We start from the raw sequence: 55,130 nt of genomic DNA on the forward strand, positions 1-55,130 counted from the left end.
GGCCCACGCCGACGTCGACGACGCCGTGGTCGACCGGGTGCACAAGCACGTGCTCTCCGGGATGGGCCTGGTCGTCCTGCACTCCGGCCACTGGTCGAAGATCTTCGGCAAGCTGATGGGCACGACGTGCACCCTCCGCTGGCGCAGCGAGCACGACCAGGAGCTCGTCTGGACGGTGAACCCGCAGCACCCGATCACCCGCGGTGTGCCGAACCCGATCGTCATCCCCGAGCAGGAGATGTACGGGGAGTACTTCGACGTGCCGACCCCCGACGAGCTCGTGTTCATCTCGGGCTTCACCGGTGGCGAGGTGTTCCGGAGCGGCATGACCTACCGCCGGGGCCTCGGGAAGATCTTCTTCTTCTCGCCCGGTGACCAGGACTTCCCCGTGTACCACCACAAGGACGTGCGCCGCGTGATCGCGAACGCCACCGAGTGGGCCCGCCCGGAGCGCGAACGCGAGATCCCGGTGCTGCGTCGCTACGACCTCGGCGAGTACTTCGAGGGCCAGCACTACCGCGGGCCGTTCGACGACGCGCCGGTCGACGAGCACGACGCGCAGGACACGCACGAGCCCGCCGGGGCGCAGGCATGACGCTCCGCGTGGTCCAGGTCGGCGCCGGCGGGATGGGCCGCGCCTGGCTCAGCACCGTCGCCGCCAGCCAGGACGTCGAACTCGTCGGCATCGTCGACCTCGACCTCGACGTGGCCCGTGCGGGCGCCGAGCTCGCCGGCGACCCGTCCATCCCCGTGGGCCGCAGCCTGACGGAGCTGGCTGCCGAGACGGGCGCGCAGGCCGTGCTCGACATCACCGTGCCGGTCGCGCACCACCCGATCACGATGGAGGCCCTGCACGCCGGTCTCCCCGTCCTGGGCGAGAAGCCCGCCGCGCAGACCGTCGCCGAGGCCCTCTCGCTCGCCGCCGCCGCCGAGGCGACCGGGCAGCTGTTCATGGTGTCCCAGTCCCGCCGGTACAACGACCACCTGGTCGCGTTCCGGCAGCACCTGCGCGACCTGGGAAGCATCGGCACGCTGAGCACCCGGTTCGCCAAGGCGCCGCACTTCGGCGGCTTCCGCGAGGAGATGGACGACGTCCTGCTGCTCGACATGGCGATCCACCCGTTCGACTCGGCCCGGTACCTGCTCGAGCGGGACCCGGTGTCGGTCTACTGCGAGTCGTACAACCCGTCGTGGTCCTGGTACCGCGGCGACGCGGCAGCTGCGGCGGTCTTCACCTTCGAGGACGACATCCGGTACGTCTACGACGGCTCGTGGTGCGCCCCCGGAGCGGAGACCTCGTGGAACGGCGACTGGCGGGCCTCGGGCTCTGCGGGGGCCGCCCTCTGGGACGGTGACCACGAGCCGACGAGCGACCTCGACGGCACACCGGGCTCCCCCGCCGGGGCGCCGAGCGTCGGGACCGAGATCGCGGGTGCGCTCGCGTCGTTCGTCCGCGCGCTCGACTCCGGCACCACCCCGGACGGCGAGGTGCACGGCAACGTCATGAGCCTGGCCATGGTCGAGGCCGCGATCGCATCGACCCGGTCCGGCACGCGCATCGTCATCGACGAGGTCCTCGAGCGAGCGCACGCGAGTGCGCTCGACGCCGAGCGCGACGACGCGGCGCGGGAGCGCCTGGCGAGCTGGGGCTCCGTCCGGAGCGCCCTGTCCGCGACGGTCACGACCGCCGGCTGATCCGGCACCACGGGACGGACGGGAGGCCCGGTGCCAGCTGGCACCGGGCCTCCCGTCCGTGGTGTGGTGGGGCAGGACGGCCCCACCCCGTCTCTCCAGGTTCCACGATCACGGCATCTCGGACGCTCGAGCCGGTCACCTCGGCAACCAGCGCACAACTGAGCGGCGAGTCGTGGAACCTCGAGACGAGCACGCGCCGGACCAACCCCGCACCGTGCGCTCAGCGCCGGCGGACCGCCGCCCGCAGCACCGCGTCGGCGCGGTCGTTCATCCGGCCGAGCAGCGCGGCCAGTGTGCGCAGGTCGTCGTCGGCGAACTCCCCGACGACGTCGGCGAACGTCTCGTCCCCGTGCGCGTCGAGCTGGTCGAGCAGCGCACGGCCGGCCGGGGCGAGCTCGAGCAGGCTGGCCCGACCGTCCTCCGGGTCGGGTGCCGCGCCGAGGTGGCCGGCCGCGACGAGTGACGTGACGCGACGGCTCACCACCGGGCGCGACAACCCGGTCACCTCGGCGACGGCCGTCGCACGCACGGGCCCCAGTCGCTCGACGGCACGCAGGAGCACCCGGGCGGTCGGGTCGAGGCCACCGCGGTCCTCGATGAGCACGGAGCGCAGGGCCTGCCGCACCCAGAGCCGGTCGAGCTGCTGACGGAGGGCTCGCTCGGAGCCGGCGCGGTCGTCGTTCACGGTTCCAGCCTACGGCGACGATTTAGTTGCTTGCCGGAAGCACATGGTGTAACTTTGCAGTCACTGCAAGGTCGAGAACGGTGCCGGCGCCCACCCCACGGGTCTGCGCGACGGCGCGTCCGGTCTCCCGAGCAGCCGCCCCACCGATCGAACCGAAGGAACCCATGTCAACCGCCACCGCACCGGTCCAGGTGCAGCGCGGACGTCACGACGCCTCAGCTGCCGGCACTCCCGGCTCCGGGCAGCCGCTCATGACGCACCGCCAGATCCTGCTCGTCATCTACGGCCTGATGGCGGGCATGTTCCTGTCCTCGCTCGGCCAGACCGTGTTCGGCACCGCCATCCGCACGATCGGCGACGACCTGCACGGCCTCGACCAGCAGGCCTGGGTCACGACGGCGTACCTGATCACGTCGACCATCGCGACGCCGATCTACGGCAAGCTCTCCGACGTCTTCGGGCGCCGGCCGCTCTACATCTTCGGCATCGTCGTGTTCATCCTGGGCGCGGTGCTGTCGTCGATGTCCACCTCGATGCTCATGCTCGCCGGGTTCCGCGCGGTGCAGGGCATCGGCGCGGGCGCGCTGATGTCGCTGCCCCTCGCGATCATGGGCGACATCCTCGCCCCCCGCGAACGTGCGAAGTACCAGGGGTACTTCCTGGCCGTCTTCGGCATCTCGAGCGTCATCGGGCCGCTGATCGGTGGCCTGCTCGCCGGGTCCTCCGAGATCCTCTGGATCACCGGCTGGCGCTGGGTGCTGCTGATCAACGTGCCGATCGGGATCGCCGCGCTCGTCATGGTGATCGTCTTCCTGCACCTGCCGAAGGTGCACGACAAGACCGACAAGCCCAAGGTCGACTGGTGGGGCGCGACCGCGGTCATCGTCACCCTCGTGCCGCTGCTGCTCGTCGCCGAGCAGGGCCGCACCTGGGGCTGGGGCTCGCCGGCCGCCATCGCCTGCTACGTCATCGGTGTCGTCGGCCTGGTCACGCTGCTCGTGGTCGAGTCGAAGATGGGCGATGCGGCGATCATCCCGCTCAAGCTGTTCCGCTCGGGGACGTTCTCGATGGCGACCGTCATCGGCTTCCTGGTCGGCTTCGCGATGTTCGGCGCCATGCTGACCATCCCGCTCTACCTGCAGATCGTCGTCGGCCTGAGCCCGACCCAGTCCGGCTTCGCCACGCTGCCGCTGGTCGGTGGGCTGATGATCGCGTCGATCACGTCCGGGCAGATCGTCGCCCGGGTCGGCCGCTACCGGGTCTTCCCGGTGATCGGCACTGCCCTGGTGTCGATGGGCTACGTCGTCCTGACGTTCATGTCCATCGACAAGCCGCTGTGGTTCCTGATGATCGGCATGTTCCTGATCGGGCTCGGGCTCGGCTCCGTGATGCAGTCGCTGACCCTGGCCTCGCAGGGGTCCGTCGAGGCCCGCGACATGGGCGTCGCGACGTCGTCTGCCACGTTCTTCCGCCAGATCGGCGGGACGCTCGGCACCGCCGTGCTGCTGTCGATCCTGTTCTCGGTGATGCCCGCGAACATCCTCAGTGCCACGGCCGACAAGGGCACCCTGTCCGACGGGCTCGACGCGGCGCTCAACCCGACCGTCGCCAGTGCCCAGCGCAACCAGGGCGTCATCGACAAGATCTGGAAGCCGATCACCGCGCCCGTCCAGCAGCAGGTCGCCGAAGGACTGGCCGACGCCACCACCGACGCGAAGCAGGCCGCCGACGAGGCCGTCACCCGGCAGGTGACCGCCGCGGTCCAGGCGCAGGTCGCCGCCGGGACGGTTCCCGCAGCAGCCGCGCAGACGGTCATCGACCAGCAGGTCGCCGCGGCCACCCCGGCTGCGGAGGCCAGCGCGCTGCAGACGGTCGCGTCGAAGGCCCACGCCACCGTGCAGGACGGCGCGCTCGTCGTCGACTGGTCGAACGCCCCCGATCGGCAGTACTACGTCGACCAGGCCGTGCCGTCGATCGTCGACAGGCTCCAGCAGCAGTCCTCGGACAGCGGCTCCAGCGCATCCAGCACGAACGACACCTCGTTCCTGACCGGCGCGGACGCTCGGCTGACACGGCCGTTCATGGCCGGCTTCAACGCCTCGTCCGTCACGATCTACTGGGTCGGACTCGGCGTCATCCTGCTGGCGTTCGTGCTGAGCTGGTTCTTCAAGGTGCCGCCGCTGCGCGCACGGTCGGCGCTGCAGGAACGCGCTGACCTGTCCGCCGAGGCGCAGCTCGAGGCTGAGGCCGGCATGGCCGCCGCCGAGGCCGGCTCGTTCACCGGGCCGATGACCGGCTCCACGCCGACCGTCCGGCGGTGACCCCGGTGACGCCCGTCGAGCTGGACGGCTCCTGCACGCTGCGCGAGCGGAAGAAGCAGCAGACCCGGCACGCGATCCACGACGCAGCCGCCCGGCTGATCGGGGAGCAGGGCCTCGGCGGGGTCACCGTGGAGCAGATCTGCGCCGAGGCCGACGTGTCGCCCCGGACCTTCTTCAACTACTTCCCGTCGAAGGCCGACGCGGCGCTCGGGTTCCCGCCCGGGTCCGTCCCGCCGACCGTCCGCACACGGTTCCTGGCCTCGACGGGCGCGCTCGTGCCGGACCTGTGCGAGCTCGTCGCGCACACCGTCGCGCTCCCACAGGACCGGGACCGCGCCCGCGAGCTGGTGCGCCGTCACCCCGAGGTCATGCCCTCCATGCTCGACTGGATGGCAGCGACGCGCAGCGCGGTGATCGAGGTCGCCGCCGAGCGCACCGACCAGCAGACCGCTCGCACTGCGGTGACCCTCGTGATGGCGGCACTCGTCGAGCTGGCGCACCGCACGACGGTGGCCGACGCTGCCGAGCTGGCGGCGGTGTTGCGCGACGTGGTCACCGAGATGGGTGCGATGACGCGCTGAGCGCACCATGTGCGGACGGGAGGCTCACTGCCAGCTGGCACCGGGCCTCCCGTCCGCACGTGGTGCGTCAGCGCATCCCGCCGTACCTTGCGTGGTGCGGCGTCAGCCGCGTGGTGCGAGGCAACAGGCGCGCACCGCGCCGTCAACCCGGCACCGTCCGCCAACCTCGCACCGTGCGCGACCGCGCTCGCCCTGTGCACGTGGTGCGGCGTCAGCCGCTCGGTGCGAGGCAACAGGCTCGCACCACGCCGTCAACCCCGCACCGTCCGCCAACCTCGCACCGTGTGCGGTCAGCGCGGGATGACGCTGAACAGGAACTTCTTGCGGACCATGTACCAGGCCAGCAGGATGAGCGCGGAGTGCACCACGAAGCCGATCCAGAAGTCGCCCCAGGGGACCCCCGGGATCGACGCGATCGCGAGCGCGAAGAAGACCTGCCAGACGAACACGTAGAGGCTGGCCTGGCCGATCGGGATCCACAGCCACCCGATCGCCGCGGCGATAGGCTTCCAGAACACGGTGAGGATCGCGTAGGACACGATCGCGAAGAACGCGATGTCGACCAGGCGCCCCCACTGCAGGTCGACGCGCTGGTAGGCCGTGTTGTACAGGTCGTCGTACATCGACGCGGGGAACGGCGTCGGGGTGAACCCGGCGTGGTTCGCCGCCCAGACGTAGACCAGGAACGCCGCGTACCCGCCGATCGCGATGCCGATCAGGACCTTGCCCACGCGGCTGGTCAGCGCACCGACGACCTGCCTGCGGTAGTACCCGAGCACGAGGCCGTGCGTGAAGACGACCTGCCAGGTCAGGAGCGGGAACACCGCGTTGAACTGCGATTGCAGCGGCGCGAAGTCCGGGTTGAGCGCCTGGAAGACGTAGAGCGCCCAGCTGACCACCAGCACCGCCCACCAGAACCCGCGGCGGATCACCCAGAGCAACAGTGGGATGAACAGGCTCAGCACCACGAAGAGCCCCATGATGTTGAACGGCCACGGCCCCATCTCGAGCAGCAGGAACTGCCGGATCGCGAACCACGGCGGTGGGTAGGCCAGCAGCTGCATCGCGTTCGGGTACAGGTCGTAGACGCGGCCCTCGGCGCCGACGCCGCCGGTGCCGGTCCCCCGGTCGGTGAAGGTGGTGATCGCGTCGGTGTTGAGGAACGGCACGAAACTCAGCGCGAAGACGACCGCGATCACCACGAGCGTGACGACGTACTGCTTGCGCGCCCGCTTGAACGCCCCGACCGCGGCCACCCACTCGCCGAACTTCCTCACCGCGAGCGGGTACGTCATGCCGAGCACCATGCCGGACAGGAACACGAACATCTCGGCGCCGGTGATCGCCCCGACCGCGTGCAGCGTCAGGTACGAGTACGGACCGCCGATCTCGATGTGCGTGATCACGACCGCCAGGATGATGAACCCGCGGAACAGGTCGAGGCGCAGGTCGCGCCCAGGCTTGCCGTCGTCCGGGTAGCGCCAGCTCGGCAGCAGTCGCCCGAACAGCCCGCTCAGCAGGAACACGGCGGCCAGCCCCGCGGCCAACCAGACGATCCACGCCATCTGGTCGCCGCCGGTGTCCAGCTGCTGGTTGGTGGCGGCGTTGCCGTCCTGCGGGGTGATGCGCTCGGTCACCGGCCCGGACACGAAGCGATCGGTCTGCTGCAGGTCGGTGCGGAGGGAGCCCGCGATGCCCGGCACCGCCGTGTCTCGCCAGTCGGCGACGCGGTTGCCGGCCTCCGGTTCGCGGCGGTTCGTCTCGAGGAACGTGACACCGCGGACGAGCGGGCGGTCCTGGATCGCGCTGAAGACCTGCCGCCACCACCCCTGCTTGACGGCGAGCTCGTCGGCGCCGCGCAGCGAGTGGTCGTACAGCGCCCCGGTGTCGAGCAGCATCGGACGGTCGTGCCCCTGGGCGAAGCGCGTGTAGAAGTCGCTCTGCTGCGGCTGCTGATAGCCCCACGTCTCGGCGAAGCGGGCCGCGACCTCGCCGGACTCCGGGACGTCGTTCGACGTGAGCGGGACGTCGCGCCCGGCGGCCTCGGTCGCCTTGCCCTTGCCGAAGTAGTACATCGACATGCCGACCCAGTCGACCGACGCGTCGCCCGGCCAGTACGGCTCGTAGGGGTCGTCGGCTGCGGTGAGCTGCCCGTCGCCGTTCGTGTCGAGCTTCGCGGTGTCGGTGGCGGACAGGTCCTGCAGTCGCCCGGCGGACTGGCCGAACGGGTAGCCCGCGCCGTACGACGGTGACCAGACCATCAGGGCGTCGGACGACCCGCCGTGCACCGCCTTCGCGAGGGCCCGGAACGCCGCGACGTACTGCGTCGGCTGCTGCCCCCACCGCACCCACGTGCCGTTCATCTGCGGCGCGAACCGCACGAGCACCTGCGTGCGGTACTGCTGGTGCACCTGTTCGAGCAGGTCGTTGGCGTGCCGGGCGTCGGCAGCGGTGAGGGTGCGCAGCGCGACGTCGGGCTCGAGGCTCACGACGAGGGTGGCCCCCTGCGCCGCTGCGGCACGGGTCGAACGGAGCAGCTGCTTCCGGGCGGCGCCGTCGATCGGGTAGTCGACCTCGACGCCGTAGCTCGACGGTGTCGCACCGAGCCGCCCCGCGTACCCGTCGGGCGCATCCGAGCCCCAGTCGAGGTCCGGGCCGTACCAGGCCCGGTCGGACGCCGGCGTGATCGGGGCGGCCTGTACCGGGAGCGCTCCCCCGAGGAGCAGCGTGCCGGCGACGACGACGAACGTGACGAGTCTGGTGAACGTCCTGCTCACCGGGTGCACACCAGCGTCCACACGTTGTGTCCGCCCTCGTGTCGGTGCTCGAGTCGGTCGAGCGCCGCGATCGCGAGCGCCAGGCCACGACCGTTCTCGGCGTCGACGTCCGCCATCGTCACGGCGCTCAGGTCGAGGTCGACCGGCAGCCCGTTGTCACGGAGCACCGCCGTGTACTCCTGCTCGGTCGCGCGGAGCTCCACCGTGTAGCGCCGCCCGGCCTGACGGTCGGTCCGCGCCGTGTGCTCGACGATGTTCGCGGCGATCTCGGCCACGGCGGTCTCCAGCGCGAAACGACGTGCGACGTCGTCGACGCCCAGCCCGTCCCACCACACGGCGAAGCGGTCCTGGACGGTGTCGAGACTCTCGGGCACGGCGGGGACGTCGAACGCGGTCACAGGGGGCCTCCGGAGGTGGTCGACTCGTGCTCGGACTGGACGGTGCCCGGTCCGCGGTACAGCACGGCGCGGATGACGATGCTGAAGATGAACAGGTCGAAGACGACCCAGGCGGTGTTGACGAGCGGCGCGATGCCGGACGCCTGCCCGGTCAGGTAGCGGATGCCGATCAGCACGAGTGCCCCGACGAGCGCCCCCATCGCGAACAGCTGCGGGCGGACGAGGTCCCAGCGCGGCTTCGCCTCTGCCTCGTCGCGGACCTTCGGCGTGACCCGGAAGCCGAGGGGCTTGCCGCGGAACACGTTCTCGAAGGCACTGGTCACGCTCTCGATCCACACCGGGAAGAGCGCGAGCGAGTACTGCTGCCCGCGCCAGGTGGGTCTGCCGGCGGCCACGACCCAGAACAGCAGCTGGTTGAGCACCAGGAACGGGATCAGGCGCGCGAAGAAGTCGACGCTGTAGGCCTGCACCGGCACGACGCCGAAGGACAGGCAGAGCACCGGGGCTGCGATGTAGACGATCGCCGCGAAGCCGGACAGGTAGCTCCACATCGTCGAGAAGTACATGAGCCGCTGCCCGAACGACAGGCCCTTCTGCACGAGGGGGTTCTCGCGGAAGAAGACCTGCATGGTGCCCTGCGCCCACCGAAGGCGTTGCACGAGCATGGTCGGCAGGTCCTCGGGGGCCAGGCCCTTCGCCAGGATCTCGTCGTGGTACGCCGACTTCCATCCCAGGCCGTGCAGGCGCATCGCGGTCGCCATGTCCTCGGTCACCGAGATCGTGGCCAGCGGCATCACCGCCTGCGCTTCGTCGCCACGGTTCACGTCGACCGCGCGGGCGAGCACAGCGATCGCCTCGATCGCGACGACCGGGGACGCGTTGCGCTGTCCGAGCACGTCGAGTGCGGCGTCGTCGAGCCCGGCGAACGTGTTGGCGTCCGTGGACATCGCCGCCAGGTCCTGCAGGTCGTTCCGCACCGACTCGAGGTCGGCGGCGGCGAACCGAAACGCGATGGCGTCGATCCCGCGCTGGAACTCGTAGGTGACGTCGCCCAGGGGCTCGTCGCGGGACATCTGGTCGCGGGCGCGGTCCACCACGCCCTCGGCGTCGTCGAGCGCGGTGAGCACGCGCGGGTCGGTCTCGGTCTCGCGCGCCCGGGCCAACAGCTTGCGCGAGGTCTTCAGCGTGCGCTCGACCGAGGCCTCGACCTCCTGCACGTAGCGGGAGATCCCGAGCTGCATGAGGGCTTCACGCCGCAGGATCGCGTTCGAACCGCAGAAGAACGCGGCGTTCCACCCGTCCTTCGACTGCTGGATGGGACCGTAGAACAGCGGTGCCTGGCTGCCGAGCAGGTCGGCGTCCGGCACGTTCTCGAACCACTGTGGCGTCTGCACGAGCGCCATCCTGGGGTCCTTGAAGTACCCCAGCGTCCGGTCCAGGATCGCCGGGTCCGGGACCTGGTCGGCGTCGAGGATGAGCAGGAACTCGCCCTGCGTCGCCATCAGCGCGTTGTTGAGGTTGCCGGCCTTGGCGTGGCGTGGACGGTCGACCCAGTCCTGGCCGCGGGTGATCACCCCGAGGCCCAGCTGTTCGGCCGCCCGGCGCATCTCGGGGCGGTTGCCGTCGTCGAGGATCCAGGTGCTGTGCGGGTAGCGGATCGCCTGCGCCGCACGGGCCGTGCGCATCACCAGGTCGATCGGTTCGTTGTACGTGGTGATGAAGACGTCGACGGTGACGTCGGTGGCGGGCGTGGTCGGCGGTTCGCCGCGCTCACGGAGCCGCCACGCGCCGAACGCGAACAGGAGCGAGTCGATCACGCTGTAGGTCTCGGCCAGGATGAGCGGCACGGCGATCCACCAGGAGTGCCAGTTCACCGACGCGACCCAGCGCCACACGACGTAGTTCAGACCCGCGAGCGAGGCGAGCAGCGCGACCGTCCGCACGGCCGTGATGCGGCGGCGGGCCGTGCCCGTCGACAGGCGCCGGCGGTCCTGACGGCTCAGGTCGAGCGCGGTCATCGTGCGGTTCCCGAGCCGACGACCGACGTCGTGATGCGCTGCAAGGGGTCTCCTGATCGGACGGTGGTTGAGCGCTCCGTCCGTCGGGTCGGGCTCGGCGCCACGACCTGTCTACCTCAGGGGCGGCACCCTTGTCAGTCCGCCGCCCCGATCTGGGGACGAGCGGCGGCGAAGCCGATGTCCGCCGCGAGTCGCTCGACGACCAGGTCGAAGTACCGCTCGTGGTCCGTGACCGATCCGACGTAGTGCCCGAACAGCTCGAACGACACGGTGCCGAACACCGCCGTCCAGGCCATGAGCGTGCGCATCACCGCCTCGACCGGGGCGTCCCGTGTGATCCCCCGCGAGCGGATGTAGTCGATCGCACCGTCGACCACGGAGCCGGGTGCGCGGGGCGACGGGACGACCGCCGAGGTGGGTGCGTCGCGGCCGTCCATCGCGTCCATGACGATCCGGACCAGCACGAGTGTCGCCCGGGTCGCGGGCTCGATCGTCTCCTGCGGCGCCGCGTACCCGGGGACGGGCGAGCCGTACAGCAGCGCGAAGTCCCCCGGGTGCGCGAGCGACCACGTGCGGATCGCCCGGCACGCGGCGACCCACCGCGCTCCAACGTCCGCTCGGTCGTGCGCGGCGTCGGCCGCCTCGACCGCGGCGCCGAGCTCGTCGTAGTCCTGCACGAGCAGCGCGGTGAGCAGGTCGTCCCGACTCGGGAAGTACCGGTACAGCGCCGACGACACCATGCCGACGTCACGGGCGACCGCGCGCAGGCTGAGCTGGGCCGGCCCCTCGTCGGTCAACCGGGCGCGAGCGGCGTCGGTGATGCGCGCGCGGATCGTCTCGCGAGCGAGGTCGCGTGCAGTCGGTGCCCGATCGGTCATCCGTCCACCCTGCCACCAGAGAGCGCCGATCACAAACGAGAGCACCGCTCTTGCTTTTTGTGGCGGGCGGTGTCATGCTCGGTGAACCGAGAGCAGTGCTCTCACTTCGTACCGGGAGGAACCCCATGTCGCAGCACCACGTCGTCGTCGGCGCCGGCCCCGTCGGCCGTCACGTCGCAGCACTGCTCGCCGGCCGCGGCGACCAGGTCACCGTCGTCACCCGCACGGGCCGCGACACCGGCCTGGCCGGCGTGACCCACCTCGCGTTGGACGCGTCCGACGCCGATGCCCTGACGCGCGTCACCGAGGGCGCCGCCGTCCTGTACAACTGCGCGAACCCGGGCGACTACACGCAGTGGGAGCGGACCTGGCCCCCGCTCGCGTCGTCGTTGCTGTCGACGGCGGAGCGGACCGGTGCGGTGTACGCGATCACCGGGAACCTGTACCCGTACGGACCCACCACCGGCTCGATGCACGAGGGCCTCCCGGACGCTGCCACGGACCACAAGGGCGTCCTGCGGGCGCGCATGTGGCAGGACGCGCTCGATGCGCACCGCGACGGACGCCTGCGCACCGTCGAGGTCCGCGCGTCGGACTACGTCGGCAGCGGCATCGGACAGAACGGCCACGTCACGCGCGTGCTGCCGGACGCACTGCGGGGCAAGGGCGTGTGGATGATCGGTCGAACCGACCTGCCGCACACGTTCACGGACGTGCTCGACGTCGCCCGCCTGCTCGTCGCCGCGGCCGACGACCCGTCCGCGCTCGGCCGCACGTGGATGGTGCCCTCGAACGCGCCGGTGTCCCAGGTCCGGGCGCTCACCGACGTCCTGGCCGCCGCGGGCAAGCCGGCCGTCACCGTGCACCGCTTGCCGGCACCGGCGCTGCGGGCCATCGGGCTCGTGTCGCCGATGATGCGCGAGATCGCCGAGATGGGGTACCAGTGGACGGCACCCTACGTGCTGGACGACCGCGCGGCCCGGGAGCACTTCGGCATCGAACCGACCCCCTGGGACGAGGTCTGCCGCCGGACGCTGGCGGGCGTCGCAGAACCCGCTCGGGCATAGGAGCGCACATCGGGCAGGGGGGTCGGACCGCGCACAGGCAATCGGATCGCGCATGGTCGGTCAGAAGTTCAGACCCGCTACGCGCGATCCCACCCACCACCGCCGCGCGACAGCACCCCGAGACGGACGGGAGGCCCGGTGCCAGCTGGCACCGGGCCTCCCGTTCGTCAGGGGGACGCGTCAGTAGCGCGGCCGGCGCTCCGGACGCTCGTCGCGGTCCTCGCGCGGTCCGCGGCGGTAGCCGCCCGCGCCACCCCCGCGACGGTCGGGCTTGATCTCGATCAGCCGACCGCTGATGCGGGTGTCGCTGAGCTTGCCGAGCACGTCGCCGGGCATGTCCGAGGGCAGCTCGACGATGGAGAAGTCCGGCTGGATGCGGATCGCACCGAAGTCGTCGCGACGCAGGCCGCCCTCGTTCGCGAGCGCGCCGACGATCTGGCGCGGTTCGACGCGGTGGCGACGGCCGACCTCGATGCGGTAGGGGGTCATCGGGACCGAGCGGCGTCGACGGTCACCGCCGTCGTCCTCGCGCGTCTTGCGCTCGTCGCGACGCTGGTCGCGCTCCACCTGGCGACGCAGGGCGTCCTCGGCGGGGTCGAGCAGCAGCGGGGTGTCCCCCTGGGCGACCACGGCGAGCGCCGCGGCGACGTCCTGTTCCGGGACGTCGTGGTGCTCGACGTAGTGAGCGATGATGTCGCGGAAGGCGTCGATGCGCCCACGGGACTCGAGCGCCGCGGTGATCGCGTCGTCGAAGCGGGTCAGGCGGGTGACGTTGACGTCCTCGACGCTGGGCAGCGTCATCTCGGTCAGCGGCTGGCGGGTCGCCTTCTCGATCGCGATGAGCAGCCGGCGCTCGCGCGGGGTGACGAAGCTGATCGCGGCGCCGCTGCGACCGGCACGACCGGTGCGGCCGATCCGGTGCACGTACGACTCGGTGTCGACGGGGATGTCGAAGTTCACCACGTGGGTGATCCGATCGACGTCGAGACCACGGGCGGCGACGTCGGTCGCGACCAGGATGTCGAGCTTGCCCGACTTCAGCTGGTTGACCGTGCGCTCGCGCTGCGCCTGGGCGACGTCACCGCTGATGGCCGCGGCGGCGTAGCCACGGGCACGGAGCTTCTCGGCCAGGGTCTCGGTCTCGCTCTTGGTGCGGACGAAGATGATGAGGCCCTCGAAGTCCTCGACCTCGAGGATGCGGGTGAGGGCGTCGACCTTCTGCGCGTACGACACGATCAGGTAGCGCTGCGACGTGTTGGCGGAGGTGGTCGTCTTCGCCTTGACGGTGATCTCGGCCGGGTCGTTGAGGTACTGCTTGGAGATGCGACGGATCTGCGCGGGCATCGTCGCCGAGAACAGGGCGACCTGCTTGGTGTCCGGGGTCTCGGCCAGGATCGTCTCGACGTCCTCGGCGAAGCCCATCTTGAGCATCTCGTCGGCCTCGTCGAGCACCAGGTACTTCAGCTCGGACAGGTCGAGCGTGCCCTTCGCGATGTGGTCCATGATGCGACCGGGCGTGCCGACGACCACGTCGACGCCGCGGCGCAGGGCGGAGAGCTGCACGCCGTAGGCCTGTCCGCCGTAGACCGGCAGGACGTGCACGCCGCGCATGTGCGACGCGTACTGCTCGAACGCCTCGCACACCTGCAGCGCGAGCTCGCGGGTCGGCGACAGCACGAGGGCCTGGGGCAGCTTGCTGCCGGCTTCCATGCGGGACAGGACAGGCAGCGCGAACGCGGCCGTCTTGCCGGTGCCGGTCTGGGCGAGGCCCACGACGTCGCGGCCCGCGAGCAGGGTGGGGATGGTGGCGGCCTGGATCGCGGACGGGGTCTCGTACCCGATCTCCTTGACGGCCTTGAGCACGGGCTCGCTGAGCCCCAAGTCGGCGAACGTCACCACGGGCCCCTCGTCGGTGGGGTCAATGGTGCTGTTCGTTTCGGAGGTCATCCTGGTACGGTACCCGGTCCACGCCGTCGCTTCGACCCGGGCTCAGCCCGCGAGCGCGCTCCGTCGCCGGCGCCGAGCCCCGAGCAGCCGGCCGAGCGCGAGCACCAGGACGGCCAACACGGCGAGTCCGACGATCAGCGCGAGCAGGTACAGCACGAGCGGACCGACCCCGCCGACCGCGTCCACGTCGTAGAAGGGGTACGGGTAGAACCCCGTGATCGGACCCCGGACCAGCGAGTACACGCTGTAGACGACCGGGAACACCAGTGCGATCGGGGCGTCGCGCCACGGCTGCCGGCCGCGCGGCGGGAGCACCACCCAGTCGACGAGCACCGCGACCGGCATCACCATGTGCAGGACGACGTTCACCCACGGGTACAGGGGTCCGAGGTCGAGTCCGGCGAGCAGGACGTTGAAGACGAGGCCGACGAACACCATGTTGACCACCGAGCAGAACCGCACCACCGCCCAGGCCCGCGTCTCGGGCAACCCCCGCGCCAGCCGGACGGCACCGACCACGAACACGACGACGGCGATCAGGTTGCCGAGGTTGGTGAAGTACGAGAAGAAGTTCACGATCCCGAGCCCCAGCCGGACCGACACCGAGAACTGTGCGACCTGCGCCACGAGCACGAGCGCAGCGAAGACGAGGCGGTACACGAGCATCACGCGAGCCGTGGTCATGTCGTGACCGTACCGGAGATGCCGCTTCAACGGACCGGACCACCGTACGGCCGCGGATGACATCGAGCCGGGAGCCAGAACCCACCGGCCCGCGCGAGCGCGGCTGCCGACGCGGCAACGACGGGGAAGGGGACCAGGACGGCCCAGAGCTCCGGCGCGAGCGCGACGGGCACCGCCGCCAGCGCCCCTCCGAGCAGCGCATTGGCCCCGACGTGCACAGCCGGGTACTGGACCCGGCGCAACGCCGAACCGAGCACCTTGGCGAACGGCAGCGCCACTGCGCCGCCGAGGACCACCGGGACGGCGGCGAACGCACTCATGAACAGCGCCCATCCCGCAGTCGAGTCCAGGTCGACCCACCACGTGCCGTCGCCGATCGTGGAGCCCGGCGCCTGGACGACCGCGGAGAGGACGAATGCCTCGAACAGGACGACCGGAAAGGCGAGGGCGAACCAGAGGAGCGACCAACTCACGAGCCGAAGGCTGTCTCCCCAGGTCCAGGGCGGCATGACCGGGGCGGCGTTCATGCGGTCGGTCGTGCGGTCTCGTCGGGAACGGTCGTGGCCGAGGTGGTCTGGTCAGACCGCGTCGCTCCGACCGCACGGTCAGCGCGCCGGAAGCCACCTGCCCGGGCCAGCGCTCCCGCGGCCCCCGCTGCGGCCGACACCACGGCGAACAGCGGCCAGGCCGACGGCCACACCGCGGCCGGCATCGCGGCGAGCGCCCCGGCCAGGAGCGCGGTGGACAGCACGTGGAGGACGCGGTGACGGACAGGGCGCATCAGCACGCCGAGCAGCATCGTGAACGGCAGCGCGACGACCGCGCCGACCACCGTCGGGATCAAGGACACGGCGTCCATGTACACGGCCGCCAGCACTGCGTTGCCAGCGGTCGACCACCACGTGCCACCGCCCAGGCCACCTCCGAGCGCCGGGACGGCCGGCGCCACGAGGACACCGACGACGGTGACGACCGGCAGGGTGGCCCCGAGCATCCAGCCGAGCGCGCGGAGTTCGAGTCGGATGCTCGCGTGCCAGGTCCACGTGGGCACGGGCAGCTCGGCGGTCATGCCGCGCGCCCGGCAACGATGCCGACGATCTCGCTGACGGCGCTGCGGAACGGGCGGACGCGCAGCATGGGCAGGGCGAAGCGGAGCACCCGGAGCATCGCGTCGACGAGCCGCTCGGTCCGGCGCTGGTCCGGTGACGTGTCGTACGTCCAGAACAGGGCGAACAGCAGGTAGCCCATCCAGAGCGCCGTCGGCAGGTCCTCGGCCAGGTCGCCCGGCAGCTTCTGACGCGCCCCGGCGACCGCCCGGCGGAACAGGTCGAGCACCAGGTCGCGCGCCTCGGATGACTCGGTGGACAGCGGGTTGACCGGGGAGCCGGGCGCCATCGCCGCGGTGAGGAACTGGGGTGCGATGGCGTGGTACTCCCGCAGGTTCGCGAGCCCGGTGCGGACGACGATCCCGATGCGCGCGGTCAGGTCGTCGGTCGTGTCGAGCAGCGGCAGCGCCGCCGCACGGTGCTCGTGCTGCACGTCGACGTAGAGCTCCTGCACGAGGTGGTCCTTGGTCGGGAAGTGGTAGTACGCGTTGCCGACCGACAGTCCGGCCTGCTCAGCGATGCCGCGCATGGTCGTGGCGTCGTAGCCCTGTTCGCGCAGGGACCGGATCGCGACGGCACGGATGGCCGCCCGGGTGCGCTCCCGCTTGGGCAGCGGCTTCTCGTCATTTTCGAACACGTTCAAAAGCTACTCCCAAGTGGCCGGGACAGCAATGACAGCTCCGCGTACGGTTGGCAAATGCCGACTGCGCGCGAGTTCCAGGTCACCATCGACTGCGCCGACCCCGGACCGCTCGCCCGGTTCTGGGCCGACGTCCTGGGGTACCGAGTGCAGGGCGACGGCGAGGCGTGTGTCGACCCGGCCGGTGTCGGCCCCCGGATCTGGTTCCAGCGGGTCCCCGAGGGCAAGGTCGTCAAGAACCGGCTGCACCTGGACGTGCGGGTCGCCACCGGACTGGTCGGTGACGAGCGGTTGCAGGTGCTCGAGGCCGAGGGATCCCGACTCGAAGCACTCGGTGCCTCGCGGGTGCGTCTGCTCATCGCGGACGACGAGAACGAGTCGTGCCTGGTGATGCAGGACCTCGAGGGCAACGAGTTCTGCCTGGACTGACGAGCACGAACCAGAACCCGAACGCGGCAGCAGTGCCGGTGTGTGACGACGTCCGGGCCGGCACTGCCAGGCCGGGATCGCCACGGGGCGGTTGTTTTCGATCCTCGCGGTGACGAATCCGGTCGGCTCACCCCGGGTTCCGTCGACCGGATCCGTCAGCGCGGATCGGGAACGTGGCGACCCGGCGAGCCCACGCTCCGGCACGAGACGATCTGGCAGGAGACGCTCCGGCCGGCAGGGCGTACGGTCGTCGGAGCCGCACCGCAGCGCCTCGGAAGGACCAGCACGGCCATGACCCTGACGAACCCCGTCGACACCACCGCCCTCGAGCAGCTGCTCCCCGCCGATCAGGTCCTGCGTGACGCCGAGTCGCTCGAGCGCTACCGCCACGACGACGCCGAGTGGGCCGAGTCCCATCTGCCGCTCGCCGTCGTGCTCGCCCGCAGCACCGAGGACGTCGTCGCCACGGTCCGCTGGGCTGCGTCGAACGGGGTCCGTGTCGTCCCTCGCGGCGCCGGCACGGGACTGTCCGGTGGGGCGAACGCCGTCGAGCACTCGGTCGTCGTGTCGATGGAGCTCATGGACGCCGTCCTCGAGGTGAACACCGACGAGCGCTACGCCGTCACGCAGCCGGGGGTCATCAACGACGCCCTCCGTGCCCGGGTCGCCGAGGACGGCCTCTGGTACCCGCCGGACCCCGCGAGCTCGGCGATCTCGACGATCGGCGGCAACGTCGCGACGAACGCCGGCGGGATCTGCTGCGTCAAGTACGGGGTCACGCGCGACTACGTGCTGGGCCTGACCGTGGTGCTCGCCGACGGCTCCGTGGTCGAGCTCGGGCGCCGCACCGCGAAGGGCGTCGCCGGGTACGACCTGACGGCGCTGATGGTCGGTTCGGAGGGCACGCTCGGCATCGTGACGAGCGTCACCGTGAAGCTGCTCCCCCTCGCCGGGCGCGACGAGCGGGCCGTCATCGGGTACTTCCCGTCGCTCAGCGCCGCCGGGGACGCCGTCGCCGCGATCTCGCGGGCCGGCATCATCCCCGCCGCGCTCGAGATCGTCGACCGCACCTGCCTGCGCGCCGTCGACGACTGGATGCACCTGGGCCTGCCGTCCGAGGTCGACACGCTCCTGCTCGCACGCATCGACGAGCGCGGCGCAGCCGGGGACGACATCGCCGACCACGTCGCCGGGGTCTTCGCCGACGCGGGCGGCACCGACGTCGAGCGCGCGACCGACCCCGACGAGATCGACCGGCTGTTCCAGGCACGTCGGCTGGCGTACCCGGCACTCGAGCGGCTCGGACCGGTGCTCACCGAGGACATCTGCGTGCCGCGCAGCGCCGTGCCCGAGATGCTCCGCCGGATCCAGGCGACCGCGGCGGCGAACGACGTCACGATCGCGAACATCGCCCACGCCGGCGACGGCAACCTGCACCCGCTGATCATCGCGCCCGAGGGCGACACCGCCGCGAAGGCCCGCGCGAAGGCCGCCTTCGACCGGATCGTGGCCGACTGCCTCGACCTCGGCGGCACCGTCACCGGCGAGCACGGCGTCGGGCTGCTCAAGCTGCCCGGGCTCCGCGAGGAACTCGGCGAACGGGTCATCGCGATGCACCGCTCGGTCAAGGACGCGCTGGACCCGGCCGGCACGCTCAACCCCGGCAAGGCGTTCTGATGCCGTCGTTCACGTCGTCGGACGGTGCTCGCCTGGCCTACACCGACACGACACCGGAGACCGGCAGCACCGGCAGCACCGGCAGCACCGGCAGCACCGGCATGCCCGGCATGCCCGGTCGCACCGTCGTCCTGGTGGCCGGCTACGCGATGCCCGCGACCGGCTGGGCGCTGCAGGAGGACGCCCTGCTCGCCGCCGGCCACCGCGTGGTCGCGTTCGACCGCCGCAGCCACGGCGACAGCGAGGACGTGCTCTGGGGCCAGCGCGTCGCCCGACACGGGGCCGACCTGCACGAACTACTCGTCCACCTCGACCTGCGCGACGTGCTGCTGGTCGGGCAGTCGATGGGCGCCTCGACGATCTGGGCGATGGTCGACCTGTTCGGCACCGACCGGGTGGCGAAGGTGCTGACGATCGACCAGACACCCAGGCTCGTCAACGACGACTCCTGGCAGCACGGTTTCTACGACATGACCCCGCAGAACAGCGGCACGTTCTTCGACGACGGCATCCCGGACACCGGCCGTGGCAAGCGCGTGGACCCGGAGAACCCCGGCGTGCGGCGGCTGGTCGAGCGGATCGGGGGCTTCCCGGCGGTGCGCACGCCGAACGCGCCCGAGACCGTCCGCCTGCTCCGCGACCACGGCCTGCAGGACTGGCGGGACGTCGTGGCCCGCCTCGACGTCCCGTTCACGATGGTCGCCGGGCGCGACAGCCAGCTCTGGCCGTGCTCGCACGCACAGGCAGCCGTCGGCACGAACCCGAACGGCCGGGCCGTGGTGATCGAGGACGCCGGGCACGCGACGAACCTGGACCAACCGGACGCGTTCAACGAGGTGCTGCTCGGCTTCGCCGCGTAGACCGGTCGAATGACTCCTCGCTGGCCCGGACACCCCACCCCGACCACTCCCGGCCCCGGACAGGAGTCGGTGTGGGACTACCCCCGCCCGCCGCGGCTCGAGCCGACCGACGAGCGGATCGTGGTGCGTCTGGGTGGCGAGGTGATCGCCGACACCACGAACGCCGTCCGCGTGCTCGAGACGAGCCACCCGCCCGTCTACTACCTGCCCGTCGAGGACTTCGTCGACGGGGCGCTCACCCCGACGAGCGGCACGAGCATGTGCGAGTTCAAGGGCCGCGCGCAGTACGAGGACGTGCACGGCGGGGACGTCACGGTCCCGAGTGCCGCCTGGTACTACCCCACGCCCGAGCCGGGCTACGGCGAACTCGTCGGCCGGGTGGCGGTCTACCCGAGCCGCATGGACTCCTGCGAGGTCGCGGGCGAACGGGTGCAGTCGCAGGCGGGTGACTTCTACGGCGGGTGGATCACGTCGAAGGTGGTCGGGCCGTTCAAGGGCGAGCCGGGCACGCTCGGCTGGTGATCCGGACCGGACGGGAGGCCCGTGGCGGGCCCGCCACGAGCCTCCAGTCCGGTGCCCGTCAGGGCGCGATCGTCTCCAGGTCCGCCAGCAGGCTCGCGTGGGTGGGCTCCCACCCGAGTGCCCGGCGGGTGTGCTCGCTCGACGCCGGCTGGTCCATCGCGAAGATGGGTCCGAACGGGCCGAAGGTCTCGTCCGCGACCCGCTCCACCGGCAGGCCGAGCCGTCGGCCGATGACCTCGACCAGGTCGAGCACCCGGTCGCCCTCGTCGGCGACCGCGTGCCAGACGCTCCCCGCGGGGGCGGACTCGAGCGCGAGCCGGAACAGCACGGCCACGTCGCGCGCGTGCACGGCGGGCCAACGCTGCTGCCCGTCCCCCGGGTACCCCGCCACACCGGTGCGCCGGGCCGCCTGGGTCAGGAGTCCGGCGAACCCGCCGGCGCCGTCCGCGTGCACGGTGCGCGGCAGGCGGACGGCCGAGACCCGCACGCCACGGTCAGCCAGGGCCAGGGCGGCGTTGACCGATCGCGCACGCCCGGCGACCGGCCCCTCGAGCGGCAGCGGATCGGTCTCGACCGCGGCCCGTCCGGCGACCCACGGCGTCCCCGACACGACGACGAACGGCCGGTCGGAGTCGACGAGTGCCGATCCGAGGGCGGTCATCGCCGCGGACTCCTGCGCGATGGCGGCGGCGAGCCCGTCGGCGCTGTCGTACTCGTTCGGGAAGGCGAGGCTGACGACGCCCTCGGCCGCGGCCGCCTGGGCGTGCAGCAGGTCGACGTCGTCGATCGAGCCGGGGACGGGCGTGGCTCCGGCCGCGGTGAGTGTGGCAGCCGAGGCGTCGGACCGGGCCAGGGCGGAGACGGTGTGTCCGGTGGCGATGAACTCGGCGACGACGGCCGTGCCGATGGTGCCGGTCCCGCCGGTGATGAAGACGTGCATGGGTGCTCCTCGAAGTGATGCGACTGTTGTCCCGTCACGGTACACCCGTGATGGGACAACAGTCCCGTCGATATGCTCGACCCATGGCACGCTGGGAGCCCGGAGCTCGAGAACGACTCGTCCTGGCCGCCGTCGACCTGTTCTCGGACCAGGGCTACGACGAGACGACCGTGACGCAGATCGCCGAACGCGCCGGCGTGACCAAGAGCACGTTCTTCCGGCACTTCCCCGACAAGCGTGAGCTGCTCGTCGCCGGGCAGGAGACGCTGAGCCGCCTGCTCGCCGACGGGATCACCGAGGCCCCCGCGGACAGCACGCCCCTGGCTGCCGTCGCGGCCGGGCTCGAGCGGGCCTCGGCCGAGATGGGTCCCGTGAACCGGGAACTCGGTCCACGGCTGCGGGTCGCCGTCGCCGCGAGCGCCGAGCTGCAGGAGCGCGACGCCCTGAAGTCCGTCGGGATGGCCGCGGCGATGACCGATGCGCTCGTCGCCCGCGGTGTCGCCGATGCCCCGGCACGGCTGGCGAGCGAGATGGGTGTGCTCGCGTTCAAGCGGGGCTTCGAGCGGTGGTCGGGTGGCCAGGTGGCCGAGGACGACGGGCTGGCCGAGCACGCCTTGGCAGCGCTGGCCGAACTCCGTGCCGCGGCAGCGACCCTTGACTGAGCGCGTGCGGGCCGGAGCGGTCGTCCGGTGGTCGCTCGCGGGCCTGGTCCTCGCGGTGTGCGTCGTGCTGCTCGTGCCCGCCGCCTTCGGCGTGTCCACGCTGCTCGGGCCGGCGCAGCTCGTGGCCCTGCGCGGCGTCACGGCGATCGGCCTGCTCGTCGGAGCAGGGTTCGTGCTGCTCCTCGCCGTGGTGCTGCGGCTGTTCCGGCTCCGGATCGCATGGCTGGTGGTCGCGGCGCTGGTGCTCGTCGCCAGCAGCGTCGCCCAGGTCGGCGTCGGTGCCGTCCGGGCGATCGCGCCCGGACCCGTCGACGCCCGCACCGACCTGGTGATGGCCGGCTTCAACACCGAGCACGGTCAGGTCGGCGACGCCGAGTTCGTGTCGTTCGTCCGCACCGAGGGCATCCAGGTCGTGGCGATGCCGGAGACCGATGCTTCCCGGGCCGCAGCGCTGCAGCGGGCACTCGCTCGCGCGGGGCTCGACTTCCAGCGGTTCGGGGTGCAGGTCGGCGACAGTGCGAGCACGGCGACGAGCCTGCTGGTCGACCGACGCCTGGGCGCGTACCGCCAGGCGCAGGCGGCGGCCACCACCCTCGGCTCGGTCGCCGCGGTCCCCGTGGACGGCGACGGGCCGCGGTTCGTCGCGGTGCACACGAACCCGCCCGTTCCGACGTCTGCCGACATGCGGCGGTGGCGGCACGACGTCCCCGCGGGCCTGTCCGGGTGCCGGGGGAACGCCGTGGTGGCCGGCGACTTCAACGCGACGGTCGACCATGCCGTGTTCGAGGTGCCCGACGGCTGCCGCGACGCCGCTGCCAGCACGACGAGCACGGCGACGTGGCCGACCACCGCGCCGCCCTGGCTCGGTGGCGCGATCGACCACGTCCTGGCGACCGACCAGTGGCGTCCCGTGCGGACCGAGGTCCGGGACGTGGGCCGCAGCGACCACCGCGCGATCGTCGCGCACCTGCACCGGATCAGCTGACCCGGTCGCCGGCACGCTGCCCGGATCCGCTACAGGTCGACGCCCGCGAGCACGGCCCGGTCGCCGCGCAGCCGTACCTGCACGCTCGCGATGTCGGCTCGGGCGATGTCGGTCGACGCCGACAGCCCGCGAGCATCGGCGCCGGCAGCCGTCCACGACGCCACGGTCGAGGTGCTGCCGTCGGTGCGGACGACGACCAGGTCGTACATGACCGACCCGTCCGAGGCCCACGTCGTGCCGCCGTACGAGCATCCCCAGTCGAAGCGGGTGCCCCACTGCTCGCCGCTGACGGCGAGGTCGACGTCGAGACCGCGTTCGCCGACCATGTCGTAGCGGTCCGCGGCCGCGGTGGCGGTCCGTCCCGCCTGGACCGAGGCGCCGCGCTCGCCGGCGGTGCCGACGGCGAGCCCGCCGAGCACGGCGACCACCACCGCGAGACCCGCGGTGGCGGCGACCCAGACGCGACGGCGGCGACGACGGTGTCGGACGCGGTGCGCGACGGCGGTGAGGGTGCTCTCGGACCGCGTGTCGGCCCTCCCGTCCGGTTCCGCGATCTCGACCGCCTGGTCGGCCGGCAGCTTGCCGAGCAGACCGGGCAGGCCGACGAGCTCGGCGACGGCGGACGCGCAGCGGTCGCACGTCTCGAGGTGTCGCTCGTACTCCAGCCGCTCGTGCGGCGGGAGCGAGCCGAGCACGTAGGCCGCGTCCCACTCCACGTACGGGTCGTCGGGCGTCGGGTCGCCGGTCATCGGGTCACTCCTCGTTCCTGCAGTGCGAGTCGGACGGCTCGCAGCCCGTAGTGCAGCCGTGACTTCACGGTGCCCTCGGGGATGTCGTGACGGCGGGCGATCTCCGGCACGGTGTGTCCGAGCCAGTAGGCGTCGACGACGACACGGCGGTGGTCCGGGGTGAGTGACGCCAGTGCGTCCGCCACCACGATCCGGTCGAGCACGGCGTCGGTGCGGTCGGACTCGGCTCGGTCGACCGTCCACTCCGAACCGGTCTCACGGCGGTTCCGTGCCGAGCGGGCCTCGTCGACGACCAGGTTCCGCGCCACGGTGAACAGCCACGCGCGGGCGCCGTCCGGGGTCCGCTCGAGCACGTTCGGCCGCTGCCAGGCGCGGACCATCGTCTCCTGGACGACGTCCTCGACCGCCTCGACCCCCGAGCCGCCCCGCGTGAGGTGCCGCACGTACCGGGTGAGCGCGTCGCCGTGCTCTCGGTAGAGCGCCTGCAGCAGCTCGTCAGCGGAACGGCTCGTCACGGTCACTTCCCGAGGTCGAGGGAGAACTCCACGGAGCCCTTCCCGTCCACGGTCACGAACCCGAGGGACGGTGCGGTCACGCCGTAGTCCTGGAAGGTCACCGGCACCGAGCCGACGACCTGCACGGTGCCGCCGTCGCCGACCGCGACCTGGGCGTCCGCGGTGACGGGCTTCTCGACGCCGTGCAGGTCCATCGTGCCGGTCAGGGTGACGTCCTGCTTCGTGCCGTCGAGCGCCTGGGACACGTCGACCGGCTTCGTCAGGGTGAAGGTCGCCGTCGGGAACTGGTCGGTCTGGAGCGCCTTGGTGCGGAAGTACTCGTCGCGGGCGGCCTCCGGCGTGCTGATCTTGCCGACCTGCACGGTCACGGTCGCCGTCGTCAGCTTCCCGCTGGCGACGGTTGCCTTCCCCTCGACGTCCTTGGTGCGACCGACCACGTTCACATCATTCCCCTGCAGGACCTCGTGCACCCGGTACCCGGCGAACGAACCGCTCTGGCTGGTCCAGTTGCCGTCCGCGTCCGACGCGTCGAGCTTGGCGGACGAGCTCGCACGGAGCGACGGGGCCGCTTCGGCCTGCGCGTTGACGGTGTTCGCGTAGATGGCCGGACCGGCAACGGCCGCCGCCGCCCCGATGACGACGACGCCCGAGGCGATGCCGATGAGGATCTTGGTGCGCTTGGTGAGTGCCATACCCGGACAACGGGGCAGCGCGTCGGATGGTTCAGATCTCGTCACGGACATGACGGGAGGCCCGGCACCGGGCCTCCCGTCCGCCCTGGGGTCAGAGCACCGCGGGGCGGCTGCTCACTTGCCAGCGGCCTGGTTGTAGGAGGCGATCTGCGACTTCGCCTGCTGCTCGGCAGTGCGCATCGTGCTTGCCACGTCCGAGCCCTCGACGACCCGGTTGAAGGCGCCGATCACGGTGGCCCGCACGGTCGGGAAGGCCCCGGTCACACAGCCCGCCGCGGCGGTGCTCGCCGGGTCGGCCGCCAGCTGGCGGTACATCGTCGCGACGTTCGGGTCCGCTAGGGACCGCTTGCCGACGCTCGTGTCCGCGGCGCCGGTGTCCATCGCCAGGTAGCCGGTGGCCTTGGCCCACTTCGCCTGCACCTCGGGCGTCTGGAGCCACTTCGCGAAGTCGAACGAGGCCTGCTGCTGGGCGGACGAGTGGCCCTTGCCGGAGATCCAGAGCGCGTTGCCGCCGATGACCTGCCCGGCGTCCTTCGAGGACGCGGTGGTCGGGAAGCTCGCGACGACGGACTTCGAGCCGTCCGGGTCGACGGTCGTGTATGCGCCGGACGAGGTGAGGAGCATGCCGACCTTGCCGCTGGCGAACGCGGAGTTCATCGCCGCGGAGTCCGTCCCGGGGTTGAGTGCGACGCCCCCCTGGTACAGCGACTGGAGCGTCGTCATGAAGTCGACCTGGCTGTCCGAGGTCAGGGAGACCCCCGTGGCTGGCCTCGACCCACGACCGTTCTGGGGCGTGCAGAACGCCTTCCCACCCGCGGCGGAGAGCTCCTCGAGCATCCACGAGTCGCCCATGTTCATGCTGAAGCCGTAGGCCCCGCTCGCCTGGTGGATCTGCTTCGCCCAGGTGGCGACCTCGGCGAGCGTCTTCGGCGGCGACGACGGGTCGAGCCCGGCCTTCGTGGCGAGCGCCCGGTCGATGTAGAGCACCGGCACCGAGACGGAGAACGGCATCGCTGCGAGCCCGTCCTTGCCGCTGTAGTACCGCGTGGCGGCCGGGGCCATCGTCGATGTGTCGACCTTGCCGAGGCTCGACGGTGCGACGGTCTGTCCGGAGTCCATCATGAAGCCCGTCGAGACGTCGTTCATCATGAGCAGGTCGGGCGTCGACGAGGACTGCACCGCGGCCGTGTACTTCGTCTGCACCGCTGCGTAGTCGCCCTGGAAAGATGCCTTCACCGTGGCGTGGTCCGTGTTGTCGGCGTTGTACTCGGTGACGAGGGAGTCCAGCTCGGTGGCGGCGGGACCGGCCATGGCGTGCCAGAACTGCACCGTGACGGGGCCGGACGAGGCAGTGGTGGCGGACCCGGAGGCGGAGCAACCGGTCAGGGCGACCGCGACGGCGGCGGTGACGCCGAGCATGAGGACGGCGGAGGGACGGCGAGACGGCATGGGGCTGCTTCCTGTCGTGGGAGTGGTGGGGATCAGAGGACGGGTCATTTGAGCGCGCCGGCGGTCAGACCACCGGCCAGGAACCGCTGCGCGAGCAGGACGAGGACCAGGACGGGGAGCGTGACCATCGCGGCTCCGGCCAGGACGACCCCGACGTCCGAGGCCTGGGCATCCGCGAGCTGCGCGATCCCGACCTGCACGGTGCGGTTCTCCGGCGAGTTCGTCACCAGGAGCGGCCAGAAGAAGCCGTTCCACGCCGCGGTGGCGCTGACCAGGGTCACGGACACCAGGGTCGGCCTGGTGATCGGCAGCAGCATGGACCGGATGAACCGGAAGTGGCCTGCGCCGTCGAGCACCGCGGCCTCGCGCAGCTCGTCCGGGAAGCTCAGGAACGCCTGGCGGAACAGGAAGATCGTCAGCGCCGAGGCCACGAAGGGCAGGAACACGACCAGCAGGGTGTCGATGAGGTGCCAGGACGAGACGGTCAGGTAGTTCGCGATCAGGGTGGTCTCGCCGGGGATCATCATGCTGGCGAGCAGCACGAGGAACAGCGCGCGGGTCCCCCGCATCCGGCAGAACACCAGCGCGTAGGCGGTCATGATGCCGATCGTGACCTGCAGCACCGTCTGGCAGAAGGTCACGACGACGCTGTTCAGGAACTGCTGCCCGAGCGGCACGACCTGCGTGGCACGGACCAGGTTGTCGAGCGTCAGGTGGATCGGCACCAGCCCGGGGAGCCCCTGCTCGAGGTACCGGGTGGGGGTGAGTGCGCCCTCGAAGACGTAATAGAGCGGGAAGCACACGACGACGACCGCGACGACCAGCCAGACGTACACGAGCGTGCTCCGGAAGCGTCGGGCGGTGACCGGGCGCATCAGTAGTTCACCCGCTTCTCGAGCACGCCGAACTGGACGAGCGACAGCCCGAGCACCAGCAGGAACAGCATGACCCCGAGCGCGGCGGCGAGCCCGAAGTTCGCGCTCGCGGAGCCGAACGCCTGCTGGTAGATCGCGTAGACCAGCGTGCGGGACGAGTTCGCCGGTCCGCCCTCGGTCAGGATCTGGATCTGGCCGAAGGTCGTCAGCGCCTCGACGGTACCGGTCACGACGACGAAGAACAGCGTCGGGGTGACGAGCGGGAGCGACACGGACCAGAACGTGCGCACCGGTCCGGCACCGTCGAGGTGCGCTGCCTCGACGACGTCCTGGTCGATTGCGCCGAACGCCCCGACCAGCAGCAGCACGGTGAACCCGAGCGAGCCCCAGACCGTGACGACGATGACACTCGCCAGCGCCCAGTGGGTGTCGGTCAGCCACGGCACCCCCTGGCCGCCGGACTGGCGGATCACGGTGTTCACGAGACCGGTCCCGGGAGCGAGCATCGCGGCGAACGCGACTGACCCCGCCGACACCGAGACGACCATCGGCGAGGTGAGGAGCGCCTGGAAGACCGCGGTCCCCCGCAGCTTGGCGGTCAGCGGCACCACGATCAGCAGCCCGAACACGATCCGACCCGCGACGACGCCGGCGCAGAACAGCGCCGTGTTGCCCATCGTCTGCGCGAAGGCGGGGTCGGTGAGCGTCCGGACGTAGTTCTGCAGGCCGACGGAGCCAGCGGGCTGCCCGAAGATGTCGGTTCCCTGCGTGCTCAGCACGATGACCCGCACGAGTGGGTAGAAGACGAACACGCCGAACACGACGAGCGCCGGCAGCAGCAGCACCGTACCGACGCGGCGATCAGCCCGCAGCCAGGACCGTGACGTCCGGGCGGGGCGCGCGGGACCGGCCACCAGGCCGGGCCGGACGGAGACCGTCATGGGAGGACACCTTCGGGTAGGGAACGTTCCCTATCCGGGAACGGCTTCCACTGTGCGGGTGTGGTCGCAGGCCGGTCAAGCGTCGTCGGCGTCCTGCCGCTGTCCGTTCACACCGCGTTCAACGGCCGGCCTGTGCGGACACGTCGGGGCCGATGGACACCGCCGGTGTTCACCCCCGGTTCCGTCGGTCGGCCGCCCCGGTTCACCGTCCACGCCGGCCGGACCGCTAGACCGGGGACATGCCCCGATCCTCCGCCGACCTCCGCTCCGCCGCCGAGACCGCCTGCCGCGCGGTCGCCCCGCAACTGCTCGACGCGTTCCGGTCCGACATGACGATCACGACCAAGCGCGACGCCCACGACGTCGTCACCGTGCACGACCGCGCGGCCGAGGTCACGATCACGGCATCACTGACCGCGGCGTTCCCGGGTTCGGTCGTCCTGGGCGAGGAGGGCGGCAGCACGGGGGACGCGTCCCTCCGCTGGATCGTCGACCCGATCGACGGCACCGCGAACTTCGCGCGGGGCCTGGCGTACTGGTGCGTGTCGATCGCCGCCGAGCGCGACGGGGAAGTCGTCGCCGGTGCCGTGTACGACCCCGTCGCGGATCACATGTTCGCCGCGGACGACTCCGGTGCCGTGCTCGACGGCACACCGATGCGGTCGGTCGCACTCGCCGAGCCCGACGCCACCGTGCTGACGAGCTTCCCGGTGCAGCAGGACCTGGAGCTGCTGGGCGAGGACGCCGCGCTCACCCTGCTGCGCGACCTGACCCTGCGGTACCGGCACCACCACAGCACGGGCAGCGGCGCCCTGAACCTGGCGCACGTCGCCGCCGGCTGGTCCGACGTCACCATGGGCTTCGCGACGCACCCGTGGGACGTCGCCGCGGGTGCGTTGGTCCTGCAGCAGGCCGGCGGGTGGTTCCGGGGGTTCCGCGCCGGTACCCCGACTGCGGCAGCGCACCGCGCCGAGGACTACGTCGCAGGGGGCGGCGGCGCAACGCACGACCACCTGGTCGACCGGGTGCAGCGGTTGTCCGCCGCGATCACACCGCGTGGCTGACGCTCAGCGCCCGATGCCGGTCGCCAGCGCAGCCGCAGACCCACGGGGCACCAGGACGGTCGGCAGGACCTCGTGTCGCTCCACCCGCCGTCCGCGCAGCCGCTCCACGACGAGCTCGACGACGCGTGCACCCATGCGCCGACGCGGCTGATCGACGCTCGTCAGGTCGAGGCGCGCAGCCAGCGCGGTGCCGTCGAACCCGGTGACGGCGGCCATCCGCGGCAGGTCGAGCCCGGCGTCCCGCGCAGCCGCCAGCAGCCGTGCCGCCGTGGAGTCGTTCGCGGCGACGAACGCCGTCACACCCTCGCCCAGCTGCCGGGCGATGCGCCCGGGGTCATCGACGAGCGCGTCGACGTCCGCCACGCGCACGTCCGCTGCTGCGCCGATCCGACCGGCGACCTCGGCGTGCACCAGCGCGCGACGCGTCGTGGAGGGGTACGGCGACTCCGCCACGAAGCAGGTCCGCACGTGCCCGAGTGACGCCAGGTGCAGCAGCAGCCCGCGCATGCCGGACTCCTCGTCGGCACCGACTGTGTCCACGCCGACACCGACCAGTCGCCCCGCACCCGACCCGAGGACCGCCACGGGCAGGTCCCGAGCGACCGCAGCGAGGCGCGCAGAGGCGAGCCGACTGCTCACCACGGCGACCCCGAGGACGCCGTCGGCCGACCCACGGGAGTCGTGCAGGGCCTCCAGTCCGGCCACCAGCCGCGCGTCGCCGCGGAACGCGTCGACGACCCGCAGGTCGAAGCCCAGGGTCGCCGCGGTCGCGCGGGCACTGGCGAGCACCTCGGCGTGGAAGGGGTTGGCCGCCTCGGTGACGAGGATCCCGATGACGAGCGGGTCACCGGACGCGCGTCGCCGCGCCAGGGCACCGACCGGGAGGCCCAGCTCGTCCGCCGCGCGCACGGCGCGGTCTCGACGGGGTGCGGACACACCGTCGTCACCGCGCAGGGCGAGGGAGACGAGGGACCGTGACAACCCGGTCGCGGTCGCGACGTCCGCCAGGGTGACGGTCACGCCAGGGTCCAGGTGCGGACGTGCTCCCAGGTCATCGTGTGCCACCACCGGCCGCTCCAGTCCGGGCTCGCCGTCCGGTACAGGGCGACGGTGTCGCCGCGGAAGACGCTCGGCACCTCGACGTCGAGGCCGCGGACGAACGCCCCGACCTCGTCGTGCAGGTCGGGTCGGCCGTACAGGTCGTGCGAGGCCAACGACAGGTGGCCCCGCCAGTGCTCCGGGTCGTAGTCGTTCGCCTGCGGCGAGTGCATCGACCGTCGGAACGGGGCAACCGCGGCGTCGACGTCGCGGGCCAGCCGCACGAAGTCCTCGTTCAGGGAGCCGTCCGGGCGATCGGCGACGTCGTAGACGTACCCGATCCCCTGCTCGCGGACGCCGGCGTTGTGCACGTCGAACGCGGGCCGGTCGCGCAGGAGCTCGGTGATCGCGGTCTCGACGGCCTCGGCGTCCCGGCCGAACGGCTGGCTCCCCACCAGCGTCGCGTGGGGAGGGAATGCGCCGGCGGACACCAGGCCGTACTGCGCGCGGAGCTGGTCGGTCACGACCGTGACGGCGCGACACGTGCGCGGGTCGGGCCGCAGGTACACGCCGTACCGGTAGGGGTCACTGGAGTCGATGGGGCGCTTGGCTCGGTCGGCGTGCGGCATGGCTTCCGTTCGGGATCGCGTGTAGGGAACGTTCCCCATCGTGCTCGCGATCCGCGGCGGACGCACCCGTCTGGACGGCGACGCCCAGGTGAACGGCAGGTGACGGGGCGCCCTCAGCGTCGGGCGAGCGTGCGACCGGGGACGAGGGTGCCGTCGATCGCCGTGTGGGTCGCGCTGGCGATGGTGCCGTCGATCTGGTCGACCACGTCGTCCACCGACAGTGCCCCGATGACGTCGAGGGGCTGCCGCCACGAGGTGATGCCGAGCAGTTCGGTCGCGAGGGGGCGGATGCCGTCGTAGCCCGTGACGGAGACGTCCGCCGGGGCCTCGAGACCGCGGCGGCGCATCGCCTCGAGGACACCGACCGCCCAGTGGTCGCTGGGCGCCATCACCGCCGTCACACCGCCCGCCGTCACCACCTGGTCGATGAACGAGTCCAGGGCACGCGGGTCGGCGCCGTGGTCCTCGGAGCGGATCCGGAGCACGTCCACACCCCGGGCTCGGAGCCGTCGGGCCATGGCGTCGGTCCGGGCGGACTGCGTGAGCGACCCCGAGGGCGCGACGGTCAGCACGGCGACGCGCTCGTGCCCGAGGTCGGCCACGCGGTCGGCGAGGGCACGCCCACCACCGCGCTCGTCGCAGTAGACGCTGCTGACCGACTCGTCGCGCTCCGGGCGCCCGGCGACCACGGTGGGGATGCGGCGCGCGAACGGCAGGACGTCGTCGACGGGCAGGGCGCCACTGCAGACGATCAGCCCCTCGACACGCAGCGACACGAGGGTCTCGAGCGCGCGCCGCTCCTCGGCGATCGGGAACGAACCGGCTCCCGTGGCGGTGACGACGCGGTACCCACGCTCGGCTGCCCGGAGTTGGAAGGCCGTGAGCAGGTGTCCGTAGAAGGGGGTCGCAGCATCGCGGACGAAGACCCCGAGCGTGTGCGTGCGATGCGCGGACATGCCGCGCGCGTTGGCGTTCGCGACGTACCCCAGGTCACGCGCGGCCTGCTTCACCCGGTCGACGGTGGCCGGGGCAACCCCGTACGACCCGGCGAGCGCGCGGGACACGACGGACTTCGAGACACCGGCCGCGGCGGCGACGTCGTGGATCGTCGGGACGGCGCTGCTCACCGCGTCCGCCGTCGTGTGGTCATGCCCTCACGCTAGCGGCGACTCGTCACGCTCGGCGTCGGTGATGGTCAGAGCCCGGTGAACTCCACGAGTCGACGAAGCAGGTCCTGGCGCAGCGGCACCGACGACCACCCGTGATCGGCACCGTCGACCGGGACGAACGTCGCGCCCTCGAGGAGCTCGCCGTACCGACGGCCGTACTCGACCGGCACGATCGTGTCGTCGGTGCCGTGCACGACCATCGCCGGACCGCGGTACCCCGCCGCGACGCCGTACACGTCGAGTCCCGCCTGCACCTCGTCGATGAACGCCGGCCCGAGTGCGGTGCCGCCGAAGTCGAACCAGCCGCGCTCGCGGACCGGGGCGATCGGCTGCCCCATGATCGCGTCGTGCACGGTGATGTCGTCGACCACCACGCCCGCCGGCGACCACAGGGTCAGGGACCGGACGAGTTCGGGCACCCCGGCCGCGGCCATCGCCGACTCGACGGCACCCAGGCTGTGCGCCACGACGTGCACCCGTCCGGCGTCGGCGGCGAGCTGCTCGATCATCGTGCTGACCTGGGCGACCTCGTCGCCGATCGTGACGTCGAGGAAGTCCCCGTCGCTCGCCCCGTGGCCGAGGCGGGAGTACGACCGCACCCCGACACCGCGATCGGCCAGGGTCCGGGCGGTCTGCACGAAGAGCTGGCGAGCACCGGTGTCCGAGTCACCGAAGCCGTGGACGAGCAGGACCGCGGGCGAGCCCGGGCGGACGTGGCCGTACTCCCAGCCACGGATGACGTGTCCGCGGTGGTCGAGGGTGACCGGCGTCATCGGGGTGTCGGTCACGGTCAGTTGCTCCGGTCGGCGAACCCGGCGGGCAGGTCGCCGGGCGCGGTGTCGATCACGGTCTCGTCGTCCTGGCCGACGTGCTCGAACAGCGTGATGTGCGCGAACTCCGGGACGACGTAGATCGGGTAGGTCGGGCCCTGGTCGCGGTACTCGCGCATCCGGTCGAGGTGGTCGTTCTGGAACAGCACGGTCTTGCTGCCGTCCTGCTCGACCCAGTGCGGGAAGAAGATCGTGCCGTGCAGCACCCGCTCGCCCGGGACGACGTTCACGACGACACTCGTGCCGGTCGGCTCGTTCCACGACACCTTGTAGACGCCCTCGGTCAGGACGACCAGGTCGACCTGCTGATCCTTGACCCAGCGGCCGCCGACCATGCCGGTGTGGATGCGGTAGTCGATCGTCGTGGCGTTCTTGACGTACATCTCGTACTGCCAGCCGTTGGCGTAGGTGTAGATGAACCGGTGTCCGACGATCCCGGAGAGGTCCTGGTCCGGGACGGGTGAATCAACGCTCGTGGTGATGGTCATGACTCGAGTTTGCTCCCGAACTACGTTTGTTGCAAGCGCTTTTCAGGGAGATACCCTGAGGAAGTGGACACCCCGAGAACCGAACCGGACCTGGCGTCCGTAGCGCGGCAGCTGAGCGCAGAGATCGGACCGTTCCGCCGCGCCCTGCTGACCACCGCACGACGGACGGGCGCCCTGCCGGAGATCCCGGACGCCCAGATCGAGGTGCTCCGCCGTCTGGACGAGGACGGCTGGTCCAGCCCGACGCAGCTCGGTCGCGCCCTCGGTCTCGCCCGTTCGACGGTCAGCAACCTGGTCGCCGCGATGCAGCGCGACGGCCTGGTCGATCGCCGTCTGGCCACGGGCGACGGACGGAGCACCGAGGTCGGGCTGACCGAGCTGGCCAGGGAACGTCTGTCGGTCTACGACGCCGCCGCTGAACGCGTCCTGGTGGCTGCGATGGGTGCCATGTCCACCGACGCACAGGCCGCGTTGGCCGCCGCTCTGCCGCGTTTCGCCGAGCTGCGGCGCGCCCTCGAGTCGCGGGGGCCGATGGACGACGGCGCCCCGGTCCTCCGGCCCGGCCCGGCCCGGCCCGGCCGACTGACCCGGCCGACTGACGCGGCCGAGCTCGCCGCGGGACCGAGGTTCAGATCTGCGGATGACGAATCCGGTTCCAGATTCCCGGGGATCGGCAACCAGATTCGTCATCGCGGCGATCGAGATGCGTCCCCTCCGGACGTGGCAGAGCGGCGGGTGACGGGCGGCTGAGCGTCACCACCGAGGCGTCGACGGCCAGGACCGGCCACCGCCCGAGCGCGCCACACCAGACGTCCGACCTCGCCCGGGAACTTCGCCATGGCGACCGGGACCCACCCCGATACTTCTGGCTCAGGTGCAGCTGAGTCCCGGAGTCCCCAGGCGACGTGACACTGCACCGCGCCCAGACATAGGATGTCTCACGCCCGCGACACCGCCGTCGCCGAGCTGCCGCGCAACCGATCGGAGCACGTCGTGCACGAACCGCTCACCCCGCTCGACCCGACCACCCTGCCCGAGCCCGTCGACGTGTCCGACAACACCGCGGCGCTCGCAGCGGTCGACGCCGTCGTCCGCTCGGGCCCGTACGACGCCACGTGGGAGTCCCTGCAGCAGTACCGTGCACCGCTCTGGTACCAGGACGCCAAGTTCGGGATCTTCATCCACTGGGGCGTCTTCTCGGTGCCGGCGTTCCGCAACGAGTGGTACTCCCGTGACATGTACCGCGCCGGGACGCCCGAGTACGAGCACCACCGCGAGACCTACGGCAGCCAGCAGGACTTCGGCTACAAGGACTTCATCCCGTCCTTCACGATGGAGCACTTCGACGCAGCGGCCTGGGTGCGGGTGTTCCGCGAGGCCGGCGCACAGTTCGTCGTCCCTGTCGCCGAGCACCACGACGGCTTCACGATGTACGACACCGACCGCTCGCGGTGGAGTGCCGCGCAGCTCGGCCCGCAGCGCGACGTCTTCGGCGAGCTCCTCGTCGCCGCGGACGCCGCATGGATGGTCCGCGGGGCGTCGTCCCACCGCGCCGAGCACTGGTTCTTCATGAACGGCGGCACGAAGTTCGCCTCCGACGTGCTCGACGAGCGCTACAGCGACTTCTACGGGCCGGCGCAGCGCGAGGAGACCGCTCCGAACGAGCGGTTCCTGGAGGACTGGCTGCTCCGGACGGTCGAGCTGATCGACAAGTACCGCCCGCAGGTGCTCTGGTTCGACTGGTGGATCGAGCAGCCCGCGTTCCAGCCCTATGTCCGCACCCTGGCGGCCTACTACTACAACCGTGCGGCCGAGTGGGGGCGCGAGGTGGTCATCAACTACAAGTGGGAGACCTTCGCCCCCGGCAGCGCCGTCTACGACATCGAACGTGGTGCGATGGGCAGCACGCCAGAGGCCGTGTGGCAGAACGACACCGCGATCGCGAAGACCGCCTGGAGCTGGATCGAGGGCCACGACTACAAGACCGTGCGGGACCTGGTCGCGGAGCTCGTCGACGTCGTCGCGAAGAACGGCGTCCTGCTGCTCAACACCGGCCCGAAGCCGGACGGCACGCTGCCCGAGGAGGAGGTCCGGATCCTGCGTGGCATCGGCACCTGGTTGGCGCGGAACGGCGAGGCGATCTACGGCACCCGCCCCTGGACGATCTCGGGCGAGGGCCCGACCACCCGTCCGGCCGGGTCGTTCGTCGATGCCGAGGCCATCGTCTACACCGCCGAGGACGTCCGCTTCACGACACGACACGACGTCACCGGCGAGGCCGTCTACGCGACGCTGCTCGCCGATCCGGCCGACGGGGTGGCCCGCATCCGCGCGCTCGGCTCGGCCTCCGGACTGCTCGGGCACGAGATCCGGTCGGTCGCCGTCCTGGGCCACGACGGCGACGTCGCGTGGGAGCAGCGTCCCGACGCCCTCGTGGTACAGCTCGACGGTGTCGACAGCGTCGACTCCGGACCCGTCGTCCGGGTCCGGCTCGCGCCGACGGTCACCCCGGAGCGGACGGACTTCCTGCACCAGTGACGCGATGGTGACGAATGACGGACGGGAGGCCCGTGGCGGTGTCGCCACGGGCCTCCCGTTCCGTCGTGTGGTTGCGGCTACCCGACGGTGGCCGGCACGCGCGTCGGCGTCAGGGTGACGGGGACCGCCTTGGACACGGGCGTGTTGCTGCCCTTCGCGGCACTGTCGAGCGGGACGAGCACGTTCGCCTCGGGGAAGTACGCGGCCGCGCAGCCGCGCGCACTCGGGTACTCGACGACGCGCCAGCCGTGCAGCACGCGCTCGACGTCGTCGTGCCACACCGTCGTGACGTCCACGAGCTGTCCGTCGGTCAGGCCCAGGTCGGCCAGGTCGAGCGGGTTGACGAACACGACGTGCCGGCCCTTCTTGATGCCGCGGTACCGGTCGTTCAGGCTGTAGATGGTGGTGTTGTACTGGTCGTGCGAGCGCAGCGTCTGCAGCAGCAACGTGCCCTCGGGGCGCTCGACGTGCTCGAGCTCGTTGACCGTGATCATCGCCTTGCCGGTCGCGGTCTCGAACGTGCGCGAGTCGCGCGGGCCGTTCGGCAGGACGAAGCCCTCCTTGCTGCCGGCTCGACGCGAGTAGTCGTCGAAACCGGGGACGACGCGGCTGATGTGGTCGCGGATGACGCCGTAGTCGGCCTGCATCGCCGACCAGTCGATCGGCACGCGGTCACCGAGGGTCGCGCGGGCGAGCTCGCAGACGATCGCGACCTCGGACAGCAGCCCGGGTGCGACCGGCGGGACCTGGCCGTGGCTGCCGTGCACGGAGCAGACGGTGTCCTCGACCGAGACGAACTGCGGGCCGGACGCCTGGACGTCGATCTCGGTGCGGCCCATCGTCGGCAGGATGAGCGCCTCGTCACCGACGACGGCGTGGGAGCGGTTGAGCTTCGTCGACACCTGGACGGTCATCTCGGTGCCGCGGAACGCCGCCTCGGCGAGCTGCGTGTCCGAGATGGCGGCGACGAGGTTGCCACCCATGCCCATCCAGAACTTGACCTCGCCGCGCTGCATCGCCGTGATGCCCTTGAGCGCGTCGACGCCGTGCTCGCGCGGGGGCTCGAAGTGGAACTCCTTCGCCAGGGCGTCGAGGAACGTGTCCGGCATCTGCTCCCAGATGCCCATCGTGCGGTCGCCCTGCACGTTGCTGTGCCCGCGGATCGGTGAGGCGCCGGCACCGGGACGGCCGATGTTCCCGCGCAGCAGCAGCAGGTTGATGATCTCCTTGATGGTGTCGACGGCCTTGGTGTGCTGGGTGATGCCCATCGCCCAAGTGATGATCGTCCGCTTCGACTTCAGGTAGCGGGCGGCGACCTCGTCGATCTCGTCGATCGTCAGGCCGGTCGCACGGACCACCTCGTCGTCGTCGACCCGCAGGGCGTGCTCGACGAAGTCCTCGTAGCCGCTCGTGTGCTCGGCGATGAAGGCGTGGTCGACGACGGTGCCCGGGGCGGCCTGCTCGGCGAGGATCACGCGCTTCGAGATCGCCTGCAGCAGGGCCATGTCGCCGCCGAGTCGGATCTGCAGGAACTGGTCGGCGATCTGGGTGCCGTGGCCGACGATGCCGCGGACCTTCTGCGGGTTCTTGTAGCGCCGGAGCCCGGCCTCGGGCAGCGGGTTCACGGCGACGATCTCGGCGCCGCCCTGCTTGGCGTCCTCGAGGGCCGTGAGCATGCGCGGGTGGTTCGTGCCCGGGTTCTGGCCCATCACGATGATGAGCTCGGTCTCCTCGAAGTCGTCGTAGGCGATCGTGGACTTGCCGATCCCGACGACCTCGGCCATCGCCAGGCTGGTGGACTCGTGGCACATGTTCGAGCAGTCCGGCAGGTTGTTGGTGCCGAAGGCCCGGACGAACAGCTGGTAGACGAAGGCGGCCTCGTTCGAGGTGCGGCCCGAGGTGTAGAACGACGCCTCGTCGGGGCTGGCCAGGCCGTTCAGCTTCGCGCCGATGATCTCGAACGCACGCTGCCAGCTGACGGGCTCGTAGTGGTCCTTGCCGGCGGGCTTCCACACCGGTTCGGTCAGACGGCCCTGCATGCCGAGCCAGTACTCGGTCTTGTCGAGCAGGTCGGTGATCGAGTGCTCCGACCAGAAGGTCCGCGGCACGAGCACCGGGTTGGCCTCCCACGTGACGGCCTTCGCGCCGTTCTCGCAGAACTCCGCGACCTTGCGGTGGTCGGGGTCCGGCCAGGCGCAGCTCATGCAGTCGAAGCCGCCCTTCTGGTTCAGGGAGGTCATGAGCTTGAGGGTCCGGGCCACGCCGAGCTGCTTGATCGCGGGGTCCATCGAGTGCAGGACCCCCGGCACGCCGGCTGCCCACTCCTTCGGCTCGCCGACGGTCATCTCGGCATCGGTCACGTCGTTGACGGGGGGCTGCTCGGTCATGATGCGCTCACGGTGTCTCGGGGGGCGGTTGCGGGCTCGGGCTCGGGCTCGGGCTCGGGCTCGGGCTCCATGATGCGTTCGGGTCGGCTGTAGACGACCATGCTCTGGCCGCGCAGGAAGCCGACGATGGTGACGCCGACCTCGGCCGCCAGGTCGACGGCGAGCGACGACGGCGCGGACACGGCCGCCAACACGGGGATGCCGGCCATCGACGCCTTCTGTGTCAGTTCGAAGCTGGCGCGGCCGGAGACCATGAGCACCATGCCGGTCAGGGGCAGCAGGTCCTCCTTCACCGCCCACCCGATCACCTTGTCGACGGCGTTGTGGCGGCCGACGTCCTCGCGCAGCACGAGCATCCGGCCGGTCCGTCCGTCGAACAGCGCCGCCGCGTGCAGGCCGCCGGTCTTCTCGAACACCGCCTGCGCCGCGCGGAGCTGCTCTGGGAAGTCCGCCAGCAGCGCGGGGTCGAGCACCAGGTCGTCGTGCAGGACCGCGTGCTGCGACTTCGTCCGGACGGCGTCGATGCTCGCCTTGCCGCACAGGCCGCACGAGCTCGTCGTGTAGAACGCGCGCTCGAGGCTCGGGTCCGGCGCGGGGACGCCCGGCGCCAGCGTGACGTCGAGCACGTTGTACGTGTTCAGGCCCTCGTCGGTCGCTCCGGCGCAGTACCGCGCGGCGAGGAACTCGTCGCCCGTCGCGATGACGCCCTCGGAGACCAGGAACCCCGCCGCCAGGTCGAAGTCGCTGCCCGGCGTGCGCATCGTGATCGCGAGTGCGGTGCCGCCGACGCGGATCTCGAGCGGTTCCTCGACGGCCAGGACGTCGTCCCGCACCGCCCGTGAGGTCCCGACGGTCACGCGGGTGACGCGCTTGCGCGCCGTGATGCGGTTCATGGGTCGGGTCTACCACCCCGGTGGGCGCGGACCAAGGGCCACGGTCAGCCGACGCGCATCACGACCAGGGCAGCGGCAGCGTGGGCACGACGTCCCCGGCCGTCCCGCCGCCGGTCGGGACGACCATCAGCCCGTCCGCGTCCGCCAAGCCCCGGAGCATCGCGGAGGTCTGCCGGCTCGCCGGGACCGCCCGCGCGACGCCGTCCGGGTGGTCGTCACGGACGTACGCCAGCACCAGGGAACCCGGTCGGTCGTTGGGCACGTCGACCGCCAGACGGACCGTCGACGTGCTCGCGGCCGGTCGACCGAGCATCCCCGCCACCAGCGGCGCACCGAGCAGGACCATGCCGACCATCGCGGCCATCGGGTTGCCGGGCAGGCACAGGTACAGGGTGTCCTCGCGGCGCGCCAGCAGCATCGGGCGACCCGGGCGCACCTGGACCCGGTCGAGCAGCAGGTGGGCGCCGATCGCCTCGAGGGCACCGCGGACGTGGTCGGTCGACGAGCCGGCGGTCCCGCCCGTGGTGACGACGAGCCGTGCGGTGCTGTCGGCGAGCGCCGTCGTGGTGGCGTCGCGGTCGTCGGTGACGCGCAAGGACTCGACCGGGTCGGCGCCGAACGCGCGGAGGATCCCCGGCAGGGTGTGGGTGAAGACGTCGCGGACCTGTCCCGGGCGCGGGACGCCGGTACCGACGATCTCGTCGCCGAGCACCGCGACCCGGACGGTCGGGGCGACGGCGACGGACACGTGGTCGACGCCGGAAGCCGCCGCGAGCGCCGCCCGGGGTGGGGTCAGCACGGTGCCGGCGCGGAACAGCAGGTCGCCCAGCGCGACCTCCTCGCCCGCGGGCCGGATGTGCCGCCGAGCCGCCGCGGCGTGCCGGACGAGCCGTCCGGCGTCGTCCACGTGGGCGTCCTCGGACCGCACCACGCTCGTCGTGCCCGGTGGGACCGGGGCACCGGTCGTGACGGGGCGGGCCTGACCGGACTCGAGGGTCTGCGTCGACGGGGCCGCGCCGGCGACGATCGCCGTGCCGAGCCTCCACGGCGGGTCGCCCGCGACGGCCCAGCCGTCCATGGCGGCACCGTCGTGTCCCGGGACGGCACCCGGCGCGCGCACGTCGGCCGCGAGCGTGCGGCCGAGCGCCGCCGCCAGGTCGACCGCGACGGGTGCCCCGGCGCACAGCGCACCCTGGCGGTGGGCCTCGTCGCGCGCCGCCGTCCAGGACAGGTCCGACGTCACCGGGCGGCGTCGCCGTCCGTGCCGCGTGCGAGCGCCCGCTCGGTCGCCAGGCGCGCGGTGTCGGCGATGTCCGCCGGCGCTCCCCCGCGCAGTCCGGCCGCGTAGCCGACCAGGAACGTGGTCAGGGGTGCGGCGGGCCGGGCCACCCCGTGCGCCGCGTCACGGGCCAGGTCGAGGACGACGTCGATGTCGAGGTGGAAGTCGTCGGGCAGTCCGAGCGCCTCGGCGAGCTCGGTCGTCCACGCCGTGAGGACGTCGTCGGTGGTCATGGGTTCAGTCAAGCAGCCGGGCGACGTCCTCGGCGCTGTCGATGTCCGCGCAGAGCACCGACGGCAGCGGGACCTCGACCAGGTCGAGCGCGGCCAGGAGTCGTCGCATCGACAGGTCCTCCAGGCCGCCCGACGCTTCGCGCAGCCGGTCGAGGGCATCGCCGAGCGCCTCCGTGCGGTAGAGCGCGAGCAGCGGTTGGCGTCGGCCGTCCTCGTCGACCGCGATGCACCCGTCGCGCGGCGCGGTCGCGCCGGCGCCGTCGAGTAGCAGGGCGGTGGCCCGCTCGGGGTGGACCAGGTCGCACGCCAGCACCAGCGTCCACACCGAGCCCGTGGGCACGGCGGCGAGCCCGGCGGCCAGGGCGGCGACCGGGCCGGCGAAGGGCGGGTCCTCGCGGGTCCGGACGATCGTGTCCGGGCCGAGCCGGGCCTCCCGAGCGTCCCGGTCCGCGTCGGGACGCGCGCCGACCAGCACGACCTGCGCCGCTCCCGAGGCCGCGGCGAGCGCGTGGTCGAGCAGGGTGGCGCCGTCCGCGAGGAGCGCGGTCTTGTCGACGCCGCCGAGCCGGGAGGACCGTCCCCCGGCCAGCAGGACGGCGTCATGGGGCAGCGTGGTGGCGTCGTCGACCATGGTCGGCACCCTACGCGGAGTCGCCTCCCCGCTTGCGGTCGGAGTCGGTTGGCCCGGTGACCGGGTCAGTTGACCTGCTTCTGTGTACACTTGACCCGGATCCGTGGACAACATCGTGGATGGAGGCTCCCGTGCAACTGGCGTCACCGCTGACATCGCTCGTCGGAGCGTCGCAGGCAGCAGCGCTCCGCGTGCTTGCCCGCACGAACTCCGGCATGACCGGTCGCCAGGTGGCTCGCGTCGCCGACCTCGGCAACACCGGGATCAAACGCGCTCTGGACAAACTCGAACACGCTGGTCTCGTCACCGTCGACCGTGGCGTGCACAGTTCGAGCTACCACGTGAACCAGGACCACGTGCTGTGGCCGGCCCTGCGTCTGGCACTCGACGCCCCGCAGCTGCTCGACCAGCGGATCCGGGACTTCGTCGAGCAGTCCGGCATCGACGTCGTCACTGTCGCGGTGTTCGGTTCCGTCGCACGAGGAGACGCGACGGAGGAATCCGACGTGGACCTGGTCGTCGTCTACCCCGGCGAGCCGGACGAGCACCTGTCCGTCGAACTCGGTGGCCACGTCGAGCGCTGGACGGGCAACGACTGCCAGGTGTTCGACGTCTCGCGGGCAGAGCTGTCGAGGATGGTCGCCGAGGCTGACCCGCTCATCGAGTCCTGGCGTCGTGACGCGCGCACGATCGTGGGCACCGACCTGCGCGGCCTCATCTGATTGCCGCACGAACCAGAGCGATGAGCGCGCAGGACGTCCGGGTGCGTCGCGACGACGCGCGGTCGTTCCTGGAGACGGCTCGGCTGCTCGTCGAGTCCGACGTCCAGGCAGACTGGAAGACCGCGGGTTCGAACGCCGTGCTCGGCGGGATCGCGGCGTCCGATGCGATCTGCGGGGCGGTGCTCGGCGAGCACCACAACGGGGAAGACCACCGCGAGGCGAAGCGGCTCCTCGACCGCGCGACCTCGCCCGACACCACACCGGGCGTGAACCTCAAACGCCTGGTCGACGAGAAGACGAACTACCAGTACTCGTCCGCGCGCGTCACGCTGGCGGGTACCCGGAGACTCATCACGGCGCTCGAGCGGCTCGTCGAGAAGATGGACGCGGTTCTCCAGGGCTGACCGGATCAGCGATGGCCGCGGCGGTCCGGTCTCGCCCTACGTGACCGGTCGCCGCTACGGGGTCCAGCGTTCGACGGTGGACCGGCGCCGGCGAGGTCGGACGGTCTGGAACATGACGACTGTCCCAGGTGGGCAACTCTCGTCGTCCAGGGGAACCGTTGCTCGCCCCGGAGCGGTTCGGACAGGAGGCACGGTGCGGGGCGACACCGAGCCTCCTGCCCGTCAGGTGCCCACCTCAACTCGTTCAGGGCGTCGACGTCGCCGCCCCGAGCTGCACCGCGAGCTCCATGCAGCGCAGCTGCGCCGGGGAGAAGTCGTAGGGCATGCTCCTGATGACCTCCGAGGCGCTCCTGACGCGGGCGCCGTCCGCTGCGTCCGGCTCGGACACCGCGTCAGCGTCCCCGGGCGGATGCAGCTCGTCCCAGGCGTCGAAGATCGCGTCGTCTTCCTCGAGCTGACCGGACTCCTCGATGACGCGCATCAGCGCGGTCTCGAAGGCGTGCCGCTCGGCGGCGACCCGCGCCACCCGGGGGTCGTCCACGGCGACCGTGTCATCGAGCGCCCCCTCGGCCAGGTCGATGCGATCGGACTCGGCGCGCAGCTCGGGGTGGAGGGCCAGCGCGAGGAAGCGGCCGGCCTGGGCGACGGCACCGAGCGGACCGAAGACCCGCTCGGTCACCAGCAGGGTGTCCAGATCGTCCTGGCGCAACAGGCCCTCCGGCGCAGCCTGCAGGCGGCGGGAGACGATGTCGTCGAGCAGTCCCAACCGGCTGCCGAGGGTCCGCATGCGCTCCACCGCGGCCCGCTTGCGCCGCAGCTCGGCCTCCTGCGCGGCAAGGGCGTCCTCCAGTCGCGCGAGGACTCCGTCGACGTCGTGTTCGTCGCCGGCACCGCGCAGATGGACCCGATCAGCTTCCCGTCACCCGGTGACCTGGTCTACCTGATCGGCCTGACCCTCGGCATCGTCATCCTGGGCACGGTCGTCGCCGCGGTCATCTCGGTGCCGGTGGCCTGGGTCGCGGCCGCCAACACGACGCCCGTCAGCTGGATGCGCTGGCTCGGCCGGGCGATCGGCGCCGTGACCCGCGCCGTCCCGGACGTCGTCATCGCCCTGGCGTTCTCGCTGACCTTCGCGCTGGGGAGCCCGCTGCCGGGCATCCTGGCGCTGGGCATCCACTCGATCGGCATGATCTCGAAGCTGTTCGCCGACGCGGTCGAGCAGATCGACGACGGGCCCCGGCTGGCGATCCGCGCCGCGGGAGGATCGCGCGCGCAGGAGTTCTGGGCCGGGGTCTTCCCCCAGGTCCTCCCGTCGTGGATCGCGACCACGCTGCACCGCTTCGACATCAACCTGCGGGGCTCGGCGATCCTGGGCTACGCCGGCGTCGGCGGCCTCGGGTACGCGATGAAGATCTCCTTCGCGCAGTTCCCCACCGGGTACGGACGAGGCCTCGGCATCGCGATCGTCATCTTCGTCCTGTGCGTCGTGCTCGAGGTCGTCTCGTCGACGATCCGCCGGAACCTGCTCGGCGTCGAACCGTCCGGCCGGGGTCTCGGTGACCGCATCGTCCGCCGTGCGACCAGGAACCGACCCGCACCGGTCCGCCGCGACGGCACCGCGGTCACCGTGGCCTCGATGTCCCGGCGACCGTGGACTCCCCGACGTGTGCGGAACACCGCGTGGTCGCTCGGTGCGGTCGCGCTCCTGGTCGCCAGCTGGTGGATGGCCGGCGTCGACTTCGACGACATCGCCTGGAACCAGGTGATGCCGACCCTGCGGAGCTTCTGGCCGTTGAGCCTCGGCACCCACTCCTTCGGCGAGTTCGCCGGCGCGCTGCTGGTGACGGTGCAGGTCGCCTTCGCCGCCGCGCTGCTCTCGCTCGTCCTGTCGCTCGTCGTCGGGTCGCTCGCCGCGCGCAACGTCGCACCGAACGGTCCGGTCCGCACGGTGTTCCGTGTGGTGCTGGTCGTGTTCCGCGGCGTCCCGGAGCTGGTCCTCGCGATCTTCCTCATCATGGTCACCGGCCTCGGCAACCAGGCCGGGGTCGTCGCCCTGGCGTTCGGCGGGATCGGGCTGCTCGGCAAGCTCATCGCCGACTCGTTCGAGGAGGTCCCATCCGGACCCGAGCGCGCCCTGACGGCCGCCGGAGCCACCCGGGGCCAGCGCTACCTCGCCGCCACGCTCCCGCAGGGGATGCCCTCGCTCGTCGGCAACTCGCTGTACCTCGTCGACACGAACATCCGCGCGGCGACCCTGCTCGGGATCGTGGGCGGTGGTGGCGTCGGCTTCTACCTGACGAACGCGTCGACGGTGCTCACCCTGCACGGGCAGGTGACGACCCTGGTCCTGATGGTGCTCGTCGCCGTGCTCGCCGTCGAGGGGCTCGCGGCCTGGATGCGCCGGGTGTACCGGTGACCGGCCGTCTCGGCGTGGAGCCGCTGGTCGGCGCCGGCACCGTGATGACCGGCAGCACCCTCGGGCGCTGGGTCGAGGTCGGAGCGGACTGCCGACTGCTCGACAGCGAGCTCGACGACTACAGCTACTGCGACCGCCTGTGCGACCTCGCGAACACGTCGGTCGGCAGGTTCTCGAACATCGCCAGTGCCGTGCGCATCGGCGCGACGGACCACCCGCTCGACCGGGCAACGCTCCACCACTTCATGTACCGCAGCAGCCGGTACTGGGACGACGCCCCCGACGACGAGGCGTTCTTCGCCGAGCGACGCGCACGCCGCACCCGGATCGGGCACGACACCTGGATCGGACACGGTGCGCAGATCAAGCCCGAGGTCACGATCGGCGACGGTGCGGTCGTCGCCGCGGGCGCGGTCGTCACCCGCGACGTGCCGCCGTACGCGATCGTCGCCGGTGTGCCGGCCCGCGTGATCCGGTTCCGACAGCCGCCCGAGGTCGCCGAACGGCTGCAGCGGCTGGCCTGGTGGGACTGGGACGACGCCACGCTGCGCGCGCGGCTCGACGACTTCCGGACGCTGTCGGTCGAGGCGTTCCTGGAGCGGTACGGCGCGTAGTCGCGCGTCCGGCACGACCGGGAGGCCCGGTGCGGCTCCGACACGGACCGCGCCTGGACGACGGGGCCGGCCCTAGGGCGTCCCACCGGACATCGCCGGGTGCTCCACGTCGAGCTCGACCCGGTCGGCCCGGAAGCGGGTGGTCCCCGCCTGCAGCGGCGTGCCGTCCGGCAGCGCGTCGAGGGCGTGCACGACGAGCACCACCGAGCCGGCCGGCAACGCCATGTCCGCGGCCTCGCCGCCCGTCGCGATGCGCGCGGCGACTGTCGTCGACGCGCGGACGTAGTCCTCGATCCCGACGGCGCGCAGCGCGAGCGTCATCGACCCCGTCCGGGCGAAGTGCTCGTCGAGGCCGGCGACCCGCTCGGCATCGAACCAGTGCGTGCCCGACGAGATCGTGACGTCGTCGACGGTGCGGGTGGTCTCCATCAGCAGCGCGGGGCGTCCGTCGAGTCGGAGCTGTGCGTCGACGTCCGCCGGCGGCGCGGGTTCGACGCGCGACGACAGCAGCCGTCCGGGCGCCACCGCTCCCCGTCGGCCGACGCTGTCGCTCAACCGGGTGCGCAGCCCGATGCGGTGCATGATCACCGAGTGCTCGACGACGAACGTCCCGCTCCCCCGTCGGGACCGCACCAGGTCCTCGGCGGCGAGCGCGGCGACCGCCTGGCGCACGGTGTTCCGGTGCACGCCGAACCGTTCGGCCAGCACGCCCTCGGTCGGCAGCTTGGCGGCGGGTGCCAGCGACCCGTCCGCGATCTCGCGGCGGAGCTCGTCGGCGATGAGTCGCCAGGCCGAGTACCCGCTCGCCGACCTGCGCTGCACCGTCATGCGACCGCACTCTACCGGCGTCGGTGAACGGCCTCGTTCCCCCGATGTTCACCGACCGTCGTGCTGCCCGACGCCTGCGGGGGTCGTGCCGCACGCCCGACAGCGGTAGCGTCAAGTTATCCAGAAACACAGACAACTTGAACGGAGTTCGTCATGAGCACAGCGTCCGGAGCACCTCCGGTCGAGGTCGCGGAACGGCAGCGGTGGATGCGGACCCTCGCGCTCGCACCCGTGGCCGACCTGGACACCGCATGGCAGCGGATCGACCCGAAGCCGACCGTGCAGGCGATCCGCGGACCGGAGACCGGTCTCGTGATGGTCCGCGCACGCATCGACGCCGGCGGCGACCGCTTCAACCTCGGCGAGGCGACCGTCAGCCGCGCGACCGTCCGCCTGACCGGGGACCCCCTGGCCGAGGACGTCGTCGGGACCTCGTACCTGCTCGGCACCGACGTCGAACACGCACGGCTCGCGGCGGTGTTCGACGGGCTGCTCGCCGACGCCGGACTGCGCGACCGGGTGCTGACCGAGGTCGTCGCACCGCTCGAGCGCGCACAGGCCGAGCGGGACGAGCAGCGCCGGGTCGACGCCCGCAGCACCCTCGTCGACTTCTTCACGGTCTCGCGGGAGCACGCATGAGCACCACACCGCTGATCCCCGCCCCCGGCTTCGCCGACCCGACGCGCGACGCGCAGCACGTCTTCCGCGCGGCCCTCGACGCCCTCGCCCACCCCGGTCGCCGGTACCCGCTGACCGGTCCGGCCACACCGCCCGCCGCACTCGGCCCGGGACTCGCCGCGATCGCGCTGACGCTGTTCGACGAGGAGTGCTCCGTCTGGCTCGCCGGCGCCGCCGGCGACGACCCGGAGGTCACCGCCTGGCTCGCGTTCCACACCGGCGCGGTCCGGGCCACGCTCCCCGCCGACGCTGACTTCGTCGTGGTGAGCCGGGCCTCCCGTCCGGTCCTGGCCGACCTGGCCCAGGGGACCGACGACGACCCGCACCGCTCCGCCACGCTCGTGCTCGACGTCCGCGGTGCGGACGGCGACGCGCGGCTGACCGCCAGCGGGCCCGGGATCGACGGCAGCGTCGTCGTCGACGCACCGTGGGTGGACGCGACGTTCCTGGCGGAGTGGCGGGAGAACGGCGTCCGCTTCCCGCGCGGCGTCGACCTGCTGCTGGTCGGCGACGACCACGTGTCGGCGCTCCCCCGCACCACGCGCCTGCACACGACCGACCCCCGAGAGGACGCCTGATGTACGTCGCAGTCAAGGGCGGCGAGAAGGCGATCGCCAACGCGCACGCCCTGCTCGCCCAGGAGGGCCGTGGTGACCCCGCGACCCCGCGCATCACCGCCGACGCGATCGCCGGACAGCTGTCCGTCCTGGTCGCCCGGGTCATGAACGAGGGCTCGCTCTACGACCCGGAGCTCGCCGCCCGCGCCGTGCTGCAGGCGCAGGGCGACGTGCTCGAGGCCGTGACGCTGGTGCGGTCGTACCGCACGACGCTCCCCCGGCTCGGGTACACGTTGCCCGTCGACACCGCGGCGCTCCCGCCGCAGCGGCGCATCTCGGCGACCTTCAAGGACCTGCCCGGCGGCCAGCAGCTCGGTGTGACGTTCGACTACACGCACCGGTTGTTCGCCGATGCCGCGGCCGACGGTCCTGAGCAGACCGAGGCGGCGAGCGAGCCGTCCGGGCCGATGCCCCGCGTCAACGACCTGCTCGGCGACGCGTCGCTTATCGAACCCGAGCGGCGCCCGGGGTCGACCGACCCGGAGCCCGCCGACCTGACCCGCGACCCGACGATGTTCCCGATGAGCCGTGCCGAGCGGCAGCAGGCGCTGACCCGCGGCGACGAGGGCTTCCTGCTGTCGCTCGGCTACTCGACGCAGCGCGGCTTCGGCCGGACCCACCCCTTCGCGGGCGAGGTCCGCGTCGGCGAGGTCGAGGTCGAGTTCAACGCACCGGACCTCGGCTTCGCGGTGCCGCTCGGGCGCATCGAGGTGACCGAGTGCCAGATGATCAACCAGTTCACGGGCAGCGCGGACGCGCCGGCGCAGTTCACGCGCGGCTACGGCCTGACGTTCGGCCGCAGTGAGCGCAAGGCGATGTCGGTGTCGCTGCTCGACCGGGCGCTCCGCGCGGACGAGTTCGGCGAGCGTCGGGTCGCACCGGCGCAGGACGAGGAGTTCGTGGTGAGCCACAGTGACAACGTGCAGGCGACCGGGTTCGTCGAGCACCTGAAGCTGCCGCACTACGTCGACTTCCAGGCCGAGCTCGGCCTGGTGCGGCGGCTGCGGCAGGAGCACGCGACGCGGACGACGGAAGCGGCCGCGGCCGCGGCGCATGCGGACTCGGGTGCGACCGGCTCGGCTGCTGCCGCCGTCGAGCTGCAGGAGGTCGGCGCATGAGCGGCGAGCTGGTCTACAACGTCGGGTACCTCGACGAACAGACGAAGCGGATGATCCGGCGAGCGCTGCTGAAGGCCGTCGCGATCCCCGGCTACCAGGTGCCGTTCGCCTCGCGCGAGGTCCCGATGCCCCGCGGCTGGGGCACCGGCGGCGTGCAGGTGACCGCGTCCGTGCTCGGCGAGGACGACGTGCTCAAGGTGATCGACCAGGGCGCCGACGACACCACCAACGCGGTGTCGATCCGGCAGTTCTTCGCGAAGGTCACCGGAGCCGAGACGACGACCCGCACCGACCGGGCCACGGTGATCCAGACCCGGCACCGGATCCCGGAGACGCCGCTGCAGGACGGTCAGGTGATGGTGTACCAGGTGCCCATCCCCGAGCCGCTGCGCTTCCTGGAACCCCGCGAGACCGAGACGCGGCGCATGCACGCGCTCGAGGAGTACGGGCTGGTGTACGTGAAGCTGTACGAGGACATCGCGCGGTACGGGCACATCGCCACGACGTACGCCTACCCGGTGCTCGTCAACGGCCGGTACCTGATGGATCCGTCGCCCACCCCGAGCTTCGACAACCCGAAGCTGCACCAGAGCCCCGCGCTGCACCTGTACGGCGCCGGCCGCGAGAAGCGCATCTACGCCGTGCCGCCGTTCACCGACGTGGTGAGCCTGGGCTTCGAGGACCACCCCTTCGAGCCGCAGCGGTTCGAGCAGCCGTGCGCGATCTGCGGCTCGACCGGCGTGTACCTCGACGAGATCATCACCGACGACGCCGGGGGCGTGCTCTTCGCCTGCTCCGACACCGACCACTGCGAGCGGACCGTCGCCGCGGCGGGTGCTGGTGCTGGTGCTGGTGCGACCACGACGACCGAGGAGGTCTCCGCATGACCGACAGTCCCCTGCTCGACGTCCGCGGTGCCGGGCACCGCTACGGCGACCGCTACGGCTGCCGCGACGTCGACTTCCAGCTCTGGCCCGGCGAGGTCCTGGCCGTCGTCGGCGAGTCCGGCTCCGGCAAGTCGACGCTGCTCGGCACCCTGTCCCGACGGCTGGCGCTGACCGAGGGCAGCGTCCGCTACGCCACGGCCGACGGCTCCACCGTCGAGCTCGCCGACCTGAGCGAGAGCGCGCTCCGTCGGCTCTGGCGCTCCGAGTGGGGCTTCGTGCACCAGGACGCCGCCGACGGGCTCCGCATGCACGTCAGCGCCGGCGGCAACGTCGGCGAACCGCTCATGGCGACGGGATGGCGGCACTACGGCCGGATCCGTGCGGCCGCAGCGGAGTGGCTCGAACGGGTCGAGATCCCCGTCGACCGCATCGACGACGCCCCGACCACGTTCTCCGGCGGCATGCGCCAGCGCCTGCAGATCGCCCGCAACCTGGTGGTGTCCCCCAGGCTGGTCTTCATGGACGAGCCGACGAGCGGTCTGGACGTGTCGGTGCAGGCCCGCCTGCTCGACCTCATCCGCTCCCTCGTCGCCGAACTCGGGCTGGCCGTCGTGATCGTCACGCACGACCTCGCCGTCGCCCGGCTGATCTCGCACCGGACCCTCGTCATGCAGGGCGGCCGCGTGATCGAGTCCGGTCTGACCGACCGCGTGCTCGACGACCCCCAGGCCGCGTACACGCAGCTCCTCGTCTCCTCGATCCTCCAGGGGTGAACCGACCATGACCGAACCGATCCTCACCGTCTCCCGGGTCGAGAAGACCTTCACCATGCACCTGCAGGGCGGCCAGCGCATCGAGGTGCTGCGCGGACTCGACTTCCGCGTGCACCCGGGCGAGTGCGTCGTCCTGGGCGGCGCCTCCGGCGCCGGCAAGAGCTCCGTCCTGAAGATGGTCTACGGCAACTACGCCGTCGACCGCGGGAGCGTCCTGCTCGGCGGTGACCCACCGCTCGACCTCGCCACCGCCGACCCGCGGCAGGTCCTCGCCGCCCGTCGGCACACGATGGGCTACGTCAGCCAGTTCCTGCGCTGCGTCCCGCGCGTGCCCGCACTCCAGGTGGTCGCGGAACCGCTGCTGGAGCGCGGCGTCGCCCGCCAGGAGGCCCGGGACCGGGCCGCAGCGCTGCTCACCCGGGTGCACATCCCGGAACGCCTCTGGTCACTCCCGCCCGCCACGTTCTCCGGCGGCGAGCAGCAGCGGGTGAACATCGCGCGCGGGTTCGTCGCGGACCTGCCGCTGCTGCTGCTCGACGAGCCGACGGCCTCGCTGGACGTCCGGAACCGTGACGTGGTGGTGGACCTGATCGCCGAGAAGCGGGCGAACGGCACCGCGATGCTCGGCATCTTCCACGACACCGAGGTGCGCGAAGCCGTCGCCGACCGCATCGTCGACGTCGCGGCGTCCTCGCCCGCGGCGCTCCGGACCCCGGTCCCGGTGGCGTCGTGAGGGCAGCGCTCTACGCCGCCCCCGGGACGCCGTCGGTGCACCCGGTCGCGAGCCGGCTCCGGACCCTGGCGGAGCAGTGGCTCGGCCGGAGCGCCTCCGGGCAGCCGGTCGAGGCCGCGGCGCCGCTCGGACACCGCCGGTCGTCGATCGACGCGATCACCGTCGACGCACGCCGCTACGGTTTCCACGGCACGCTCAAGGCGCCGTTCCGGCTCGCTCGTGGCACCACGCTCGACGAGCTCGACGGCGCCGTGGCCCGCTTCGCCGCACGCCGTCGGCTCGTGGTGATCCCGCAGCTGACGCTCGCCCGGATCGACGGGTTCTTCGCGCTGGTCCCCGGCACCCCCGCCCCGCACCTGGAGGCCCTGGCGAACGACGTGATCGTGCGCTTCGACCGGTTCCGGGCGCCGATGTCCGACGCCGAGCGCGACCGCCGCGACCCGGCCGGCCTGACCGAGCGGCAGCGCGAGCTGTTGGCGACCTACGGCTACCCGTGGGTGCTCGACGAGTTCCGGTTCCACTGCACCCTGACCGACCGGATCCCACCCGGGCAGCAGCCCGAGGTCGAGCGGATGCTGCGCACCTGGTTCGACGAGGTGCTCGGACAGGACGTGCCGCTCGACGCGATCGGGCTGTTCGTCGAACCCGAGCCCGGCGCGCCGTTCGAGCTGCACACCACGCACCGGCTCCACCCCACCCTCACCTCCCGCACCGCCGAACTGCCCGTCAGCGAAGGACCCCGATGACCCGCGAGACCGTCTTCACCAACACCCGTGTCGTGCTCGGCGACGAGACCGTGCTCGGCACCGTGCTCGTCCGGGACGGCCTGATCGCCGACGTCACCACCGGACCCGCGGTGACCGCCGGCGAGGACCTGCGCGGCGACCACCTGATGCCGGGTGTCGTCGAGCTGCACACCGACCACCTCGAGTACCACTTCAGCCCCCGCCCCGGCGTCTCGTGGGACCCGCTGCCGGCCGTGCTCTCGCATGACGCCCAGCTCTCCGCGGCTGGCGCGACCACCGTGTTCGACGCGGTCCGCATCGGGTCCGAGCCCGACGGGCGCGACGGCGCAGCGGCGGCCGCGCACCGGCTGGCCGGGGCCGTCGAGTCCGCGATGGGCGCCGGACTGCTGCGCGCCGACCACGCGGTGCACCTGCGCTGCGAGGTGTCGTCCGCGGACTGCCTCGACGCCTTCCACGAGTTCGACGACGACCCCTACGTGCGGTTGGCTTCGCTCATGGACCACACGCCCGGGCAGCGGCAGTACGCCGACGTCGAGGACTTCAAGCGCTACTACCTGGCCAAGCGCCGGGTGAGCGAGGCGGACTTCGAGCAGTACGTGCAGCTGCTCCACGAGCAGTCGGCCCTGCACGCCGACCGCAACCGACGGGCCATCGCCGGGCTCGCCACCGAGCGCGGCATCACCCTCGCCGCCCACGACGACGCGACGCCCGAGCACGTGGCGGAGTCGGTCGCGCTCGGTGTGCACATCTCGGAGTTCCCGACGACGGTCGTCGCCGCGAGGGCCGCGGTCGACCAGGGGCTGCACGTGGTGATGGGCGCACCGAACATCGTCCGCGGCGGCAGCCAGTCCGGCAACGTGGCGGCGGCGGAGCTGCTCGACCTCGGTCTGCTCGACGTGCTGTCCTCCGACTACGTGCCGTCGAGCCCGCTGCACGCCGTGTTCCAGCTGGCCGCGGACGGGGCGATCACCCTGGCCGAGGGTGCGCGGTTGATCAGCACGAACCCCGCCCGGGCGGTCGGGCTCGACGACCGCGGCGAGATCGCGATCGGCAAGCGCGCCGACCTGGTGCGCGTGGCGACGCACGAGCTGCCCGCCGACGAGCGCCGCCCGAACGGCCGGCACATGCCCGTCGTCCGCGGTGTCTGGCGCAGCGGGGAGCGCGTGTCGTGACCACGGCCGGCGCGGACCCGGTCGTCACGACACCGATCGGCCCCGGCGCGTTCGTCGCCGTCGTCGGGGCGAGCGGTGTCGGCAAGGACGCGCTCATCGCCTACGTCCGCGAGCGCACCCCGGACACCGTCCGCTACCCGCGGCGCACCGTCACCCGCCCGTCCGGACCGGGCGAGGAACACGACCCCGTCGACGAGGAGTCGTTCGAGGCCGCGACCGGCTCCGGGGCGTTCGCCGTGCACTGGCGCGCGCACGGGCTCGGGTACGGCATCCCCGCGGTGGTCGACCGGGAGGTCCTCGCGGGCCGGACGGTCGTCGTGAACGTCTCCCGCGGCGTGCTCCGTGCACTCGCGGACCGCTACGAACGGCTCCTCGTCGTCCGGGTGACGCTGTCCGACGTCGTCCGCGCCGAGCGGCTCCGGGCCCGCGGCCGCGAGGTCGGCGACGCCGTCACCGCCCGCATGGACCGCCCCGACCCGGCGCCCGACCAGCACGTCGACGTCGAGATCGAGAACGACGGACCGCTCGAGCGCGGCGGCGAGGCGCTGCTCCGGGTCGTCCTCGGCGTGACCCGATGACGTCCGTCGCGGTCGTCGGCCCGGGGGCGATCGGCACCACCGTCGCCGCCGCACTGCACCAGGCCGGCCGCACTCCCGTCGTCGCCGGCCGGTCCGCTCGCGAGGACCTGCGACTGCGCACCGGTTCCGACCTGGTCGTCGTGCCCGGTCCGGTCCTGACCGACGCGGCGCGCGTCGAGGGGCCGGCGGACGTGGTGTTCCTGGCGGTCAAGGCAACCCAGGTCGCCGAGGCGGCGCCCTGGCTGTCCGCGCTGTGCGGCCCGGACACCGTGGTGTGCGTGCTGCAGAACGGCGTCGAACAGGTGTCCGCGGTCGCACCGCTCGCGCCGACCGCCACCGTGGTGCCGGCGGTCGTGTGGTTCCCCGCGGTCCGTCAGTCCGACGGCGTCGTCCTGCTCCGCGGCGCGGCCCGGCTGACCGTGCCCGCGACGCCCGCGGGTGACCGGGTCGTCGCGGCCGTGGCGGGCTCGTGGTGCACGGCCGAGTCGGCCCTCGACTTCCACAGCGTCGCATGGCGCAAGCTCGTGCAGAACGCGGTCGCCGGGCTCATGGTCCTGACCGGGCGCACCGCAGGGGTGTTCGCCCGGTCCGACGTCGTCGGGGTCGCCCGCTCCTACGCCGCCGAGTGCCTGGCCGTGGCGCGTGCCGACGGGGCGGTGCTCGACGACGACGTGGTCGATGCCGTGCTCGACGGGTTCCGCGGTGCTCCGGCGGACCAGGGCACGTCGATCCTCACCGATCGCCGGGCTGGTCTGCCGCTGGAGTGGGACGTCCGGAACGGCGTGGTGCAACGGCTGGGCCGCCGGTACGGGGTCCCCACGCCGGTGTCGGACGTCGTGGTGCCGCTGCTGGCGGCCACGAGTGACGGGCCGGGCTGACGGTCGAGTCGTCACTATTGTGACGTCGTCGTCACCATTGTGACGAGTCCCGTGGCCGCGACGGACGGAGCGCGTCTTCATGCAGGGCGCCCGGCCCGTCGCGGGTCGAGCACCGGCCATCCCGCAGCCCGGGCATGGGCGGCGAGCTGCCGGTCCGGGTTCACCACGACCGGGTGGCCGACGAGCGAGAGCAGTGGGATGTCGTGCCGCGAGTCCGAGTACGCCCAGCACGCCTCGGGGTCGGAACCCGTCCGGTCCAGGAGTCGCCGCGCAGCGGCGGCCTTGTGCTCCCCGTGCAGGAACTCGCCGTCCTGGCGGCCGGTGTAGCGGCCGTCGTGCACCTCGAGCCCGCTGGCGAGCGCGCCGGTCAGGCCGAGCCGTCGAGCGATGACGTCGGCCAGGAACGCCGGCGACGCGGTCACGAGCCACACCTCGCGCCCGTGCGCCAGGTGGTCCTGGGCGAGGCGCGCCATCGCCGGCCACACGGCCGCCTCGGTGTGGCGGGCGTAGACGTCGGCGGCCAGGCGGTCCATGTCGGCGACCGGCACGCCCGTCAGCACCGCGAGCCCTCGGGCCCGCGCTGACGCCAGGTGCCGGTCGTTCTCCCCGCGGGCCTTGAACCGCGCCTGCTTCCACATCGCGTCGACGATGTCCCGCACGGACAGCAGACCGGCGGCACGCAGCCCACGCACGA

The 55,130-nt window shown here is 72.0% G+C and carries 58 protein-coding genes (2 of these 58 cut by a window edge); 28 read left to right on the forward strand and 30 right to left on the reverse strand.

Going from position 1 to position 55,130, the window contains the following annotated elements; genetic code table 11:
• Window positions 1-595, forward strand: partial view of a ThuA domain-containing protein gene (locus ASG04_RS08885; RefSeq protein WP_056122643.1) — the 3' portion only. It extends 239 nt beyond the left edge of the window; only the last 595 of its 834 coding nucleotides appear in the window; its start codon lies beyond the left edge, outside the window; it ends in the stop codon at window positions 593-595.
• Window positions 592-1,695, forward strand: a complete 1,104-nt coding sequence (locus ASG04_RS08890; RefSeq protein ID WP_056122646.1) for a Gfo/Idh/MocA family protein — start codon at window positions 592-594, stop codon at window positions 1,693-1,695. The genes ASG04_RS08885 and ASG04_RS08890 overlap by 4 nt, the downstream gene beginning before the upstream one ends.
• A gap of 220 nt (window positions 1,696-1,915) precedes the next feature.
• On the opposite strand, the gene ASG04_RS08895 is transcribed toward ASG04_RS08890, so the two are convergent.
• Entirely contained in the window at window positions 1,916-2,380 is a 465-nt protein-coding gene (locus tag ASG04_RS08895; protein ID WP_056122649.1) for a MarR family winged helix-turn-helix transcriptional regulator, read from the reverse strand.
• A 164-nt stretch (window positions 2,381-2,544) separates the two neighbouring features.
• On the opposite strand from ASG04_RS08895, the gene ASG04_RS08900 reads away from it, so the two are divergent.
• Window positions 2,545-4,701, forward strand: a complete 2,157-nt coding sequence (locus tag ASG04_RS08900) for an MDR family MFS transporter (RefSeq protein WP_056122652.1) — start codon at window positions 2,545-2,547, stop codon at window positions 4,699-4,701.
• A complete protein-coding gene (locus ASG04_RS08905; RefSeq protein WP_056122655.1) occupies window positions 4,698-5,282 on the forward strand; it encodes a TetR/AcrR family transcriptional regulator in 585 nt (194 codons plus the stop codon). Before ASG04_RS08900 ends, ASG04_RS08905 begins: the two co-directional genes overlap by 4 nt.
• A gap of 290 nt (window positions 5,283-5,572) precedes the next feature.
• Here the strand turns inward: ASG04_RS08905 and opgC are convergent, their stop codons facing one another.
• The 4 genes from opgC to ASG04_RS08925 all read right to left on the reverse strand — a co-directional run bounded on the left by opgC (window position 5,573) and on the right by ASG04_RS08925 (window position 11,353).
• A complete protein-coding gene (gene opgC, locus ASG04_RS08910; RefSeq protein ID WP_156463587.1) occupies window positions 5,573-8,059 on the reverse strand; it encodes an OpgC domain-containing protein in 2,487 nt (828 codons plus the stop codon).
• Entirely contained in the window at window positions 8,056-8,457 is a 402-nt protein-coding gene (locus tag ASG04_RS17575) for an ATP-binding protein (RefSeq protein WP_056122661.1), read from the reverse strand. The genes opgC and ASG04_RS17575 overlap by 4 nt, the downstream gene beginning before the upstream one ends.
• A complete protein-coding gene (locus tag ASG04_RS08920) occupies window positions 8,454-10,475 on the reverse strand; it encodes a glycosyltransferase family 2 protein (protein WP_235515494.1) in 2,022 nt (673 codons plus the stop codon). The genes ASG04_RS17575 and ASG04_RS08920 overlap by 4 nt, the downstream gene beginning before the upstream one ends.
• 134 nt (window positions 10,476-10,609) lie before the next feature.
• Window positions 10,610-11,353 (reverse strand): TetR/AcrR family transcriptional regulator, encoded by a 744-nt coding sequence (locus ASG04_RS08925; protein WP_056122664.1) that lies wholly within the window; start codon window positions 11,351-11,353, stop codon window positions 10,610-10,612.
• A 125-nt stretch (window positions 11,354-11,478) separates the two neighbouring features.
• Here ASG04_RS08925 and ASG04_RS08930 point away from each other — a divergent pair, with 125 nt between their 5' ends.
• Entirely contained in the window at window positions 11,479-12,420 is a 942-nt protein-coding gene (locus ASG04_RS08930; protein ID WP_056122667.1) for an NAD-dependent epimerase/dehydratase family protein, read from the forward strand.
• A 180-nt stretch (window positions 12,421-12,600) separates the two neighbouring features.
• On the opposite strand, the gene ASG04_RS08935 is transcribed toward ASG04_RS08930, so the two are convergent.
• The 5 genes from ASG04_RS08935 to ASG04_RS08955 are packed head-to-tail and all read right to left on the reverse strand — an operon-like array spanning window position 12,601 to window position 16,794.
• The gene (locus tag ASG04_RS08935; RefSeq protein ID WP_056122670.1) at window positions 12,601-14,367 is read right to left on the reverse strand and encodes a DEAD/DEAH box helicase; all 1,767 of its coding nucleotides are present in this window, start codon (window positions 14,365-14,367) and stop codon (window positions 12,601-12,603) included.
• Between the two features lie 42 nt (window positions 14,368-14,409).
• Entirely contained in the window at window positions 14,410-15,051 is a 642-nt protein-coding gene (locus tag ASG04_RS08940) for a Pr6Pr family membrane protein (RefSeq protein ID WP_056122674.1), read from the reverse strand.
• Window positions 15,052-15,077: 26 nt separating this feature from the next.
• Window positions 15,078-15,524 (reverse strand): hypothetical protein, encoded by a 447-nt coding sequence (locus tag ASG04_RS08945; RefSeq protein ID WP_156463589.1) that lies wholly within the window; start codon window positions 15,522-15,524, stop codon window positions 15,078-15,080.
• A gap of 50 nt (window positions 15,525-15,574) precedes the next feature.
• On the reverse strand, window positions 15,575-16,120 hold the full coding sequence (locus ASG04_RS08950; protein WP_056122681.1) for a hypothetical protein: 546 nt from the start codon (window positions 16,118-16,120) through the stop codon (window positions 15,575-15,577).
• Window positions 16,117-16,794, reverse strand: coding sequence for a TetR/AcrR family transcriptional regulator (locus ASG04_RS08955; protein WP_056122685.1), 678 nt, complete (start codon window positions 16,792-16,794; stop codon window positions 16,117-16,119). The genes ASG04_RS08950 and ASG04_RS08955 overlap by 4 nt, the downstream gene beginning before the upstream one ends.
• Window positions 16,795-16,854: 60 nt before the next feature.
• Between ASG04_RS08955 and ASG04_RS08960 the strand changes: the two genes are divergently transcribed.
• The 4 genes from ASG04_RS08960 (at window position 16,855) to ASG04_RS08975 (ending at window position 20,285) form a co-directional block, all read left to right on the forward strand.
• Window positions 16,855-17,226, forward strand: coding sequence for a VOC family protein (locus ASG04_RS08960; RefSeq protein WP_056122689.1), 372 nt, complete (start codon window positions 16,855-16,857; stop codon window positions 17,224-17,226).
• 291 nt (window positions 17,227-17,517) lie between these two features.
• Window positions 17,518-18,903: an FAD-binding oxidoreductase gene (locus ASG04_RS08965; protein ID WP_056122691.1), complete on the forward strand. Its 1,386-nt coding sequence runs from the start codon at window positions 17,518-17,520 to the stop codon at window positions 18,901-18,903.
• Entirely contained in the window at window positions 18,903-19,763 is an 861-nt protein-coding gene (locus ASG04_RS08970) for an alpha/beta fold hydrolase (RefSeq protein WP_056122696.1), read from the forward strand. Before ASG04_RS08965 ends, ASG04_RS08970 begins: the two co-directional genes overlap by 1 nt.
• A gap of 9 nt (window positions 19,764-19,772) precedes the next feature.
• Window positions 19,773-20,285, forward strand: a complete 513-nt coding sequence (locus ASG04_RS08975; RefSeq protein WP_056122699.1) for a DUF427 domain-containing protein — start codon at window positions 19,773-19,775, stop codon at window positions 20,283-20,285.
• Window positions 20,286-20,343: 58 nt separating this feature from the next.
• Here the strand turns inward: ASG04_RS08975 and ASG04_RS08980 are convergent, their stop codons facing one another.
• Window positions 20,344-21,225, reverse strand: coding sequence for an NAD-dependent epimerase/dehydratase family protein (locus ASG04_RS08980; RefSeq protein WP_056122702.1), 882 nt, complete (start codon window positions 21,223-21,225; stop codon window positions 20,344-20,346).
• Window positions 21,226-21,308: 83 nt separating this feature from the next.
• On the opposite strand from ASG04_RS08980, the gene ASG04_RS08985 reads away from it, so the two are divergent.
• Both ASG04_RS08985 and ASG04_RS08990 read left to right on the forward strand, forming a co-directional pair.
• Window positions 21,309-21,887 carry a TetR/AcrR family transcriptional regulator gene (locus ASG04_RS08985; RefSeq protein WP_056122704.1) on the forward strand — a complete coding sequence of 193 codons (579 nt, stop codon included), beginning with the start codon at window positions 21,309-21,311 and terminating at the stop codon, window positions 21,885-21,887.
• A gap of 4 nt (window positions 21,888-21,891) precedes the next feature.
• The gene (locus tag ASG04_RS08990; protein ID WP_056122709.1) at window positions 21,892-22,872 is read left to right on the forward strand and encodes an endonuclease/exonuclease/phosphatase family protein; all 981 of its coding nucleotides are present in this window, start codon (window positions 21,892-21,894) and stop codon (window positions 22,870-22,872) included.
• A gap of 29 nt (window positions 22,873-22,901) precedes the next feature.
• On the opposite strand, the gene ASG04_RS08995 is transcribed toward ASG04_RS08990, so the two are convergent.
• The 6 genes from ASG04_RS08995 to ASG04_RS09020 all read right to left on the reverse strand — a co-directional run bounded on the left by ASG04_RS08995 (window position 22,902) and on the right by ASG04_RS09020 (window position 28,093).
• Window positions 22,902-23,621 carry an anti-sigma factor family protein gene (locus ASG04_RS08995; RefSeq protein ID WP_056122712.1) on the reverse strand — a complete coding sequence of 240 codons (720 nt, stop codon included), beginning with the start codon at window positions 23,619-23,621 and terminating at the stop codon, window positions 22,902-22,904.
• A complete protein-coding gene (locus tag ASG04_RS09000) occupies window positions 23,618-24,142 on the reverse strand; it encodes a sigma-70 family RNA polymerase sigma factor (protein WP_056122716.1) in 525 nt (174 codons plus the stop codon). Before ASG04_RS09000 ends, ASG04_RS08995 begins: the two co-directional genes overlap by 4 nt.
• The gene (locus tag ASG04_RS09005) at window positions 24,139-24,828 is read right to left on the reverse strand and encodes a YceI family protein (protein WP_056122719.1); all 690 of its coding nucleotides are present in this window, start codon (window positions 24,826-24,828) and stop codon (window positions 24,139-24,141) included. The genes ASG04_RS09000 and ASG04_RS09005 overlap by 4 nt, the downstream gene beginning before the upstream one ends.
• 114 nt (window positions 24,829-24,942) lie before the next feature.
• Window positions 24,943-26,277 carry an extracellular solute-binding protein gene (locus ASG04_RS09010; RefSeq protein ID WP_056122723.1) on the reverse strand — a complete coding sequence of 445 codons (1,335 nt, stop codon included), beginning with the start codon at window positions 26,275-26,277 and terminating at the stop codon, window positions 24,943-24,945.
• Window positions 26,278-26,321: 44 nt separating this feature from the next.
• Window positions 26,322-27,152, reverse strand: coding sequence for a carbohydrate ABC transporter permease (locus ASG04_RS09015; protein ID WP_056122726.1), 831 nt, complete (start codon window positions 27,150-27,152; stop codon window positions 26,322-26,324).
• Window positions 27,152-28,093 carry a carbohydrate ABC transporter permease gene (locus ASG04_RS09020; RefSeq protein ID WP_056122729.1) on the reverse strand — a complete coding sequence of 314 codons (942 nt, stop codon included), beginning with the start codon at window positions 28,091-28,093 and terminating at the stop codon, window positions 27,152-27,154. Before ASG04_RS09020 ends, ASG04_RS09015 begins: the two co-directional genes overlap by 1 nt.
• Window positions 28,094-28,332: 239 nt before the next feature.
• On the opposite strand from ASG04_RS09020, the gene ASG04_RS09025 reads away from it, so the two are divergent.
• Window positions 28,333-29,157, forward strand: a complete 825-nt coding sequence (locus tag ASG04_RS09025; protein ID WP_056122732.1) for an inositol monophosphatase family protein — start codon at window positions 28,333-28,335, stop codon at window positions 29,155-29,157.
• Between the two features lie 3 nt (window positions 29,158-29,160).
• Here the strand turns inward: ASG04_RS09025 and ASG04_RS17580 are convergent, their stop codons facing one another.
• The 5 genes from ASG04_RS17580 to ASG04_RS09050 form a co-directional block, all read right to left on the reverse strand.
• Window positions 29,161-30,177: a LacI family DNA-binding transcriptional regulator gene (locus ASG04_RS17580; RefSeq protein WP_056122737.1), complete on the reverse strand. Its 1,017-nt coding sequence runs from the start codon at window positions 30,175-30,177 to the stop codon at window positions 29,161-29,163.
• Window positions 30,174-30,824: a 2'-5' RNA ligase family protein gene (locus ASG04_RS09035; protein WP_056122739.1), complete on the reverse strand. Its 651-nt coding sequence runs from the start codon at window positions 30,822-30,824 to the stop codon at window positions 30,174-30,176. Before ASG04_RS09035 ends, ASG04_RS17580 begins: the two co-directional genes overlap by 4 nt.
• A 113-nt stretch (window positions 30,825-30,937) precedes the next feature.
• Window positions 30,938-31,951 carry a LacI family DNA-binding transcriptional regulator gene (locus ASG04_RS09040; protein WP_056122742.1) on the reverse strand — a complete coding sequence of 338 codons (1,014 nt, stop codon included), beginning with the start codon at window positions 31,949-31,951 and terminating at the stop codon, window positions 30,938-30,940.
• Between the two features lie 68 nt (window positions 31,952-32,019).
• A complete protein-coding gene (locus ASG04_RS09045; protein WP_235515495.1) occupies window positions 32,020-32,781 on the reverse strand; it encodes an alpha/beta hydrolase in 762 nt (253 codons plus the stop codon).
• A gap of 2 nt (window positions 32,782-32,783) precedes the next feature.
• A complete protein-coding gene (locus ASG04_RS09050; protein WP_056122745.1) occupies window positions 32,784-33,311 on the reverse strand; it encodes a phenolic acid decarboxylase in 528 nt (175 codons plus the stop codon).
• A gap of 63 nt (window positions 33,312-33,374) precedes the next feature.
• Here ASG04_RS09050 and ASG04_RS09055 point away from each other — a divergent pair, with 63 nt between their 5' ends.
• Window positions 33,375-34,061, forward strand: coding sequence for a MarR family winged helix-turn-helix transcriptional regulator (locus tag ASG04_RS09055; RefSeq protein ID WP_082517912.1), 687 nt, complete (start codon window positions 33,375-33,377; stop codon window positions 34,059-34,061).
• Between the two features lie 183 nt (window positions 34,062-34,244).
• Window positions 34,245-35,849: an alpha-L-fucosidase gene (locus tag ASG04_RS09060; RefSeq protein ID WP_082517917.1), complete on the forward strand. Its 1,605-nt coding sequence runs from the start codon at window positions 34,245-34,247 to the stop codon at window positions 35,847-35,849.
• A 77-nt stretch (window positions 35,850-35,926) separates the two neighbouring features.
• On the opposite strand, the gene ASG04_RS09065 is transcribed toward ASG04_RS09060, so the two are convergent.
• Genes ASG04_RS09065 through ASG04_RS09085 form a run of 5 tightly spaced genes read right to left on the reverse strand, consistent with a single transcriptional unit; the run spans window position 35,927 to window position 41,272 of the window.
• Window positions 35,927-38,236 carry an FdhF/YdeP family oxidoreductase gene (locus ASG04_RS09065; protein WP_056122747.1) on the reverse strand — a complete coding sequence of 770 codons (2,310 nt, stop codon included), beginning with the start codon at window positions 38,234-38,236 and terminating at the stop codon, window positions 35,927-35,929.
• A complete protein-coding gene (gene fdhD / locus ASG04_RS09070; RefSeq protein WP_056122750.1) occupies window positions 38,233-39,129 on the reverse strand; it encodes a formate dehydrogenase accessory sulfurtransferase FdhD in 897 nt (298 codons plus the stop codon). Before fdhD ends, ASG04_RS09065 begins: the two co-directional genes overlap by 4 nt.
• A gap of 58 nt (window positions 39,130-39,187) precedes the next feature.
• Entirely contained in the window at window positions 39,188-40,372 is a 1,185-nt protein-coding gene (locus tag ASG04_RS09075) for a molybdopterin molybdotransferase MoeA (RefSeq protein WP_056122753.1), read from the reverse strand.
• Window positions 40,369-40,641 carry a DUF6457 domain-containing protein gene (locus tag ASG04_RS09080; protein ID WP_056122756.1) on the reverse strand — a complete coding sequence of 91 codons (273 nt, stop codon included), beginning with the start codon at window positions 40,639-40,641 and terminating at the stop codon, window positions 40,369-40,371. The genes ASG04_RS09075 and ASG04_RS09080 overlap by 4 nt, the downstream gene beginning before the upstream one ends.
• A 4-nt stretch (window positions 40,642-40,645) precedes the next feature.
• Complete coding sequence (locus ASG04_RS09085; RefSeq protein ID WP_082518027.1) at window positions 40,646-41,272, reverse strand: molybdenum cofactor guanylyltransferase; 627 nt, start codon at window positions 41,270-41,272, stop codon at window positions 40,646-40,648.
• Window positions 41,273-41,403: 131 nt separating this feature from the next.
• Between ASG04_RS09085 and ASG04_RS09090 the strand changes: the two genes are divergently transcribed.
• Both ASG04_RS09090 and ASG04_RS09095 read left to right on the forward strand, forming a co-directional pair.
• Complete coding sequence (locus tag ASG04_RS09090; protein ID WP_162241707.1) at window positions 41,404-41,994, forward strand: nucleotidyltransferase domain-containing protein; 591 nt, start codon at window positions 41,404-41,406, stop codon at window positions 41,992-41,994.
• A gap of 20 nt (window positions 41,995-42,014) precedes the next feature.
• Complete coding sequence (locus tag ASG04_RS09095; protein ID WP_056122766.1) at window positions 42,015-42,398, forward strand: hypothetical protein; 384 nt, start codon at window positions 42,015-42,017, stop codon at window positions 42,396-42,398.
• A 244-nt stretch (window positions 42,399-42,642) separates the two neighbouring features.
• Here ASG04_RS09095 and ASG04_RS17380 read toward each other — a convergent pair whose 3' ends face one another.
• Window positions 42,643-43,194, reverse strand: a complete 552-nt coding sequence (locus tag ASG04_RS17380) for a hypothetical protein (RefSeq protein WP_156463591.1) — start codon at window positions 43,192-43,194, stop codon at window positions 42,643-42,645.
• 78 nt (window positions 43,195-43,272) lie between these two features.
• Between ASG04_RS17380 and ASG04_RS09105 the strand changes: the two genes are divergently transcribed.
• Both ASG04_RS09105 and ASG04_RS09110 read left to right on the forward strand, forming a co-directional pair.
• Window positions 43,273-44,814, forward strand: a complete 1,542-nt coding sequence (locus ASG04_RS09105) for a PhnE/PtxC family ABC transporter permease (RefSeq protein ID WP_235515496.1) — start codon at window positions 43,273-43,275, stop codon at window positions 44,812-44,814.
• A complete protein-coding gene (locus tag ASG04_RS09110) occupies window positions 44,811-45,428 on the forward strand; it encodes a DapH/DapD/GlmU-related protein (protein WP_082517919.1) in 618 nt (205 codons plus the stop codon). Before ASG04_RS09105 ends, ASG04_RS09110 begins: the two co-directional genes overlap by 4 nt.
• Before the next feature lie 72 nt (window positions 45,429-45,500).
• Here the strand turns inward: ASG04_RS09110 and phnF are convergent, their stop codons facing one another.
• On the reverse strand, window positions 45,501-46,256 hold the full coding sequence (gene phnF, locus ASG04_RS09115) for a phosphonate metabolism transcriptional regulator PhnF (protein WP_056122769.1): 756 nt from the start codon (window positions 46,254-46,256) through the stop codon (window positions 45,501-45,503).
• Between the two features lie 153 nt (window positions 46,257-46,409).
• Between phnF and phnG the strand changes: the two genes are divergently transcribed.
• The 10 genes from phnG to ASG04_RS09165 are packed head-to-tail and all read left to right on the forward strand — an operon-like array spanning window position 46,410 to window position 54,436.
• Window positions 46,410-46,895, forward strand: coding sequence for a phosphonate C-P lyase system protein PhnG (phnG, locus tag ASG04_RS09120; RefSeq protein ID WP_056122771.1), 486 nt, complete (start codon window positions 46,410-46,412; stop codon window positions 46,893-46,895).
• Window positions 46,892-47,512, forward strand: coding sequence for a phosphonate C-P lyase system protein PhnH (gene phnH / locus ASG04_RS09125; RefSeq protein WP_056122774.1), 621 nt, complete (start codon window positions 46,892-46,894; stop codon window positions 47,510-47,512). Before phnG ends, phnH begins: the two co-directional genes overlap by 4 nt.
• Entirely contained in the window at window positions 47,512-48,669 is a 1,158-nt protein-coding gene (locus ASG04_RS09130) for a carbon-phosphorus lyase complex subunit PhnI (RefSeq protein WP_056122778.1), read from the forward strand. Before phnH ends, ASG04_RS09130 begins: the two co-directional genes overlap by 1 nt.
• Window positions 48,666-49,556, forward strand: coding sequence for an alpha-D-ribose 1-methylphosphonate 5-phosphate C-P-lyase PhnJ (locus ASG04_RS09135; RefSeq protein ID WP_056122781.1), 891 nt, complete (start codon window positions 48,666-48,668; stop codon window positions 49,554-49,556). The genes ASG04_RS09130 and ASG04_RS09135 overlap by 4 nt, the downstream gene beginning before the upstream one ends.
• Window positions 49,553-50,329 carry a phosphonate C-P lyase system protein PhnK gene (phnK, locus tag ASG04_RS09140; protein WP_056122783.1) on the forward strand — a complete coding sequence of 259 codons (777 nt, stop codon included), beginning with the start codon at window positions 49,553-49,555 and terminating at the stop codon, window positions 50,327-50,329. The genes ASG04_RS09135 and phnK overlap by 4 nt, the downstream gene beginning before the upstream one ends.
• Before the next feature lie 7 nt (window positions 50,330-50,336).
• Window positions 50,337-51,062, forward strand: coding sequence for a phosphonate C-P lyase system protein PhnL (gene phnL, locus ASG04_RS09145; RefSeq protein WP_056122786.1), 726 nt, complete (start codon window positions 50,337-50,339; stop codon window positions 51,060-51,062).
• On the forward strand, window positions 51,059-51,808 hold the full coding sequence (locus tag ASG04_RS09150) for a DUF1045 domain-containing protein (RefSeq protein ID WP_056122788.1): 750 nt from the start codon (window positions 51,059-51,061) through the stop codon (window positions 51,806-51,808). The genes phnL and ASG04_RS09150 overlap by 4 nt, the downstream gene beginning before the upstream one ends.
• Window positions 51,805-52,980 carry an alpha-D-ribose 1-methylphosphonate 5-triphosphate diphosphatase gene (locus ASG04_RS09155; RefSeq protein ID WP_056122791.1) on the forward strand — a complete coding sequence of 392 codons (1,176 nt, stop codon included), beginning with the start codon at window positions 51,805-51,807 and terminating at the stop codon, window positions 52,978-52,980. The genes ASG04_RS09150 and ASG04_RS09155 overlap by 4 nt, the downstream gene beginning before the upstream one ends.
• Window positions 52,977-53,558 carry a phosphonate metabolism protein/1,5-bisphosphokinase (PRPP-forming) PhnN gene (gene phnN, locus ASG04_RS09160; RefSeq protein ID WP_056122794.1) on the forward strand — a complete coding sequence of 194 codons (582 nt, stop codon included), beginning with the start codon at window positions 52,977-52,979 and terminating at the stop codon, window positions 53,556-53,558. Before ASG04_RS09155 ends, phnN begins: the two co-directional genes overlap by 4 nt.
• Window positions 53,555-54,436, forward strand: a complete 882-nt coding sequence (locus ASG04_RS09165; protein ID WP_056122796.1) for an oxidoreductase — start codon at window positions 53,555-53,557, stop codon at window positions 54,434-54,436. The genes phnN and ASG04_RS09165 overlap by 4 nt, the downstream gene beginning before the upstream one ends.
• Window positions 54,437-54,513: 77 nt before the next feature.
• Here the strand turns inward: ASG04_RS09165 and ASG04_RS09170 are convergent, their stop codons facing one another.
• A protein-coding gene (locus ASG04_RS09170) for an HAD family hydrolase (protein WP_056122798.1) crosses the window boundary here: on the reverse strand, window positions 54,514-55,130 show its 3' portion. 82 nt of this gene lie beyond the right edge of the window; the window shows 617 of its 699 coding nt (coding positions 83-699); the start codon falls outside the window, past its right edge; the stop codon is at window positions 54,514-54,516.

Source organism: Curtobacterium sp. Leaf183 (genome assembly GCF_001424385.1).
Lineage (GTDB): Bacteria > Actinomycetota > Actinomycetes > Actinomycetales > Microbacteriaceae > Curtobacterium.

Excerpts from the sequence above, each read along its gene's own strand:
- ASG04_RS08890 (WP_056122646.1), top strand. The coding sequence starts at position 592 with ATGACGCTCCGCGTGGTCCAGGTCGGCGCCGGCGGGATGGGCCGCGCC.
- ASG04_RS08900 (WP_056122652.1), top strand. The coding sequence starts at position 2,545 with ATGTCAACCGCCACCGCACCGGTCCAGGTGCAGCGCGGACGTCACGAC.
- ASG04_RS08920 (WP_235515494.1), bottom strand. The coding sequence starts at position 10,475 with ATGACCGCGCTCGACCTGAGCCGTCAGGACCGCCGGCGCCTGTCGACG.
- ASG04_RS08925 (WP_056122664.1), bottom strand. The coding sequence starts at position 11,353 with ATGACCGATCGGGCACCGACTGCACGCGACCTCGCTCGCGAGACGATC.
- ASG04_RS08930 (WP_056122667.1), top strand. The coding sequence starts at position 11,479 with ATGTCGCAGCACCACGTCGTCGTCGGCGCCGGCCCCGTCGGCCGTCAC.
- ASG04_RS08935 (WP_056122670.1), bottom strand. The coding sequence starts at position 14,367 with ATGACCTCCGAAACGAACAGCACCATTGACCCCACCGACGAGGGGCCC.
- ASG04_RS08940 (WP_056122674.1), bottom strand. The coding sequence starts at position 15,051 with ATGACCACGGCTCGCGTGATGCTCGTGTACCGCCTCGTCTTCGCTGCG.
- ASG04_RS08950 (WP_056122681.1), bottom strand. The coding sequence starts at position 16,120 with ATGACCGCCGAGCTGCCCGTGCCCACGTGGACCTGGCACGCGAGCATC.
- ASG04_RS08960 (WP_056122689.1), top strand. The coding sequence starts at position 16,855 with ATGCCGACTGCGCGCGAGTTCCAGGTCACCATCGACTGCGCCGACCCC.
- ASG04_RS08965 (WP_056122691.1), top strand. The coding sequence starts at position 17,518 with ATGACCCTGACGAACCCCGTCGACACCACCGCCCTCGAGCAGCTGCTC.
- ASG04_RS08970 (WP_056122696.1), top strand. The coding sequence starts at position 18,903 with ATGCCGTCGTTCACGTCGTCGGACGGTGCTCGCCTGGCCTACACCGAC.
- ASG04_RS08975 (WP_056122699.1), top strand. The coding sequence starts at position 19,773 with ATGACTCCTCGCTGGCCCGGACACCCCACCCCGACCACTCCCGGCCCC.
- ASG04_RS08980 (WP_056122702.1), bottom strand. The coding sequence starts at position 21,225 with ATGCACGTCTTCATCACCGGCGGGACCGGCACCATCGGCACGGCCGTC.
- ASG04_RS08985 (WP_056122704.1), top strand. The coding sequence starts at position 21,309 with ATGGCACGCTGGGAGCCCGGAGCTCGAGAACGACTCGTCCTGGCCGCC.
- ASG04_RS08995 (WP_056122712.1), bottom strand. The coding sequence starts at position 23,621 with ATGACCGGCGACCCGACGCCCGACGACCCGTACGTGGAGTGGGACGCG.
- ASG04_RS09005 (WP_056122719.1), bottom strand. The coding sequence starts at position 24,828 with ATGGCACTCACCAAGCGCACCAAGATCCTCATCGGCATCGCCTCGGGC.
- ASG04_RS09010 (WP_056122723.1), bottom strand. The coding sequence starts at position 26,277 with ATGCCGTCTCGCCGTCCCTCCGCCGTCCTCATGCTCGGCGTCACCGCC.
- ASG04_RS09015 (WP_056122726.1), bottom strand. The coding sequence starts at position 27,152 with ATGCGCCCGGTCACCGCCCGACGCTTCCGGAGCACGCTCGTGTACGTC.
- ASG04_RS09020 (WP_056122729.1), bottom strand. The coding sequence starts at position 28,093 with ATGACGGTCTCCGTCCGGCCCGGCCTGGTGGCCGGTCCCGCGCGCCCC.
- ASG04_RS09025 (WP_056122732.1), top strand. The coding sequence starts at position 28,333 with ATGCCCCGATCCTCCGCCGACCTCCGCTCCGCCGCCGAGACCGCCTGC.
- ASG04_RS09035 (WP_056122739.1), bottom strand. The coding sequence starts at position 30,824 with ATGCCGCACGCCGACCGAGCCAAGCGCCCCATCGACTCCAGTGACCCC.
- ASG04_RS09050 (WP_056122745.1), bottom strand. The coding sequence starts at position 33,311 with ATGACCATCACCACGAGCGTTGATTCACCCGTCCCGGACCAGGACCTC.
- ASG04_RS09060 (WP_082517917.1), top strand. The coding sequence starts at position 34,245 with ATGTCTCACGCCCGCGACACCGCCGTCGCCGAGCTGCCGCGCAACCGA.
- ASG04_RS09065 (WP_056122747.1), bottom strand. The coding sequence starts at position 38,236 with ATGACCGAGCAGCCCCCCGTCAACGACGTGACCGATGCCGAGATGACC.
- fdhD (WP_056122750.1), bottom strand. The coding sequence starts at position 39,129 with ATGAACCGCATCACGGCGCGCAAGCGCGTCACCCGCGTGACCGTCGGG.
- ASG04_RS09080 (WP_056122756.1), bottom strand. The coding sequence starts at position 40,641 with ATGACCACCGACGACGTCCTCACGGCGTGGACGACCGAGCTCGCCGAG.
- ASG04_RS09085 (WP_082518027.1), bottom strand. The coding sequence starts at position 41,272 with ATGGTCGACGACGCCACCACGCTGCCCCATGACGCCGTCCTGCTGGCC.
- ASG04_RS09095 (WP_056122766.1), top strand. The coding sequence starts at position 42,015 with ATGAGCGCGCAGGACGTCCGGGTGCGTCGCGACGACGCGCGGTCGTTC.
- phnF (WP_056122769.1), bottom strand. The coding sequence starts at position 46,256 with ATGACGGTGCAGCGCAGGTCGGCGAGCGGGTACTCGGCCTGGCGACTC.
- phnG (WP_056122771.1), top strand. The coding sequence starts at position 46,410 with ATGAGCACAGCGTCCGGAGCACCTCCGGTCGAGGTCGCGGAACGGCAG.
- phnH (WP_056122774.1), top strand. The coding sequence starts at position 46,892 with ATGAGCACCACACCGCTGATCCCCGCCCCCGGCTTCGCCGACCCGACG.
- ASG04_RS09130 (WP_056122778.1), top strand. The coding sequence starts at position 47,512 with ATGTACGTCGCAGTCAAGGGCGGCGAGAAGGCGATCGCCAACGCGCAC.
- ASG04_RS09135 (WP_056122781.1), top strand. The coding sequence starts at position 48,666 with ATGAGCGGCGAGCTGGTCTACAACGTCGGGTACCTCGACGAACAGACG.
- phnK (WP_056122783.1), top strand. The coding sequence starts at position 49,553 with ATGACCGACAGTCCCCTGCTCGACGTCCGCGGTGCCGGGCACCGCTAC.
- phnL (WP_056122786.1), top strand. The coding sequence starts at position 50,337 with ATGACCGAACCGATCCTCACCGTCTCCCGGGTCGAGAAGACCTTCACC.
- ASG04_RS09155 (WP_056122791.1), top strand. The coding sequence starts at position 51,805 with ATGACCCGCGAGACCGTCTTCACCAACACCCGTGTCGTGCTCGGCGAC.
- ASG04_RS09165 (WP_056122796.1), top strand. The coding sequence starts at position 53,555 with ATGACGTCCGTCGCGGTCGTCGGCCCGGGGGCGATCGGCACCACCGTC.